Here is a 56,947-nt window from a genome sequence, read left to right on the forward strand (position 1 = left end):
TGTAGAACCTTGCTGAAGGGCACCGATGCGATATTGATCAACTATGGTGCCTTAAGCGGACTCACTCAGCGAACAGCCGTCGGCTCTTCGCGCCGACAAGGCCCTAATGCGTTTTTACACACTCTGGGCCGGTTTCTGCCGATCACCACCGGCAGCTATGGGATGAAAGCCACTTCTTACGACTCGACTGCGTCGGCCAAAACCAATTGCTTGCGGCACGGAACCTCTCATCTTTGGCATGACGCACACGTCCACATTTTCAAATGTTTAGCTTCGACGCTGGAAAGGCGTCACCCTCGCGTCTCGACACGGCGAGACGTGTGAACTGCGGCAAGCGGCGTTCCAACAGGCCATTCGTCTCACCAGGGTCTGTTGACGTTTTGCTGCGAACCGCCGCGATCAGGGAAATGCGACCGCCGCCGCGAGATACAGCAGCAACGCCAGCAGCAACAACACGGTGAAGCCCAGGTGGATCGCCAACAGGGTCGCCAGCACGGCCGCCACCACCGATACGCTGGCGTTGACGCCCCAGGCGATCGGCACCAGTGCTTCGGCGCGCGCGGAGACGCGCCCGAGTCCGAGCGGAAACGGCATGCCCATGGCGAACGCCAGCGGCGCTACCAGCGCGGCGCAGATGCCGAACCTGGCGAGGGTCCCCACCGGCGCCAGCAGCTGGAACAATGGGGGCAGGGCGATCAGGTAGAGCAGGGCGATCGCGCAGATCGCCAGGACTGGCCGCGCGAGCGGATGACGGGGCCCCACACCCGTTCCAATGTCCCCCCGCCGCCGACCGGAGTAACGGCTGCCGAGGCCAGCGAAGATCAGGAACGCGCTGAGCGTTACCGCCACCGAATACAACGGGTGGCTGAGGAAAAGGGTGAACTTCTGGATGAAGGCGATTTCCACGAACATGAAGGCGAAGCCGATGGCGGCGAAGTAGGACACGACCCGAAGTTCGAACCTGGCCAAAGCCGCATTCCGAGAGCGTCGCTGGCGCCGCCGCGCCACCCATAGCGGCGCCAGGATCAGCAGCACGGCGGCCACGCTGGACTGCAGCAGCGTGGCGATCAGCACCGGATAGCCCCACTCCAGCATTGACAGGCCGCCCTGCGCCTTCAGCGCCAACAGTTCCGGCAGCGAGCGCCACTTGAAGAAGTGGAAGAAATACGGCCGATCATCCGTAGTCGGACGCACGTCGAACTTGTAGCGCGCCAGGAACTCCGCGCGCTCGCCGGACAGCAGGGCCTGCGCCGCGTCGAAGAACCAGGGCCGGTCGAGCAGGTTGTAGCGGTTCGCCTCGGCCACGGTCATCCCGGGGTAGTAGGCCAGGTCGAAGGAGCGCGCTCGGCAGAACTCCCGCAGCACAGCGATGCCGGCGTCGTCGAAATCCCTGTTGCTGACCAGCAGCGTCGCGGTCTTCCAGCCGCGGATCATGACGATGCGGCGCGCCGCGCTGGCCTGCCCGTCGCGCTCGATGGCCGCGGCCGCGGTGGCCAGCAACCTGGGAACATCGCGGGGCGGCAGGGTGACCCAGCGGGTGATGGCCAGCAGGCCGCCGGGCGCGAGATGGCGCAGGTACTCGGCGAAGGCATCCACCGTGTACAGGTAGTTCTCGGACAGCGCATGCAGGCCGCCCGAGGCAGTACCGAAGGAGTCCAGCAGGGCGATCTGGATCAGGTCGTAAGGCTCGCCGCGCGAAGCCACCAGGCCGCGCGCCTCGCCGATCAGCACACGGACGTTGGGCGCGCTGTATGGCTTGCCGGAGAAGCCGGCGAAGCGGCGCTGGACCAGATCGATCACCTGTGGGTTCAGTTCGATGGCATCCACCGCACTGGCGCCGTGGTAGATCGCCTGCAGCACATCGGCGCCGGCGCCGCTGCCCAGCACCAGCACGCGGGGTTGCCGCAGCAGGTGATAGGGCAGAGCCGAGGTCAGGTAGTCCAGGTAGGCGAGCGGCTCGCGGCGCCCGTCATAGCGGTTCAGCACGGAAAGGCCGTCGCCGTCGGTGAAGACGGCCAGTTGTGCGGGCGGTTCCTGCGTCGCGTTGAGGCTCAGGCCCGGCGCGTGGCGCAGGGGAATGCTCGGGCTGTCGACGACCGTGAGCAGGCCCAGCGGACTCCAGGTCTGGGTGATTGCGCGCGCATCCTTGATACGCAGCGTCTGGCTCAGTTCCTTGTACTCGGAGGGCGACAGGGCGATCCAGCGCCCGGGCACGCTGGCCGGTACCGCGACTGCCGCCGCCAACAGCAACGGCGCGAGCCAGTGCCTATGCCCCGTGCAAGCCATGCTAGCCAGCGCCCCGGCGGCGATGCCGGTGCCGCCCAGCAGCCGCAGCGCATCGACGGGCGTCAAGGCGAACAGCGCGGCGACGATCGCAAGGCTGCCCACGCCGGCGCCGAGAATGTCGAAGGCGTAGATCCGGTGAATCTGTTCCTGAAAGCAGGTGAAGGTCAGGCAGATGCACACCGCCGCGCAGAAGAACGGCACGAACAGCAGCAGGTAGATCATCAGCAGGCGCGCCGACTGCCGCGCGTCCCAGAGAATCTCGAGGGGATTGAACGGAACCTGCTGGGCCAGGCTGAAGCAGGCGATGGCGCTCAGCCCGAACAGCACCGCGCCGCCGATGAACACGCCATGGAAGCGCGGCGCCAGCACAGGCCGCGCCAGCGCCACGGCGGTGCCGGCAGCTCCGTAGCCGAGCAGCGCGACGCTGATCATCATGTAGGCGAAATGGTGCCACTGGACGATCGAAAGCAGTCGCAGCAGCAGCACCTCATAGCCGAGCGCGGAGGCAGACAGCAGCGTCAGGGCGAGCAATGGCGGCGAATGCATGCTCAACCGCCTCCGACCAGCGGCACGAAGCGCACAGGCAGTATCTGCCGGGTGGACACACTGCCATCGCCGGCCTTCTCGATCAGCAGCAGGTACTGGATCATGAACGGCGCGCCGACCGGGATTACCATCCGTCCGCCGGCCTTGAGCTGGGCGATCAGTGGCGGCGGCACATGGCTGGCGGCGGCGGTGACGAGGATGGCGTCGTAAGGCCCGTGCTCCGGCCAGCCGTGGTAGCCATCGCCCAGCCGGGCCTGCACGTTCGCATATCCCAGACGGCCCAAGCGCTCCCCGGCCTGCACTGCCAGCGGCTCGATGATCTCCATCGTGTAGACCGCCTGCGCCAGCTCGGCGAGGATCGCCGCCTGGTAGCCCGAGCCAGTGCCGATCTCGAGTACCACGTCGCCGGGCCCGACCTGCGTCAGGTCGGTCATCAGGGCGACGATGTAGGGTTGGGAGATGGTCTGGCCGTAGCCGATCGGCAGCGGACGATTCTCGTAGGCGTAGGGCACCTCGTCGGGCGGGACGAACTTATGGCGTGGCACCTTGGCCATCGCGGCCATCACCGGCGCGGCAAACTCGACCCTGCCGGTTTCGTCGCGGGTGACGGATGACATGTTGGCGATCTCCCGCACCATGGCGTCGCGCAACGGCGCGAACGGGTCGTCGGCATGCAGGCCGGCAGATGCCAGCGCCAGAGCGATGGCAGGCGCCAGGATGCGCGTCAGGAGCATCACCGGCTTCACAATGACTCCTCCGCCTGAGGAATAGTCGAATCGTATGGCCGGCGGGCTGACTCGGCAAGCCGGGGGTGCCGGCGACCAAACCAGGCTGCGGCGACTGCCCGGGAAAATATCGCAACCCGTAACTGCACTGATAGCACCCAGCCAGTTCAAGCGGTGATTCAAAAGTGAATGCGATTGTCAGCTGGTGGCCGAGTGCTGCCTATAAGGAGCCCTTCGCGCTGACCTCATAACACTCCCTCCGACACTAACCTCCAACCCCTGGAATGACCAGAAGCGCCGCCAAGCCGATCAGTGCCGTGCCAATGAGTCTGTCGATAACCTGCTGCTTTTCCAGCATTCGCCGGCGCAACGCTTCAGCGGAGAAAAACAGTGCCACGAAACTGAACCACGCCCAATGGGTGAACGACATAAACAGGCCGTACGCAAAGTTTGCGGTTAGCGATCTGTCTGTGTGCACCACTTGGCTATATGTCGCCACCACGAACAACATGGTTTTAGGGTTGAGCGCGTTAGTGAAAAAGCCAGTACGAAATGCTTCCCAGGATGAAGGGGCTGAGGCGTTGGCGCCACCAAACGTCAACGAAGAAGTATTGGTCAGGGACTTGATACCCAGATATATGAGGTATCCGGCACCCAATAACTTCATTGCCATGAACAGCAAGGGTGATTGAGTGAAAATCACTGCAGCGCCGAACACTGTGTAGAAAACGTGAATCTGGACGCCACAGGCGATACCCAGTGCGGCCATCAAACCGCTGCGTCGTCCATATGCATAACTGTTGCGGGTGACCATGGCGAAGTCAGAGCCGGGGCTGATAACTGCCAGGATGGAAATGGCAGCAACTAGAAGCAATTCGTTCATGAAGACTCTCCGGCGCAATGGATGCCCATGCCGCGAACGGCAGTAATTGCATTTGCGCTACGTTTTTGCACAGATTGAGGGTGGGTGGCAGCTTCACTTGCTCGCGGTACTTACATCACCCAGTGGTATTTGGCTTCGCATGGCATTCATGCAATGCCTCTAATCATTGATGGTTGTGCGTGCAGATGGGGCGAATGGAGGTCATGATGGAGAATTGCCAGCGATAAAAAAAACGATTTATAGTCGTCGAAACCTGTGAGTAATCATCGTCAATATGAATTTGCCTCCTTTGGCTGCGTTTCGTTTTTTCAACGTTGCGGCCCAGACTCAAAGCTTCGTGAGAGCCGCTCAGCAGCTGCACGTCACCCATGGCGCAGTCAGCCGCCAGGTTCGATTGTTGGAGGAGGCAATAGGGGTCGAACTTTTTGATCGGCGCAACCGTGCGATCTTTCTCAACCGTGCCGGCCGCCTTCTGTACGACGTTACCGGGCCCATGTTCGAACAATTGGAAAGTGCTGTTTACCGGTTGCAGGGAGAAGTCCGCGAGGACGTACTCGTACTATCGTGTGAACCCACCATCGCAATGAAATGGCTGATCCCGCGACTGCCCGACTTCCATGCCGCTCACCCGCACTTTCAAGTCCAACTGCTGGCGGCCGGTGGTCCTATAGACTTCGCGCGCTCAGGTGCGGATCTGGCCATCCGGCGTGATGATTTTCACTTGGATCAATCAATCCACAGCGTGACGATTTGTGAGGAATGGATTGGACCTGTGTGCACCCCGTCCAATAGTCCCGATAAAAGGAAATCGGAAGGAGTGCGCTTGCTACGCAGCCAGACACGCCCGTTGGCCTGGGACAACTGGCTGCGCCTTTCGGAAATGGCTATGCCTAATGCTGGCTCGGTCGACTATGAGCATTTCTATCTGTGTATTCAGGCAGCAGCTGCGGGGTTGGGGATCAGTGTGGTGTCCTTTCTCATGGTTCAGGATGAACTCAGGTCCGGACAACTGATCGCACCGTTTGGCTTTATCCAGGACGGGTCGGCCTATTGCCTGCTGTCACCCAGGCCTTTTGAGGAGAGTGCCAAGTGCACCGCTTTCAGGGATTGGGTCACAAAGCAGATGGGCATATGCGCAAAGCAGATCAAAAGTGATTTGGGCCGAGCGTGAGTAGTGCGAGCGTCTTTTTTGCACGCGGCTATGTCACTGAGCCCTGAATTTTTTGCGCAAAACACGGATTGCGCACACAGGCGTGAACTTTTCTGCGGTGGAAACCGAAGCTGACTTTCTCAACAGAATCGACCCAAATCCGACACTCATAAAATTCTCCTTCTGCTCCGTGAAGCAGCCAATCACGTCAGGCAACGAACCAATAGCTGCCTGCAGGAAGTGTCTATAGAGTTTGGGTCAATTCAGCGAGCCAGCGACAACGCGCAGAAAATCTGTCGTAGTTCAGCGCGTGATCATGCTTTTGCAAACAGGGTGGTTGCTAACAAGCTCCGTTCAACTTCACTTGCAAGTCTAAGGATGGTTTCCTCGTCACCAAATTTGCCAACTATCTGCATCCCGATTGGAAGGCCGTTCTCCATGATCCCGACGGGGATACTGATGGCTGGCTGGCCGGTCAAGTTGAAAACCTCGGTGAAGGGAGAAAATGCGTAAGCGTTTTTATACCACTCGTCCAGGTGCCGTTCTCCTGTGGCGACAAAACCACCAATCAACGGTGGAGCAAGCGCCACTGTTGGTGTGATGAGGACATCGATATCGGTGAAGCTATCGGCCATATCGTGGCTTACTTTGTTCTGGGTGGCCCGTGCATGGTGTACATCCAGTGCCGTTCTCTGAGTCGAGCATTTGTAAAACTCATAGGTAATCCATTCAACATCTTGTGCCGAGATCGGATATCCGCGAGTTTGGGCTTTGTGTTCCATCAAGGCCTCAATTTCCATCTGCCAGAATAATGCAGCAGCTGCACCGGCTTTGGTCATGTCTGGCCAATTGAACGGGCGTAATTCATGGCCGTCTTTACTTAAAAAATCCACAGCATTCAATATGGCTTTGTGGATGGCCTCATCGATACTCGAGCCATCTGGACGGGCACAGGCAAAGGCGATTTTGAGTCGTGGCGACCTCGTCTTCAGGCATTCGAGCCAAGAGGGAGGGGCGGGGGGAGCAGCATAAGGCGCGCCTGGTTCATAGCCAGACAGGACATCCAGCAGCAATGCGCTATCGCGGACGGTCCTGGTCAGTACATGCTCGGAATCGAGGCCACCAACAAACTCGCCGACATGAGGACCTACAGGGTTGCGTCCCCTGCTTGGCTTCAGCCCAACCACACCACAAACGGAAGCCGGAACCCTGATCGACCCGCCACAGTCGGTGCCGTGTGCAACTGGCACCATGCCTGCGCCCACGGCACAGGCGGATCCTCCACTTGATCCACCAGAAGCGTACTGCGGATTCCTGGGGTTTCGACAAGGGCCTTGCCATTCAGGCTCTGTCACAAAGTCTCCTGCAAACTCAGGTGTTTTGGTTTTCCCGAGAATGATTGCCCCGGCCTTGCGCAATCGACTCACAAACTCACTGTCGACCTGAGCGGGGGCGGCATCTTCGTACAATCGCGAACCGTGCCTGGTTGCAAAGCCTTTTACATCGATATTGGTGTCCTTTATCAGGATCGGTATACCTGCGAGTGGTCCTGCCTTGGGATCTAGCGCCGCTCGTTGCGCGCCTTCGATATCGATTGCAACGACCGCGCCCAAGGCAGGGTCCTGGATTTCAATTTCTCTGGCTGCCAGGTTGACCAGCTCCAGCGGAGTGACTTCACCGGACTTCAACCGTTGAACGAGGCCCACGGCATCAAGACTTTTAAACTCTTCAGGTGTCATTTCTACGCCTCCAGATCATAACCAAGTACGTTGTTGAGGAACTCGTAAGCCAAACGACGCGAATCATCGATCGTGTCCGGGTTGCAATCGACCGCAGCCCTCAACCATAAACCGTCGATGAAGATCGCGATCATCTGCGCCTTGGAATGGGCTGTTGCCTTGTTCATGCTTTTTGACAAGGCATGGAAAAGTAAGGAGTGGCTCCTGCGCGCAACGATGTTCTGTACCCGCTGCAATTTGGGGGACTGCGGTACTTGAGCCCAGAAAGCGAGCCAGGCCGCGACATTGTCTCGCGTCAGGTTCAAGGCACTGACGTTCCCGTCCACAAACGCGAGAACACGCTCAGCGGGTGTTGCGGACATGCGCAGGCGCGCAAAGATCTCAGCATTTATGCGTTTGTTCAGCTCTCTCAAGGTGGCTTCAAGCAAAGCATTCTTGTCCGAGAAATAGTGGTGGACGATGCCGTTGGCCAACCCCGCACGGGCGCTGACCTGAGCCATGCTGGTACCCGCCATGCCTTGCTCACCAATGAGGGTGAGCGTCGCCTCAACGAGCTGCTTCCTTCTGATTTCCTGCATTCCGACCTTTGGCATGGGGGGTTCTCTTTTTTCATTGGACACTCAATGAAAAAAAAGTTATCACTAGATTCTCCAAAAAACAAGAGAACGCAAGGGGATCCGGTATGAAAAGCAGTGCTATCGGTTGTGCCGTGCTGTTGATGACATTCCAGGGGATTGCCGGCGCCGCGGACCCTGTGGGGTGTCGCGCGCCTCAGTTCGCAGAGGTGGGATGGACCGACATCACGTTGACGACGTCTTTGACCACAGCAGTATTGGAGGGACTGGGCTACGCCCCAAAAGTCATAACGTTATCGACGGGAATTGCCTACAAGGCGATGGAAGGCAAGAGTATCGACGTGTTCCTCGGAACATGGGATCCCGCATTGATCGAGGCGGCTCAGCCTTACTACAACAACAAGTCGATTCAGACTGTGCGAGTGAACCTCACGGGTGCAAAATTTACCTTGGCGGTTCCGCGATACGTCTATGAGCAAGGCGTAAAAAGCTATGCTGACCTGGACACTTACAAGTCAAAGTTTGGCGGGAAAATCTATGGAGTAGAGCCAGGCGGAAACAAACCGATCCAGAACCTCATCGCGGATAACGCGTATAACCTGGGTAGCTGGAGCCTGGTTGAGTCCAGTGAGAAGGGCATGCTGACACAAGTCGGCAGGCAAATCAGAAAGAACGACTGGATTGTGTTTCTGGGCTGGGCACCTCACCCAATGAACAAGAATATTGAACTGGAATATTTGTCAGGTGGTGACAAGTACTACGGAGCAAATTTCGGCGCATCGTCGGTGCGGACCGACGTGCGTACGGGATATCTGGACGAATGCCCTAACGTGGGCCAGCTCCTGAAAAATCTGGAGTTTTCCATTGATGCCGAAAACACCATGATGGACTACGTGATCAATGGTGGCCTTGACCCACGCTCTGCGGTAAAAAAATGGCTGAGTGCCCATCCCGAATGGCTTGATAGAACGTTGCTTGATGTTCAAACAGTGGAAGGTCAACCTGGGCTCGCGGCGGTAAAGTCTTATATGGATACTGCGTCCAAATAGACGACACTTCTCAACAAATTGAATCTCTCCGGGCTCTATAGACCGGGAGCATCCTTATCAGCGCAGCGCCTAGGCCCCATGTGCTAGGCGCGAGCGGCGTATCGATCCGGCTACCGCCCAACCGCAATGTCCAATAATGAATTCCCCTTGGGGTTTCAAACACTTTTGACAGTCTGCTCTTGGCTGTGGATTCAACCGATCGATGCAACAGATTGGCTAAATCGTTCAGCGGGTGTTTCGTAGTTCAGAGTTTTCCGAGGGCGGTGATTTATGCCACGGATAGCCCTTCGCGCTGAGTTGAAAGGCGTAATCGAATAAACGCTTCATGTACTCGCCATCGAATTTCCGATTGTGCGGAAAGTAAAAGTCGGAACCAATGTACGCAAGATTGAAATCCGCTCCATCCTGCTGCGCCATACGGTAAATTCGCTCCAGGTCGCTGATCCCCTGAGTTTGAATCAATGCACTGATGGCTCGACCGCCGATGCTCAATGTACGGCGTTTTGTCCCGGACCATTGCGGCTCCAGTGTCCCGTTACGAATGACATAGAAATGCCGTTCGAGTCGCAAAGGTGCTCCGGTGGCTCTGTTCAGCGCCATCTTTGTGCCAGGTGGGTAAAGGAACACCTGAGTGATTACCCCACCGTCCACGTGCATTTCCTGAAACTGTTTGCCGTCAACGTCTACATCGATCATGACGGGTGAGACGGCGCCGGGAATACTCATCGACGCGATCATGATGTTGCGGAAGAGGTCGAGCGCTCCCGGTGCTTCGCTTGCGGCAATAGTGCCCATGTTCCAAGTGACTGGCCGCCCTGAATCAAGGTCGGTTGTGCCGATCAGCAGGATTCGCCCTTTGGCGTATTCCGACGCAATCGCCGCAAGAATTTCCGCGGTGATGTACTTTGTGATGAGCCGCGACAGTGGCTTGCTGTCCGCTATACCGTCGCTGGCAAGACGGGTCAGCACGTTTCGCGAATGAAAAACGTCTTTTGGACCGATGGCGTTGGCGATATACCGAATGACTTCGTCGTACTCGGATCCCAGGTAAGCGAACGGGGCGACCAGGGCGCCCGCGCTAATGCCCGTGACGACCTTGAACATGGGGCGAGTCCCATGCGTGGTCCACCCCGTAATGAGTCCTGCTGCGAATGTGCCTGCGTCACCGCCTCCCGAAACTGCCAGCATATTTGCCAGCGGCAGGATGTTGTTCGGTTTCCCTGCCTTGGCGAGAGCCTCGCTCTCGCGTTTGTTGCCCTCAGTTGCATCCTGAATGAACAGAGTCAGGTCGTGGTCCAACCAATAGCGAGCATTGGGAATGCCAGGGATGACCGCTTTTTCCGTTAACGTTTGCGGCACAGCATCACGGCGTGGCAAGCCCCCTTGCAGGAACATGTTCAGAGTCGAGGCGCCAGGACTGAGCGCGAATGGTTTCAAAACGCCTCCTCCGGCCCCTGCAGTCGACAGCAAGCGCGCTCATCGTACTCGAGAAAGTCCTTACCCATGGTGCCCGAGATGTCTACACGCCAGCCGACTGCGACACATCATTCGAACGCCAGCCAGCTCATTTTGCGCTCCTTGACATGATAAAAAAACTCATTGGCCCCGTGCTTCAGGTTCACTTGGCCTGCGAGGCTTGCTTCCAGGCTTTGATAGCCTCCAGTCCCTTGTAGATATGGCTCGAACTTTCATCACTTCACGCCATGCACTCACCATAGATGACCTCATGTCATCCATCCCTTGAAAATCCATCCTTTGTCAGGTCCCTGTGTTGCGCTCTCTAATGCCGAAAAGCTGAGTGACCAAGATCACTTGTTTCAACAATAAAAGCTCTTTCAGGAGATTGTATGCACAGTGGTCCCACTCTATTGGTGGTGTTGTTTTCCGCCATCATTCTGATCGTTTTTCTAATCGTCAAAGTGCGTGTCCACGCATTCCTGGCCTTGACCGCAGCGAGCTTTGTGGTGGGCATCGGTTCAGGCATGCCACTGGCGCAAATGGCCTCTTCCTATGAAAAAGGTGTCGGTGGAACACTCGGATTCCTGGCAACGATCATTGGCCTTGGCGGCATACTCGGCAAGATGCTGGAAGAATCCGGTGGCGCGGAGCGCATTGCCCAGACGCTATTGAGCACCCTGGGTAAAGAGCGTGCCTCATGGGCCATGATGCTAGTAGGGTTTATCGCGGGCATCCCGGTGTTCTTCGAGGTTGGATTCGTTCTGCTGATTCCCCTGATCTATGTGGTCGCCAAAGAGACCCGGATCAACCTTTTGTACCTGGGTGTGCCCTTGGCCGTGTCGCTGATGGCGGTTCATTGCATGTTGCCCCCGCACCCTGCCGCGATGGCCATCACCGGGCTGCTGGGCGCCGATGTCGGCAAGGTTATTGTGTATGGCCTCATTATCGCGCTGCCTACCGCCATCATCGCCGGGCCGCTGTGGATCAAGCTGGTCTGCAAGAGTGAAGCGCCTGACACTCAAGAAGCTTTTCTGGACGAACATTGCGTTGACAGCGCGACCCGGGACTTGCCAGGCCTTGGCTTGACACTGCTGACCATCCTGCTGCCACTGCTGCTGATGGTCGGCAAAAGTTTTGCGGCCGGACTGCCCCATGACTCCGGGCTCTTCAGTATCGTTTCGTTCCTGGGCACGCCGCTGATAGCACTGTCCATTGCTGTGGTGTTCGCTTACTGGGCGCTGGGTTTGCGCCGCGGCTTATCAATGCCTGACTTGCTCGCGCACACTCAGAAGAGCTTTCCTCCGCTGGCCAGCATTCTGCTGATCATCGGTGCCGGTGGGGCATTCAACGGCATCCTGGTCGACAGCGGCGTGGGTAACGCGCTGTCCGGTTCGTTGACGCAATTGAATATGAATCCCATCGTCCTGGCGTGGTTGGTGGCAGGGCTGATGCACTTCGCCGTCGGTTCAGCAACGGTGGCAATGATCAGCGCCGCCGGCATGGTGATGCCGATGCTGAGCGCTCATCCCACCGTGAGTAAGGAAATTATCTGCATTGCCATCGGTGCCGGCGCCATTGGCTGGACCCATGTGACGGACTCGGCCTTCTGGGTGGTCAAGGAGTACCTGGGTGTCTCGCTAGCCGAAGCGTTGAAGAAATTCACCTCGGCCACCGTACTGGCTTCATTGATCGCGCTGGGCCTGACCCTGCTGCTGTCGCAATACGTTTGATTCAACCCGTATTTTCCGCCTGATTGTTTAAAGGGACCACGCCATGATTTTGGGCAAGACACTTGAAAGCTGGTACGCCAGTTATCCTTTGATTCGCGAACTGGTCGCGCTGCAAGAAACCACTTGGTTCAACCCTGCCGTGGCCCCGGTCGCGGAATCGATTGGCGATGTGGGGTTGACGGCCGCAGACGTCGCCGATGCCAGCGCGCGACTGACGCGTTTTGCTTCTTACCTGCGGCGCGCGTTTCCGGAGACGGAGTGCAGTGGCGGCATTATCGAATCGGACATTCTGCCCGTACCACACCTGCAGCAATTGCTTGGCGAGCGCTACGGTCAGGCGTTGCAAGGGGCGCTGTGGCTCAAGCGGGACAGCCATCTGCCGATTTCGGGCTCCATCAAGGCGCGCGGTGGCATCTATGAAGTGCTCAAGCATGCCGAAGACCTGGCGTTGGCCGCGAATCTGCTAACGCTTGATGACGACTACGCGGTGCTGGACAGCGATAAGGCGCGTGCCTTTTTCGGCCAATACAAAATAGCCGTTGGCTCGACCGGCAACCTTGGCATGTCCATCGGCATCATGGGGGCGGCATTGGGTTTCCAGGTGACCGTGCATATGTCGGCGGATGCGCGGCAATGGAAGAAAGACAAGTTACGTTCACACGGCGTTACCGTTATTGAGTACTCCTCCGATTACAGCGTGGCCGTCTCGCAAGGCCGTCAACAAGCGGAGTCCGATCCAGCCTGCCATTTTGTGGACGATGAAAACTCGGTCAACCTGTTCCTGGGCTACTCGGTGGCTGCCGAGCGCCTGAAAAAGCAATTGGCAGCGGCTGACATCACCGTGGATGCGCAACATCCATTGTTTGTTTATCTGCCCTGTGGGGTGGGTGGCGCGCCTGGCGGCGTGGCCTTCGGCCTGAAGCTAGCCTTCGGCGACGCTGTCCATTGCATCTTCGCCGAGCCCACACACTCGCCATGCATGATGCTGGGCGTCTATACCGGCCTGCACGACGAAGTGAGCGTGCAAGACTTCGGCATCGACAACGTGACGGCTGCGGACGGCCTCGCCGTCGGGCGCGCTTCAGGTTTTGTCGGCAAGGCCATGCAGCGCTTGCTTGATGGTTTCTACACGGTCAGCGACGAGGAAATGTACAGTTTGCTGGCACTGATGGAGCGCAGCGAAGGTGTGCGCCTCGAGCCATCCGCGCTCGCCGGCGTGCCCGGCATTGCCAGAGTCCAGGCCGACCAGCAGGGCTACCTGGCGCGCGCGCGCCTGGACCGTCAGGCCATGGTGCAAGCCACCCATCTGGTTTGGGCAACGGGCGGCAATATGGTGCCTTGCGACGAGATGGAAGCTTATCTGGCCAAGGGCCGTGAATTGCTCGCCAAAGGTTAATCTGGCCTGAATGGACCCCAATTGCCTGGACTCGACAGAGTTCTCGCTGATTTAAGCCTGAACCGGATGTGGCAAGATCAACGTCTTGCCACATCCGTTACGTTTGCCCGCTGGAAATGCGTACAACGCAAGGCGGCTTTTGGGTTTGAGGGAAAACAGTCGTGCTCAACCTTCCTCCACGTATCAGCTCCAGGCTCAACAGCAGCCAGTTCGCGAACCTTCACACCTTTTTGGTTGCCGCTCGTCATCTGAGCTTCGCCCGTGCGGCAGAGGAGCTGTGTTTGACCGCAAGCGCCGTGAGCCACCGTATAAGTCGTCTGGAAACCGCCTTATCCATGAAGCTGTTCCAGCGCCTGACCCGGCAGGTCAGCCTGACCGACGAAGGCGAGCGTATCTTCGAAATACTCCAGAATGCGATGGGAGAATTGTCCGAGGCACTCGAGCAATCGTCACAGGCGGAAATTGCCGGCTCGATCGCGCTCTATGTCAGGCCTTCCATTGCCCAATGCTGGCTGGTTCCCAGGCTGGCGGATTTTATCGAGCGATATCCCTTGGTGTCATTGGACCTGCGGGTAGGCAATGACAATGTCGACTTTCGAACCCGTAAAATCGACTTGGCCCTGTACTACGCCAATGGCGAGTTTCCCGGGTTGACGAGCCATCGGTTGATGCGCGAGCGGCTGGCCCCGGTGTGTAGTCCCGAGTATGCGCGACGCCACCGCCTGGAGGAGAACCCGGACAACTTAAGGAACTGCACAATCTTGCATGACTCCCTGGCGTGGGATCATGCGGCCTATGATGCCGAGTGGACGCTTTGGGCAGAGCAACACAACATGCTCGCGGCACTTCCCAAACGTAGCTTGACCTTCGATCGCTCTGATTTATGTGTGACCGCAGCCATGAACCACGCCGGCATTGCGATTGGCCGTCAGCAGCTTGTGCAGAAGCGGGTTGATCGCGGCGAGCTCGTCCTGCCGCTCGCTGAATTCAGCCGCTCAGGCCGCTACGATTACTATCTGGTTCACCCGTCGCTCGGCACTATCCCTAAGCGATTGCTGGTTTTCATGAACTGGCTACGAGAATGCGCACATCAATCATCACCTCTGGATGAGAACGACGACCTGTCCTGATGAGGCAATCAAGCCGGCATCTGTTCGGTAAACAGCGTCACGGCGATGATGATCATGATCGCTCCGGAGAAACGACTGACCCACTGAGCGGCGGCTGGGCGTGCCTTTAGAACAACCTGTGAGCCAAAACCGACCAGCAGATAAATAACGCCACAACTGACGGTGTGGACGAGCCCGAGCGCAATCATCTGCGTCGGTACAGGCCAGGGGGCAGTGGCATCGGCAAACTGGGGCAAGAGCGCCAGGAACAGCAGGAACACTTTCGGATTCAAGCCGCTGACGCAAAGCCCCTTGAGCGCCCAGCGCAACCATGAGCCTGACGCCTGAACTTCATCGGTGTGGGGTGTGGAGGGACGGATGAGCATGTTGATGCCCAACCAAAGCAGGTAACCCGCCCCGGCCACCGTCAGCACTGACATGACCCCAGGATGGTTGGCGACCAGGGTGCCGACACCAGCGGCTACCACCAATGTGGCAATCAGGTGGCCGGACAGCAGTCCGCCCACAGCCGGTATGACGACGCGATGCTTCAGGCCAGCGGATATCGCGTAGGCCCAATCCGCTCCGGGCGTAACGACGAACAGAAACGACACCGCCCAGAAGGCAACAAAGACACTGAAGGTCATGGCGTCACCCACGCCCGTTTATCAATCATCGCGTTATTCATCATCCCGCCTCTCATAGGCCGCCCCTCTTGTTTCCTGAAGAGGAGTACGGCTGTTAATGGATGGGGGAAGATTAATGAAATGTTGTTAGAATTAACTTTCAAATGTGGTCGTATTTTCGTCGCAGTGAGGGAGATTATTCTACGTGGACAGAACTGACCGGAAGATTCTTGCCGAGCTGCAAAAGGATGGCCGTCTTTCGGTCACTGAACTTGCCGAACGCGTCGGCTTGAGCCTTTCACCCTGTCATCGGCGAGTGCGGGCACTGGAGGACTCCGGTGTATTGCTGGGCTACCGTGCGCAGCTTGATCCCGGTGCACTGGGCCTGAATTTTTCCGCAATGGTATTTGCCACGCTCCGCGAGGGTGACCGGCAAGCCGTCGAGGCGTTCGAGGCGGCGCTCATTGAAATACCTCAGGTGGTCGATGCCCAAAGGTTGTTTGGGGAGCCGGACTACCTGCTGCACGTCATTGCCCAGGACTTGCCCGCCTTTCAAAGGCTTTACGATGAGAGCCTCTCGACATTGCCTAATGTGCAACGGCTCACCTCGACCCTGGTCATGAAGCGGGTCATTCAAGACAGACCGCTACCTTTGTGATCGGCGCGGCACATCTTCTGTTTATTTCAGGATTTTGTGGGGGGAGGCTGCTTCTGACCGGTTCTGTTGAAAAAGTGGTTCCCCTGTCTGTCAGTACAGGTGCTTCTCGGGCATGCGAAAAATGGGTATGACCGTTGAATCCACAGCAAGCAGACGTTTATCGCCGCATCACTCAGGCAAAGGCAGCTTCTACAAATGCCTCTAGCGCCTCTTCTTCCAGGATTTCGATAGAGAAGTGCCCGAAGCGCTTGGGCAACCAGATAATGCGTGTCCCGGACGGGGATTGCAGGTTCGCGCGGGCCAATGGCTTTCCGTTTTCGTCTTCTGGCTGAACACCGGCGACCATCAGTTCGTCATAGGCCTTCTCGATGTCCGGCGTCGAATAGCAGTGGCGATAAATCATCCCTTCACCCGAGGAGTCCAATAGCTCCCTCAGGTTACCGGCCAACGGCTGTACTAACATGAAACGCTCTTGACCGATCAGCGCAATCGCGTAGCGCACGTGCAGACCACCTCGCTCCCAGACGAGCGTTTTGGAGATCTTGGCGTTCAGTATCTGTACGTAGTAAGCACAGGCTTCGTCGAGATTCTTGACCAGTACATCGATGTGACTGAACTTCAGTTCCATTGCATGCCTCCTGCCGACCCTGCGTCCTATTGACCATGGATGAGAAATGGGTACCGATCTTGAGAGTGCTCAATCACAGACCGAGGTCAGCATGCCATTAACCGCTCTCTTGCGTTGCAGTGATCTTGTCGACACCGGTAATTACTACCGTGAAACTCAGTGAGTCAGCAGCAAGGGTGGGCGGCAATGCAGGCAAGAAAAGTAGGGCCGAGTGATCTGGATCATCTGTGTAAGTCATTAAGCCAGGCAGGGCTGCCCTTCAGTGATGTCAGCGAACCAGATCGACAGTTTTACCGGTTCGAAGTGGATGGGGAGTGGGTGGCTTATGGAGGGCTCGAAGGTGCGGGTTCCGATCTGTTGCTTCGCTCAATAGTCGTTTGTGAGACGCATCGTGGAGAGGGGCTGGGTAAAGCGGTGTTGTCTGAACTGGAACGCTATGCAGTCTCTCAAGGCGCAGTCCGATTGCACCTGTTGACTCAAGGCGCTGCTGGTTTTTTCTCTGCCAATGGATACGAACTGCTTGGCAGGGACGAGGCGCCTGCGGCTATCACCCAGACAGTTCAATTCAAGCATTTGTGCCCTGCATCGGCGAACTATCTGCGCAAGTTGCTTAACGGTCCCCCTTGTACTGATTAGTCATTGATGTGCATCAGCACTCCGAGTGATTGAAGCTGGCCTGATGGACTGGCTGTCGTAAAACTGTAATGTTGCGGTCATAGAATTGAAATGACTACTTAGATTTTCTTCAGTTGGCCTTAGGCCACTTTCATGGATGAGCAAGCCCGATGCGTCGTGTCGTATTCAATCAGAAAGGTGGTGTTGGAAAATCCAGCATCGCCTGCAATCTTGCCGCTGTAAGTGCTGCCGAAGGTTACCGAACGCTGCTGGTTGACCTCGATCCCCAGGCAAACTCGACTCACTACCTCACGGGACTACTCAACGAGCGCATTCCCGCAGGCATAGCCGATTTCTTCAAACAGACACTGTCCAGCGGCTTCGAAGGCAGAAGGAATCGAGTGGCCATAACCGAGACCCATTACGACAACCTTCACCTGGTGGCTGCCAGCCCTGAACTCTCAGACATTCAGGCAAAACTTGAGAGCAAGTTCAAGATCAACAAGCTACGCAAGTTATTGGTTGAGCTGTCCGGGGACTATGAACGCATCTATATCGACACACCTGCGTCGCTGAATTTCTACACATTCAGTGCACTGGTGGCTGCCGATCGAATACTGATTCCATTCGATTGCGACAGCTTTTCTCGTCAGGCGCTGTATCGCGTTCTCGCGCAGGTAGAAGATCTACGTTGTGATCACAACGAATCACTGGAAGTGGAAGGGGTGGTGGTTAACCAGTTCACTGGGCGCACTGGCATGCACCAAAGTCTCATTGATGAGCTGTTGGCAGAGGGTTTACCTCTGCTACCGGTTTACCTGAGCAGCTCCGTCAAGATGCGTGAATCTCACGAAGTTTCAGTCCCTCTCGTCCATTTGGCTCCTCGCCACAGGCTTTCGCTGGAGTTTGTTGGCTTGCTGGATGCCCTGGAGCGGGCCGCTTAGCTTCATCACTGATGGATTCGGCTAGCGTCGACTCAGCCGGAGTCGGTGATTCAGAACCCGTTCGTGCAGCTGAAACACTGGCGAAACATTCCAGCCTTATGATTCGCGTCACTGAAACCTGGGGGGTTGGAGATGAATCGGCCATCAAGAAGCATGCGTAAACTGCTCGACTCCGTCGCAACCAATAATGAGGTAGCGGCGCTTGATGTGATGCGCGCAGCAGAACAGCTCCAGGACGAGGTGCTTCGTCAGCGGTTGCTCAACATGATTCACCAGCTCAACCGCGATGCCAATGACTTGCGGATGGCGCGCGACGATATCCAGGGCGGCACCATAAAGCTCGCATGACCAGTCATCTCTTCTGGATTCAGCCGGTGGATCCCGCCACCACCGCAGCGAAGTTGTTCATTGTGGATTAGCGGATTGAGGTGTTGAACCGCATAGCGCGCCAACCCGATTTGTTTGTAGCCAGCACGGTCGCGTACTGGGGGTCGAAATATATTACCACTTCATTGAGCGTGGCTCAGGCCGTCCCTAGCCACTTATCACTCAGGCGGGGAATTGGGCAATCCAGTGCCTGGCAATCTCTTCGCGCCGGCAGATCCACACCGCGTCGTGGCCTTGCACGTAATCCAGAAAACGCGCCAGCGCCATCGCACGACCAGGATGGCCACTGATCCGCCCATGCAGACCGACGCTCATCATCTTCGGGTGGTGCGCGCCCTCCTGCCACAGCAGGTCGAAAGCATCCTTGAGCAGCCGGAAGAAGTCTTCACCGCAGGCGAAACCATTCGCCAGCAGATAGCGGGCGTCGTTGTTGACCAGCGTGTAAGGGATCACCAGGTGGGCTGGCGAGCCCGGGAGCCAATAGGGCAGGTCATCGTTGTAAGCGTCCGAGCTATAGAGAAACCCACCTTCCTCACGCAACAGGCGGCGGGTGTTCTGGCTGACCCTTCCTGTGTACCAACCTGTGGGGCGTTTACCGCAGATCTGCTCGATCACGTCGAGGGTGAGGCGGATATGGCGCCGCTCCTGGTCTTCAGGCATGTCGCGATAGTCCAGCCAACGGTAACCATGCCCGGCAATCTCATGTCCGGCAGCGCAGAGCGCATGGCCAATCGCCGGGGTGAGTTCCAGTGCCCGGCCGACAGCGAAAGCGGTCAGCGGCAGGCCTCGGGCGTTGAACAGCTCCAGAATGCGCCACACACCTGCGCGCGATCCGTATTCGTACATGCCCTCTACGCTCAAGTCCGGTTCCCCCACACGCGGCGGACGGCCCGGTAGCTCGTGAAGCCAGGCCTCCGACTGTGCATCGCCATTGAGGATGCATGACTCCGCGCCCTCTTCGATGTTGAGTACGAACTGGACCGCGACGCGCGCCCCACCGGGCCAGCGCGGGTGGGGTGGGCAGCCGCCATAACCGATGAGGTCGCGAGCGGACATCAGCCCAGCTCGAAAGTCGTGACGCCGAACACACGTTCGTGCGTGATCGCCGGAGGAGGGCCGAGGTACATGCGTGCGCAGCCGAAAACTTCGATCATGCCCTGTTGGTGCACGAGCGCCATCGCGGCGGGGTTGTTCTGCGGGGCATCGAGAAACAGCGGGCCACCCTGTGCAAATTCCGCCAGGCGCGCGTAGAGAGCATTGGCTGCCAGGGCGTCATCGGCGAACAAGGGGCCGATCTTGCAGCCTTCCCGGCATCGCCTTACTACGCCATAGCCGCTTAGCCTGCCGTCGCGCCGGCAACCCACGGCGAGTGCATCGGCTTGGGCTATCCACCCGCTCAGGAAGGTTGCGCGCGCGGCGGGGAAGCAGGTGCGGTCGTAATCGACAACCTGATCGAGCGGGAAAGTGGCCAGTGGGACGATGTCCTGGTCGTCTGATTGCGAGGTCGCCGGGCGTTCGGTGATCTCGGCACGAAAACGCATGTTGCGATGGGAGAAGACGAAACCGCCCTTGGCGTAGTAGTCCTGCATCGCGAAGACGCCGTCCATGCCGATGCTCGAGCCTGGGCGCAGACGGGCGAGGAGTCGCTCGCGGCGTGCGTGCCAGAGGGTATTGCCCAGACCTTGACCGCGATATTCAGGCCGGACGATGAAAAAGCCCATGAAACCGAATTCGCCATCGTAGGAGGTGATGGCACCGCCGCCGATCAATTCGCCGCCCCGGGACGCCGCGATGAAGGCGGCAGGGTCCGTCGCCCAGAATAGCTCGGCATCGTGAAGACCGGGATTCCAACCCTCATGGGCAGCCCAATCGACGAGCTCGTCCAGCTCGGGACGGGTCATGTTGCGTATGACCAGCTGATTCGACACCGCGAAGTTCTCCTCAGTCGTTAATCGAGCGTGTGGTCCATCCCCACTCTGAACCCTTTCGGTATAGCTTCAACCCGAGTTTTGATCCAGGTCGACATGTCACCTGCGGAACATGTTCGTCGCCTTGTACTGTCCTGAGCGCGAGGCCCGGTTGCTGTCAGCGAGGGTGGAACATGCACTTGCAGGAGATTGAAAATCGCCACTCACCTGGTAGTGCCGGTTGCGGACCACTCGCAAGACACGCTCGATTAAGTGACCAGGCAGCTAAACGGCCGCCCTCGGAAAACACGAAACTACGAAACGCCCGGGGAACGATTTAGCCAATCTGTTGCGTCGACCGGTTGAATCCACAGCCGTTTTGCGCCCTGCGTGAATAACAGCAACAGATCGTGCCTGGATGTTGGGGGTGGTAAAAAATGGTACTGGTCGCGACGGTCGTTGCAGCAGGAACTTCAGGGTATTGGCCAGGTCAATAGCGGCCCTGTATCGCAAATGCCGAGCAGCGTTGTGGTCTGTTTTACGGCAGTGCCGTTTGAATTCAGTCGAGTCCGCCCCTGATGCCAACCAAGAGTTTTCTGCCGGGCCTCATCCTGGTGTTCTGCACTGTCCCGTCGCTTTATTCGGTTGCTGGCGAACGAAGCGCGCCGACGCAGAGTAACAGCGCATCAACCACCCTGATCGAAACCGCCTCGCGGCAGTATGAAAATGGCCAACTGGACCAGGCTGCCGCCACGCTGGAGCGTGCCCTGCATATCCAGCCGAACAATCCCGCGACGCTGCATTATCTGGGGGTGTTGCGCCTTCAGCAGGGGCAGTACCAGCAGGCTGAAACCCTGGCGGCGCGCTCGAACATACGGGTTGGTCGCAACGTCGAGTTACGCAACCGCAACTTCCAATTGATCCAGGCGGCGCAGCAGGCCCAGTCTTCGGGTACCCCACCCAATGCAAAAGAGGACGTGGTCGCAGTACAGAAGGGGCTGGAGGAGGAGGCCCAAAGGCGTCGCGAAGCGGAAGTGGCCGTTGCTGAGCAATCCACTCCGGACACTGGGAACGACGCTGGCAACTTGGCTCGCGCAGAGGCATATCGGGGGCTGGATGCGCCGTCGGCTGGCAGAGCCGGGCCCGAAGGAAAATTACAAATGACTAATGTCGAGCCAGAGCGGGCGTACGCTGAGGTCGAGATTCCCCGCGGCCATATGCCGCGTCCGGGTAAATGCCGAATCTGGTTTCCTGATCGCCCGGCGGGGCATCAGCCCGCACCCGGCAAATGCAAGAAGCTGCGACATCGGGTTCCCCCGGGGGCCTACCTGGTGCGCGGTTGAGTTTATGAAAGTAGCTACCCCAACGACGCCACGCTATTGAGCAAGGTCTTGACCAGTTGCGCCTGGCGCGTGGCGCCAGTCTTGGCGAATACACCGCGCAAGTGAGCGCGCACGGTGTTGCGCGAAACCCCGAGTGCCTCGGCTGTCTCATCGAGGGTCTGGCCGTCCATGACCAGCATGGCCACTTCGGTTTCCGTGCGGGTCAGTTGGAACAGGCTACGCAGCAGGTCACGCGAGGCTTGTGGCGAGTCGGCGGGATCGCGGATGAACACCACCACTGCCGGGCGTCGGGCGCTGTTGTGGGTCTGGTAGTTCATGGCAATCGGGCGCAGCAGCAGGTTCAGCGGCATCTCACCGCTGGGCCGCGACAGGGTCAGGACTTGCAGGTCGTCGAGGCCGCGGGGGCGTTGTTTCAACACGGCCTGGATGGCCTGCTGCAGTGTGCGGTTCTCATGGTTGGCGAAGGCACAGAGCTTGTCGTGCTTGCACTCCAGACCGTCATGGCTGTCGAACAGGCGCTGGGCGGCACGGTTGCAGCGCATCATCCGGCCGTTCTCGTCGAGGATGGCCGTGCCCACCATCAGGCGGTCGATGGTTGCCGCGTAGAGCTGGCGTTCGGCATCCAGTTGATCCACCGCCGAGTGCAGGTCCACCGCCTGTTGCAGGTGCGGCAGCAACAGGCGGATCAGGTTGATCTGCGCCGGGGTGAACGCTTCGCTGGCGTGGTCGCGGCAGGCGAACAGCGCGCAGTGCATGCCGGCGGCGGTGCGCATGTTGGCCACCAGCACATCGCGCAGGTCCAGGGGGTGCAGGTAGTTGCGGTAGAAATCATGGGCCAGCCAGGCCTCCGTGCCCAGCACCTGGTCGGCACTGGCCACCTGGTCCGCGGGCCAGTCGAGGAACGGGCAGATCGAATAGAAGTGTTCGCTGTAAGAGGGCTCGCCGGGCAACAGCGCGCCATGCACCGAGGCATTGACGATCAGCCCGGGGCGTTCATGGTCGGGGTTGCGCAGCACCAGGGTGAAGAAGCTGGCGGCGAATCGCTGGCGCAGGGCTTCCAGCAAACTGGCCCAGGGCGTGGGCTCCAGCGTGCCGTGGTAGACCAGCCCGAGCAGGTTGCTGAGCTCGGCAGAGGGGATGTCGATGCTGGCGTGCAGGTCCGGGCAGGTGGAAAAGGGCAGGGTCATGCGCACCTCTTTGGCTGCGTGTTGTCATGGGCGAGTATCGACCGGGGTCACGGCGGCAAAATCGTCCGTTTGGCCTAGGCACTGACGGGCGCAGCGCATGCCCAAGGGGCAGGCTGCGCCCGGTAGCTCTTACAGCGCCAGCAGGGCTTCGACTATGCGTTCGGCGGCGGCCTCGGCAGACTCGTGCCGGGTGTCGATATGGATATCCGGCGCCACTGGCGGCTGGTAGGGCGAGTCGATGCCGGTGAAGTTCTTCAGCTCACCGCGCCGGGCTTTGAGGTACAGGCCCTTGGGGTCGCGCTGCTCGGCCAGGGCCAGCGGCGCATCGATGAAGATCTCGAGGAAGTTGCCGTCACCGGCCAGGCTGCGGGCCATGTCACGCTCGGCCCGGAACGGCGAGATGAACGAGACCAGGGTGATCAGTCCGGCATCGAGCATCAGCCTGGCCACCTCCGCGACCCGGCGGATGTTTTCCACCCGGTCGGCTTCGGTAAAGCCCAGGTCGCGGTTCAGGCCGTGGCGCACGTTGTCGCCGTCGAGCAGATAGGTGTGGCGGCCCAGGGCATGCAGCTTGCGCTCGACCAGGTTGGCGATGGTCGATTTACCCGCGCCGGACAAACCGGTAAACCACAGCACCCGTGGCGACTGGCCCTTGAGCGCGGCGTGGGCCTCGCGGTTGACGTCGATGGCCTGCCAGTGCACGTTCTGCGCACGACGCAAGGCGAAGTGCAGCATGCCGGCACCGACCGTGCGATTGCTCAGGCGGTCGATAACGATAAAGCCCCCGGTATCGCGGTTGTCGGCATAAGCATCGAAGGCGATCGGCCGGTCCAGGTGCAGGTTGCATACGCCAATGCCGTTCAGCTCCAGGGTCTTGGCCGCCAGGTGCTCGAGGCTATTCACATCGACCCGGTGCTTGAGGTTGGCGCAGCTCATGCCGACGGTGCGGCAACCGATCTTCATCAGGTACGGGCGCCCCGGCAGCAGGGGTTGTTCGTCCATCCATACCAGGGTCGCTTCGAACTGGTCGGCCACCGCCGGCGGGGTGTCGGCTAGGGCGATCAGGTCGCCGCGGCTGATATCGATCTCGTCCTTTAGGGTCAGGGTCACAGCCTGGCCGCACAGGGCTTGCTGCTGCTCCCCGGCGCTGCCAAGGATGCCGGTGATCTCGCTCTGCTGGCCCGAGGGCAGCACGCGGATGCGCTCGCCGACGCGCACGCTGCCGGCCACGACGTTGCCGCAATAGCCACGAAAATCCAGGTTCGGCCGGTTCACCCACTGCACCGGCAGACGGAACGCTGCCTGGCTCTGCCGGTCCTGCTCCAGCGGTACGTCTTCAAGGTAGGCAAGCAGGCTCGGGCCCTGGTACCAGGGCGTGTTGGGGCTGGCCTGGAGCATGTTGTCGCCGCGCAGCGCCGACAGCGGGATGCACTGGATATCCTGCAGGCCGATCTGTGCGGCGAAGGCGCGATACTCGGCTTCGATGCGCTCGAACACCGCCTGGGAGTAGTCCACCAGGTCGAGCTTGTTGATCGCCACCACCACCTTGCGGATGCCCAGCAGCGACACCAGGTAACTGTGCCGGCGGGTCTGGGTCAACAAGCCCTGGCGGGCGTCGATGAGGATCACCGCCAGGTCGGCGGTGGACGCGCCGGTGACCATGTTGCGGGTGTACTGTTCGTGGCCGGGGGTGTCGGCGACGATGAACTTGCGCTTGTCGGTGGCAAAGAAGCGATAAGCCACATCGATGGTGATGCCTTGCTCGCGCTCGGCGCTCAGGCCGTCGACCAGCAGGGCGAAATCCAGTTCGTCACCCTGGGTGCCGAGCTTTTTCGAGTCGGCTTCGAGCTGGCCAAGCTGGTCCTCGAATAACACCTTGGATTCATACAGCAGTCGGCCGATCAGGGTGCTCTTGCCGTCGTCGACACTGCCACAGGTGATGAAGCGCAGCAGCTGCTTGTTCTGCTGTTGTTGCAGGTAGGGCGTCAGGTCGCCATTGCGTGCGTCGGTGATTGCGTTCATCAGAAATACCCCTCTTGTTTTTTCTTCTCCATGGAGCCCGCCGAGTCGCTGTCGATCAGGCGGCCCTGGCGTTCCGAGGTGCGGCTGACCAGCATTTCGCCGATGATCGCCGGCAGGTTGTCGGCGTCACTGTCGATGGCGCCGGTCAACGGGTAGCAGCCCAGGGTGCGGAAGCGCACCTTGCGCAGTTCCGGGGTTTCTCCCGGCAGCAGCGGCATGCGTTCGTCGTCGACCATGATCAGCGTGCCGTCACGGCGCACCACCGGGCGCTCCTTGGCGAAGTACAAGGGCACGATGGGGATCTGTTCCAGGTAGATGTATTGCCAGATATCCAGCTCGGTCCAGTTCGACAGCGGGAACACCCGCAGGCTTTCACCCTTGCGCTTGCGGGTGTTGTACAGGTGCCAGAGCTCCGGGCGCTGCTGCTTGGGGTCCCAGCGGTGCTGCTCGGAGCGCAGCGAAAACACCCGCTCCTTGGCCCGCGACTTTTCCTCGTCGCGCCGGGCGCCGCCGAACGCGGCATCGAAACCGTAGTGGTCCAGGGCCTGTTTCAGGCCCTGGGTCTTCCACACATCGGTGTGCAAGGCCGAGCCGTGGATGAAAGGGTCGATGGCCTTTTCCACGCCTTCGGGGTTGATGTGCACCAGCAGTTCCAGGCCCAGGCGTTCGGCGGTCTGGTCGCGAAAGGCGATCATTTCGCGAAACTTCCAGGTGGTGTCCACGTGCAGCAGGGGGAAGGGCGGCTTGCCCGGGGCGAAGGCTTTCATCGCCAGGTGCAGCATGACCGCGCTGTCCTTGCCGATGGAGTAGAGCATCACCGGGTTTTCACACTCGGCCACCACTTCACGGATGATCTGGATGCTTTCCGCTTCCAGCCATTGCAGATGAGTCAACATCGAATACCTCCTCGAGTTCTGCCGGGATTGGCGCCGGCTGAACACCACGGTAGGTAAAGCACCGCCGGCACTTCTTCGTCTGCTTGGACGAAGAGGCGCCGGCAGCTGCAGGTCACGCGACGGACGCGTACAGCGTCTCGACACGGATCTTGAGGGCGTGGGCAACGGCATCGAACCCGTGTTTGACCCAAGCGCCATGATCGGTCATGACCTGGTCGGCGGTGGCGCCGAGGAACTGGTCGGTGGTGTGGTAGCGGCAACTGGCCGCGCCGGTGGGCTCGATGTGCTGCTCGCGACGGGCAGCGTCGGGATTGTCGGCGTTGGCATACATCTCCCAGGCGAGTAACCGGTGGGGTTCGAAGTCAGCCAGGTACTCGATCACGTGCAGCAGTTCACCAGGTCGTCCCGGATCGGGCAGAAACAGATTGACCGGTTCGCCCAATCGCAAGCTGGACTCGACCTTGACGGTGTAGGGGTTCCACTGCGGATAACGCACCAGGTCGATCAGTACCGACCAGACAAATTCGGCCGGTGCGGCGATGTCCACGGTCACTGAACGGACCAGATTTTTCTCTGCGGTCATGGGTAACTCCTCTGAGGATGACTGCGCGCCACGAACTGCGGCGGGAAGTAAGCCATGGGCTCAGGCGCGATCCTCGCCGCTCACGGCGCACGGCTCCTCGTCCGTGCGGACTAGCAGGCGATTTAGTCCGCTTGGACGAAGAATCGGCAAGGGGGTGCTCCCTAAGGTCACTGGCAGCGGCGGGCTTTCCGCCAACAGAGGAGACCGAAATGGTTACAGACAGAATCGATCAGGAGGTGCTCAGCGGCGAAAGCTGGAACCTCTTCTGCGAGCAACTGCGGCGTAGCGGCGAGCAAATATTGCGCGCCGAGGCTCCGGCCGATGTGCAGACCCGCGCCGAAGGATTTCGCTATCTCACGCGTTTGCTGCGCATTGCACTGGAAATGCACCTGGAATTTGCCGATCCGGACTTCCCTGGCTTCATCACCCCCTCCCATGAAACCGCGAAAATTGGCGCCGACAACCCCGATAATCTGTATAGCTATGCGCGCCTCAACGGCGCGCACGAGTATCGGGTCAGCGGCCAGCGCGGCAGTGTTGCCTACCTCAGTTTCGGTTCCCAGAAGGGGGGCTACGAGACGGATGGCAAGATGATCCAGACCGGCTTTCTCGATGCCGGCATGTTGCAGTCGGATGCCGAGGGCAACTTCGAAATCATCCTCAGCCAGCATCCCCCCGGCATCGGTAACTGGCTGCGACTCGAACCGCAGAGCAATGCCTTGATTGTCCGCCAAACCTTTCTGGACCGTAGCAGCGAGCAGCCGGCGCAACTGCGCATTGAACGCCTCAATGCCCGCCAGACACCCGAACCGCTGAATGCGCCGCGCTTGCAACAAAGCCTGCAGCGGGTGGGAAGTTTCGTCGAGAACACCGCGCGGTTATTCGCCGACTGGGCTCAGGGTTATCAGAAGCACACCAATCAACTGCCCGCCGCCGACCAGGCACTGTGCCAGTCGGTGGGGGGCGACCCGAACATTTTCTATTACCACTCTTACTGGGCTCTGGCTGATGACGAGGCATTGCTGATCGAGGTCGATCAGGTGCCCGACTGCGATTTCTGGAATGTGCAGATCAACAACTATTGGATGGAGTCGCTCGACTACCGCTACCACCGCATCTGTCTGAACAAACAGTCGGCGCAACTGGAGGCGGATGGCCGCTTGCGCATGATCCTCTGCGGCGTTGACCCCGGTCTGGCGAACTGGCTGGAAACTGCCGGCCATCCCCATGGCACCCTCTGCCTGCGATGGGTGGGAGCAAAGCAGCCGGTGCAGCCAACGACACGCGTGATCAAACTCAATGATCTGAAGGAGCTTGTGCGATGAGTGCCAATGACTTCGCCCTGGATAGCTTGCTGGCTGAAGCTTGCGCACGTGCGGGCGGCCTCGACGATTTCGGCCCCGGCGATTTTCGCCAGGGCCTGGTGGTGCTGGCTGACGCCCTGGAAAAAGAAGCGCGGCTATCCGTGTCGGGGCGCGGACTGTTGCGTGAGAAACTGTTGGCGCAACTGGTCAACCGTCTGATCATCGAGGATCACTGTCGGCGTTACCCACAAATCCTCGAGCTGGAAATCAACGACCCACTGGTGATCGTCGGCCTGCCACGCACCGGCACCACGCTGCTGCAACGCACCCTGGCGGTGGACCCGCAGTTCAGCAAGGCGCAGTGGTGGGAAACCCGCTACCCGGCGCCTCTCGACGGGGAGACCCTGGAGCAGCCGTTGCAGCGCCTAGGTCGGGCGCGCGCCGAAGTCGCGGCGATGGTCGAGTTCCTTCCGCAACTGCTGGCCATTCACCCACTGGACGCCGAGCAGCCCGACGAAGAGTTCATGCTGATGGAGCACTCGTTCCTCTGCGCCATGGACTCCTACGTCAACGTCCCCAGCTACACCGCCTGGCTCGACCGTCAGGACCAGACCCAGGTCTACCGTTACCTCAAGCGCTCCCTGCAGTTCCTGCAATGGCAGCAGGCACGCCGTGGCATCGCCCCCGGCCGGCGCTGGTTGCTCAAGAGCCCGCAGCACCTGCATACCCTGGAGCTGTTGTTCGAAGTGTTCCCCGGTGCGCAGGTGGTGCTCACCCATCGCGAACCGGCCAGGACCATTCCCTCGCTGGCCAGCTTCATCCATACCCTGTGGCAGTTGTACAGCGACCAGGCCGATGCCCAAGCCGTCGGCGAGCAGTGGAACCGACGCATGGCGCGGGCCTTGCGCCATGCCATGGCGGTGCGCGAAGGCATGCCGGCCGGGCGCTTTCTCGATGTGCAGTTCGAAGACACCCTGGCCGCGCCCCAGGCCGTGGTCGAGCGCATCTATCGCTTCGCCGGCCTTGAATGCACGGCAAAGGTTCAGGCAGAGATGGGCCAATGGTTGTCCGTCAATGGCCGGGAAAAACGCGCTGCCCATCACTACAGCCCTGACCAGTTCGGCCTCAGCGACGCGCTGCTGCAGCGTGACTACGCCGAGTACCGCGCCCGGCATCTGAGCGCCTGAGCCTGCCCCATAACAATAAGAGGATTCATCCCATGCTGCTTAAAGACAAAGTCGTGATGGTCTCGGGCGTCGGCCCCGGGCTGGGTATCAAACTGGCCCTGGAGGCCGCGCGCGAAGGGGCGCGGGCCGTGGCCATCGGCGCCCGCGACATGGGCCGCCTGCTTGAGGCACAACAGCGCATCAAGGCGGTCGCCGGGCATTGCGAAGTGCTGTGCGTGGCCACCGATATCACCGATGTGCAGGCCTGCAATCGTTTCGCCGAAGCCACCCTCGAGCAATTCGGCCGTATCGATGCGCTGATCAACAGCGCCTTTTCCCATGGCGGTTTCCAGGCGGTGGACGAGGCGGACAACGACCCGCTGCGCGAGGCCCTGGAGGTCAACCTGCTGGGCTCGCTGAACATGAGCCGCGCGGTGCTGGCGCCAATGCGCGCGCAGGGCGCGGGGGCGATCGTCATGATCAACACCCTGGGTGTGCGCAAACCGTATCAGGGTGGCGCGGCCTATGCCGCGTCGAAAAGCGCCCTGGCGGCCAGTGTGCGCTACCTGGCCAGCGAGCAGGCGGCCCATGGATTGCGGGTCAACGCTCTGGCCTGTGGCTGGATGTGGGGCGAGCCGGTGCAGGCCCTGGTACGCCAGAGCGCTGCCGCCCGGGGTGTCAGCGAAGAACAGGTGCGCGCCGAGTTCAGTGCCGGCATCCCTGGCGGGCGCATGCGCAGCGACGAGGAGTGCGCCCGCGCTGCGTTGTTTCTGGCATCGGACTACGCCAGTGCGATCAATGGCGCGCAACTCGATGCCAACGGCGGCGAAGTCATGTACTGAGGAGCAGGGCAGATGAACACAATCGATCACTGCGCTTTCAACGGCGATGCCGACGGTCTGTGCGCCCTGCAGCAGTTGCGCCTGGCGGGTGAACTGGATCCGCAGGTGCGCCTGGTCAGCGGGGTCAAGCGCGACATCGAGTTATTGCGCCGGGTCCAGGCCGGGCCCGGCGAGCGGGTCACTGTGCTGGACGTGGCCCACGAGCAGAACCGCGAGGCCACCCGGCGCCTGCTCGACGCCGGCGCCCGGGTACGCTACTTCGACCACCACTTTGCCGGCGAACTGCCGCGGCATCCGGCATTCGAGTCCTTCATCGACACGGCCGCCCAGGTGTGCACCAGCCTGCTGGTCAACACCTGCCTGGACGGGCGTCATCACCGCTGGGCGGTGGCCGCCGCCTTTGGTGACGGCCTGGCCGGCCCGGCCCGGGTGCTGGCGGCGCAGCATGGCCTGGCCGACGATGAGGTGCATGCCCTGGAGGAACTGGGCCTGCTGCTCAACTACAACGCCTATGGCGACAGCCTGTCGGACCTGCACTTCGAGCCGCTGGCGCTGGCCGCCGAGCTGCTGCCTTACCACGACCCGCTGGACTTCATCCGCCACAGCACAAGCTTCACCACCCTGCGCACCGGCCACGCCGCCGACATGGCTGCAGCCGCAGGCCTTGAACCCTGGCACGAGGGCCGGGGCGCGCAGCTGTACCGCCTGCCCGCGCAACCCTGGGCGCGGCGGGTCAGCGGTGTGCTGGCCAACCAGTTGGCGGCCGGTGCGCCACGCAAGGCGATCGGCTTGCTCAGCGCCAGGGCGGACGGTGACTGGACGTTCAGCTTGCGGGTACCGGAAGAGGCCGGGCTGACGGCGGATGCCTTCTGCCGGCAGTTTCCAACGGGGGGCGGGCGCAAACGTGCTGCCGGGATCAACCATCTGGCCGACGCGCAATTGAAGGAAGTTGCCGCACGCCTGCTCGATTGCTATCGCTGAACAAAAAGCAACACCCGGACCGGATCTGTCGGGGTGTTGCTTGGCACCAAAAGTCAGCGGTTCAAGCACCTGAACCGCTTGATCAAATATAGCTTGAATGCAGCCTTATATTCCATAAAGCTAGTACAAACTATTTTTATAGTGCGTTTTAATCTATTCAGTATTTTGAATCGATTGGAGCACTTGTCTGTGAACACTAAGGCGCTTTTACCATTTGGCTTGGCATTACTGGCTACCTGCTCGACGGCTTTCGCGGGCGCCACCCTGGATCGCGTAACCAGTAGCGGGGAGCTGACCGGCGTTCTGATGGAAAGCTATCCGCCATTCTCCTTTCTCAATGAACAGAACCAACTGGACGGGTTTGACGTCGATGTCGCCAAGGCCGTTGCGCAACGGCTAGGGGTGAAGCTGAAGCTGCAGACTCCGTCTTGGGATGTCATCGCTGCCGGCCACTGGAACGGACGATATGACATCTGCGTCTGCTCGATGACCCCGAGCAAGGCACGGGCCGAAGTGTTCGACTTTCCGGTGGAGTATTACCAGTCACCGGCGGTGATCGTGGTCAATGCCAAAGACAAGAACATTGTCACGGGCAAGGATCTGTCAGGTAAAAAAGTCGGTGTGATCAGTGCGTCGACCTATGAAGCCTATCTGAACAAGGATCTGGTGATCGAGGGCGCCGAGGACAAGCCGTTGAGCTATCCATTCGAAAGCGTCCAGGTCGCGCCATACGACAACGAAACGGTCGCCTTCCAGGATCTGGCCCTGGGCACCGGCGTGCGCCTGGATGCCATGGTCACTAACCTCATCACCGCTCGCGAACGCATCGCCCAGGATCCTCGCTTCAAAATTGCCGGCGACACGCTGTATGCGGAGCCCAACGTGGTCGCGATCGAAAAGGGCGATCCGCAATGGAATGCCAAAGTCACTGAGGTTGTCACCCAGCTCAAGGCCGACGGCACATTAAGCAAGATTTCACAGAAGTGGATCGGTGCCGATATCAGCCAATGACAGCCCTCAATCCACACCCGGCCAAGACGGCTGTCGCCCCCGAAACCGAGACGCGTCGTTTCAGCCCGATACCTGGTTTTCGCACTCGCCTGTATTTGACCTGGGCAGTGCTGTTTGGCCTGTGCGTCATGTTTTTCATGAGCTTCGATCTGAAGTTCTCGATCATTGTGCAGAAGCTGCCCAACCTGGTCGGCTTGCATTTGGGGCCTGACGGTTTCTTGCAAGGCGCCGCGCTGACACTGTTCCTGTGCTTCTGTTCGATCTGGCTTTCGTTGCTCCTTGGCTTCGTGACGGCACTGGCGCGCCTGTCTCGCAGTGCAGTGGCTTTCGGCGTTGCCAGTTTCTATGCGTCTTTCTTTCGCGGTACTCCACTGTTGATCCAGATCCTGCTGATCTACCTGGGGCTGCCGCAGTTGGGTGTCGTGCCGGGCGCCATCAGCGCGGGAATCATTGCGCTGTCGCTCAATTACGGTGCCTACCTCAGCGAGATTTTTCGTGCCGGCATCATGGCTGTAGCACCCGGACAGCGCGAAGCGGCGATGGCTCTGGGGCTGGGGCCGGCGGCAACGTTCCTGCACATCGTCCTGCCGCAAGCCATGCGCACGATCATTCCCCCGACAACCAGTCAGTTCATTTCAATGCTCAAGGACTCGTCGTTGATATCGGTGATGGGGGTCTGGGAAGTGATGTTCCTGGCGCAGTCGTATGGTCGCTCGTCTTACCGCTACATCGAAATGCTCACCACCGCAGCCGTTATCTATTGGCTCCTGTCCATTGGACTGGAGTTGATACAGAACCGTCTTGAACGCCACTACGGCAAAGGTTTCAAGCATCAGCGCTGACCCGTCCGTTTAATGACTTTTTACAGGTACTACGATGTCCGATCCAAAACCTCTGTTGTTTGCGTTATACGAGCAAGCCAGCGTTGGCTGTGGCGGCGCGCCGAGCCTCTGGACGCACCCGGCTGACGAGCGACTGACCATCAACTCGCTGGGCTACTGGTCGAACCTGGCACGCATCGCCGACCAGGCTCATCTCGACATGCTGTTTTTTGGTGATGTGCTGGGTTTCTACGATGTGTTTGGCGGTAATGCCGACGCGGCCATGAAGTGGGCGGTGGAAGCACCGGCCAACGACCCGTTGATGATCATCCCGGCATTGGCCGCCGTGACGGAAAACCTCGCCTTCGGCGTCACGGTCACCACCAGTTACGAGCATCCTTTCACCCACGCCCGGCGCTTCAGCACGCTGGACCACCTGACCAATGGCCGGGTCGGCTGGAACATCGTCACCTCCTACCTGACCAGCGCCGCTCGCAACTTCGGCCTGGAGCAGATGATCAAGCACGATGATCGCTATGAACGCGCAGACGAATTTCTCGATGTGGTCTACAAACTCTGGGAAGGCAGCTGGGCAAACGATGCCGTGATTGCCGACAAGTCTCGCCAGGTCTATGCCAAGGGCGATCGCGTGCGACCGATCAATCATGTTGGCGAGCATTACCGGGTGGCCGGGCCGCATTTGACATCCCCGTCACCGCAACGCACACCCTTGCTGATCCAGGCCGGTTGGTCAGGCCGCGGCCGCGAGTTTGCAGCCAAGCACGCCGAACTGATTTTCATCGCCAAGTCCAACCCGCTGGAGATTCGCCAGGGATTGGAAGATATATGGACGCAGGCCAGGGCACGGGGGCGTCACGCCGGGGATGTCAAATCACTGACAGTACTTCGCATCGTCACGGCCAGGACCGAGATCGAAGCCCAACGCAAATATGACGAACTGCAAAGCAACTATCACTTGCAGGCGCAACTGGTGAGTTATGCCGGTGATACCGGTATCGACATCAGCCGCTACGCGGACAGCGACGCGTTGTCCACTCACACCGAAGGCATGACTTCCTATGTGATGCGTCCTGATGGCAGTGGCAAGCCCTTGACCGCCGGCGATGTCAAACAGCGCTTTGCCAAAGTCACCCGGGGCAGTGATCTGATTCTGGTGGGAACGCCGCAACAAGTGGCCGATCGGATCGAAGAACACGCCCGTATTTCCGGCACCAGCGGCTACATGCTCAACCCGCTGATCAGCCCGGGCAGCCTTGAGGACTTCGTTGAACTGATCATTCCTGAACTGCAAAAACGCGGCTTGTATCGTACCCAGCCACAGAACGGTACTTTCCGTTCGCGGTTACGGGACGATGGCGCCAGCCATTTACCGGACTCTGCTTACGGCGCCTCATTCCGCTTTGATAAAGGTTTTTAGGGCGGGACAGTCCTGAAAAAAAGCGGCTCTCCAGAGGCCAATGCCAGTCAGTTAATCCCGGGGACACTGTGGGAGCGGGCTTGCTCGCGAAGAGGCCGGCACATCCAACAAAGATATTGGCTGACCCACCGCTATCGCGAGCAAGCTCGCTCCCACAGTTTTGACTTTCAGTGAACGCCAATCCTGCGGTTGGCCACAATCCCTGTGGGAGCGGGCTTGCTCGCGAAGAGGCCGGCACATTTAACAGAGATATTGACTGACCCACCGCTATCGCGAGCAAGCTGGTTCCCACAGTTTGACCTGCTTACTTCAAGTACCACCCCCAAGGCTGGTCGCTGACGTACTCGGTCACCTGTTTGACCTCCAGGTAATTGTGTAACCCCCATTGGCCCAGTTCGCGGCCGATGCCGCTGTGTTTCATGCCGCCCCAGGGGGCTTCGACGAAGGTCGGTTGCGAGCAGTTGACCCAGACGATCCCGGCGCGCAACTGGTTGGCGACCCGGGCGGTGCGCTGCAAGTCCGCGCTCATCACGGCAGCGGCCAGGCCGAAGCGACTGGCGTTGGCCATCTGCAGCGCTTGCTCTTCGGTCTTGAAGCGCTTGATGCACAGCACCGGGCCGAACACTTCTTCGCGCCACAGAATGCTGCTGTGACCAGGCTCGTCGAAAATCGCTGGCTCGACAAAGTAACCTTCGCGCAAGTGCGCCGGTCGCCGTCCGCCCGTGAGCAAACGGGCGCCACTGGCCAGGCCCTGGTCGATGAAGCCGAGCACCTTGTCGTACTGGCCCTGGCTGACCAGCGGACCGAGCAGCACGCCGTGCTGCATGCCTGGGCCAATGCTGATCTTGCGGGTTTCCTCCACCAGCCGTTCGATCAGGCGCGCAGCGATGGTTTCCTGCACCAGCAGACGAGACGTGGCGCTGCACACCTGGCCCTGGTTCCAGAAAATCCCGAACAAAATCCACTCCACGGCGGCTTCGACATCGGCGTCGTCGAAAACGATAAAGGCAGACTTGCCCCCCAGTTCCAGGCTGATGTTCTTGATGTCGCGGGCCGCCGCCGACATGATTTTCGCGCCGGTGGGCACGCTGCCGGTGAAGGCCAGTTTGTCCACCCCCGGATGCTCGGTGAGCGGGCTACCGGCATCGGCGCCGAGGCCGGTGACCAGGTTCAACACCCCGGCGGGCAAGCCGATACGATCGGCGGCAGCGGCCAGTTCCAGGGCGGTCAGCGGCGTCAGTTCCGACGGTTTCAACACCACAGTGGCCCCGGCTGCCAAAGCCGGCGCAACCTTCCACGCGGCCATCAGCAGCGGGTAGTTCCAGGGAATGATCTGCCCGGCCACGCCAATCGGCTCGTGGCGGATGCGGCAGCGGAAACGCGCGTCCGGCAAGTCCCGCGGCTGATCCTGTTGCTGATCCAGTTCGCGGGCCAACCCGGCGTAGTAGCGAAAACAGGCGATGGCGTCACCAATGTCCCACTGCGCTTCGGGCAAGGGTTTGCCGTTGTCGCGCACTTCCAGTTCCGCCAGCGCCTGCTGGCCACTTTCCAGTTCATCGGCCAGCGCCTCCAGCCATTGCCCGCGCTCGGCGCCGCTGGTCTGGTCCCAGCCATTGTCAAAGGCGCGACGGGCCGCACGCACGGCATGGTCGACGTCTTCTTCAGTGCCTGCCGCCACGCGGTGGAAGACTTGCTCGGTGGCCGGATCAATCACGTCCAGATAGCCGCCCAGGTCCGGGCTGACCCATTCGCCGTTGATATAGAGCTGATCACGCATGGTGCGACTCCTGGACGCCGGTGCGGCGGTTTTGCAGATGGCGGGAAGTGAACAGCAGGGCCAGCGATACGCAGATGATTACCGTGGAAATTGCGTTGATCTCCGGCGTCACACCACGGCGGATGGAGGAAAAGATGTAGATCGGCAACGTCGTTTCGGAACCGGCAACGAAGAACGCGATGATGAAATCGTCGAAGCTGAAGGTGAACGCCAACAGGAACCCGGCCATGATCGCAGGACTGATCTGCGGCAGGGTCACCCGCCAGAAGGTGTCCATCGGTGGCGCGTACAGGTCCGCGGAGGCTTCCAGCAAGGCCTTGTCCAGGGAATCGACGCGGCTGCGCACGATCACCATCACCAGTGCCATGGTGAAAAGCGAATGCGCGGCGATCACGGTGAAGAACCCCATGTTCAACTTCGGTACCGTTGGCAACCAGCTCGCCAGCAACGGGTTGATCAGGTCGAACAGGCTGATGAAGGCAATCAGCGTCGAGATGCCGATGACGATGCCCGGCACGATGATCGCGCAATAGGTCAGCGCATCGAACAGCATCCGTACCTTGGCGCCGCAGCGCTGCAAGCCGAACACCGCCAGGGTGCCGAACAGCGTGGCGATCACCGCCGAACTGAAGGCGATCAGTGCGCTGTTGCCCAGGGCTTCCATGATGAACGGGTTGCCGAACGCGGTGCCGAACCATTGCACCGAGCAGCACTGGAACGCCAGGCCACTGCGCCCGGCGTTGAAGCTGAACAGCACAATCAAGGCAATCGGCGCGTAGAGAAACAGGTACAGCGAGGTTGAATAGCTGCGCAGCCACATGTCACAGGCCTCCGTCGGCAGGGCGGCCGCCGTAGCGCGCCACCAGTTTCAGATACACGCCGATGATCAGCAGCATCATCGCCACCAACGTCATGGCCAGCGCACTGCCGAACGGCCAGTTGCGCGATTGCAGGAACAGGTCGACCAGCGCGTTGCCGACAAAGAACACCTTGCCGCCACCGAGAATGGCCGGGATCAGGAATTCGCCCATCAGCAGGATGAACACCAGCATCACCCCGGTGATGATCCCCGGCGCGGACAGCGGCAGGGTGATCCGGCGGAAGCTTTCGAAGGCGCTGGCACCGAGGTCCGCCGAGGCTTCGAGCAGGCGTTTGTCGAGTTTTTCCAGGCTGACGTAGATCGGGAACACCATCAGCGGCAGGTAGCCGTAGACGATGCCGATCAGCACCGCCCACGGCGTGTTGATCAGCCGTACATCCTCAAGACCCAGGCTGGCCAGCAGCGCCGGGATGCCCTTGCCGCTGAGGATGAAAATCCACGCGTAGGTGCGGATCAGGAAACTGGTCCAGAACGGCACGATCACCAGGGTCAGCAACAGCGAGCGGTTCCTTGTGACCTTGACCGCAAGGAAGTACGCCAATGGATAAGCCGCCACCAGGCACACCAGGGTGCCCAGCGGCGCCAACATCAGCGTGTTGCTGAAGGCCGCACCGCGAGAACCGAGGTTCAGGTAGTTGGCCAGTGTGAAGCCACCGGCGTAACCGCCCACGGCGCTGCGCTCGCCGAAACTGAAGACCAGTATGATCACCAGCGGCATCAACAACAGCAGCAGGAACCACAGGGTCGAAGGCAAGAGCATCAGCAGGGTAATGCGCCGGCCGAGGCTGCGCCGTTGGCGAACCTCGACCGACAGGGTATGGCCCGGCTGCACCGTTTGCGGGTGGGCGGCGGCATTCATGGGTGACTCCTCATTGGCCATGGTCAAGCGATCAGGCGGACTTGAATCGCGCCATCAGTTCGGCGCGCGCCGGGCTGGTCAGCGTTGCGGCGGCACCGAACTCCAGCGGGCTCAGGGCCTCGGCGGCCGGGTACATGATCGGATCGTCGAGCATCGCCACAGGCAGCAGCGCGTCGACACGCTTGTCGCCGCTCGGGTAGCCGTGGCTCAGCACTTCCAGCTTGTTGTGCTGCGGATCGAGCAAGTAGTTGATGAACGCGTAGGCGGCATCCTTGTGCTCAGAGCTTTTGGGAATCGCGAAGAAGTCGCTCCACAGTTCGCCACCTTCCTTGCCCAGTTCGAACTGCATTTGCGCGTTGTCGCGGTGCAGTTGCGAAGCATCGCCGGTCCAGGACATCGCCAGCCAGGCATCGCCGCTGCGCATCGACGGCTGGATGTCGGAGTTGATCGCGAACAGGTGTGGCTTGACCTCGATCAGCAGCTTTTCGGCATCGGCCAGTTCTTTCGGGTCCAGGGAGTTGAAGCTGTAGCCAAAGCTTTTCAGCGCGTTGCCGATGGCGGTCAACTGGTAGTCGTGGACCATCGTCCGGCCACTGGCCGGGCCTTGGGCGGCGGCCCAGAATTCCTTCCAGCTGGCTGGGCCGTTTTTCAGTTTGCCGGCGTCGTAGAGCATGCCGGTGGTGCCCCAGTTTTTCGGTACCGCGTAGACCTTGCCGTCCACCGTGCCCTGGGCCATGAACTTTTGCTGGAACGCCGAGGCGTCGAAGTTGGGGATTCGCGACAGGTCCAGCGGCTCGATCAGGCCCAGGCCGACGTAGGTGCTGATGGTGTAGTTGGTCGGCACCAGCACGTCCCAGCCACTGCCGCCGGCCTGTAATTTGGCGAGCATTTCCTCGTTGGAACCGAACACGCTCATCGACACCCGGGCGCCGGTGGTCTTGCCGAAGGCGTCGAGGTTTTCCTGGCTGTGGTAGTTCGGCCAGGTCGCCAGCGACAGGCGATCACCGAGCCTGGTTTGCTCGGCGGCTTCTGCGGTGGAGGTCAGCAGGCCGGGCATGTTGGTCGCGACCACGGCGGCGGCGATCCCAAGGCCCGTGCGGCCAAGGAACTCACGGCGGCTGATCGAGCCGTTCTGCCAGCTGCGCAGGGTTTTTATAAAAGTCTTCTGGTCCATAGCACGCTCCACATCCGGTTGATGAAACGAATCGATGATTTACAACGCCATGGCCAGGCCATTGGCGTGATCCCAGCCGACGCGCACTGCCGCGCCGTGTTCGAATGCATTGGCGCCGTGATCCTGCTGGCGCGGAACCCGCACGCAAACCACGCCAAAGGCCTGGGTGCGCACGCGGTACTCGGTGGAATTGCCCAGATAAATGCGATCTTCGACGCAACCCGGCAGCTTCACCTCCCGGGTCATCTCGACGTTGGCCCCGGCGATGCTGATCAGCTCCGGCCGTACCGCAATGCAACCGGCGGTGTTGGCGCTCAGGGCTTTGCCGGTGGGGGTGAGCGGGCTGGTCAGTTCCAGCCCTTGCTCGGTGCGCAGCACCACGGTGTTGCCGTTGAGCTGGCGCACGGTGCCGTCGAACAGATTGGACTCACCGATAAAATCCGCCACGTAGCGGCTGGCCGGGGCTTCATAGAGTTGTTCCGGAGTGGCAGTCTGGATGATCGAACCGTTGTGCATCACGCTGATGCTGTCACTCATCGACAGGGCTTCTTCCTGGTCGTGGGTGACCAGCACGAAGGTGATGCCGACCTCGCGTTGCAAGCGCAGCAGTTCCGATTGCATCTCCTTGCGCAGCTTGCGGTCCAGTGCGGCCAGCGGCTCGTCGAGCAGCAACACCGTCGGCTTGTTCACCAGCGCACGGGCGAGGGCGACACGCTGTTGCTGGCCGCCGGACAGTTCGCTCGGCTTGCGCTGGCCGAAGCCGCTCAGGCGCACCATTTCCAGCGCTTCATCGGCCATGCGCAGTTGCTGTTTTTTGTCAGGGCGCGGGGTGCGATAGCGCAGGCCATAGGCAATGTTCTGTGCCACGGTCAGGTGCGGGAACAGCGCGTAATGCTGGAACACCATGTTCACCGGCCGCTCGAAGGCCGGCACGCCGGCAACGCTCTTGCCGGCCAAGCGGACCTCGCCGCTGGTGGGCTGTTCGAAGCCGGCGATCATGCGCAGGGTGGTGGTCTTGCCACAACCCGAGCCGCCGAGAAAGGAATGAAACGAGCCACGCCGCACCGCGAAATTCAGACCGCCGACGGCCTGCACCTCGCCATAGCGTTTGACCACATTGCAGAATTCGATATCGCTTGGCGGGGTGTTGTTCACGAGACGGGCTCCCTTGCAGTGATGAATCAGTGCGTCGGGGGCCAAACTAGCAATCGGGGTTTTGCAGTGTATATATCCCTTGGGGGATAGAAGCGGATTGTTGTAGGAGCGAGCTCGCTCGCGATGAACTCAAGAGCACTGCGTTGAGCCAGTCATCACGCGTAATCGTTAACGACCATCGCGAGCGGGCTCGCTCCTACAAGGGATTATTGCCAACCGACAGGTATTAACCTGCAAACCGAGCCCAGGGGTGGTGGATCAGCTTGATCCGCCCTGACCACAATCTCCGGATCACCGATAGACCTGTGGGAGCGGGCTTGCTCGCGAAGGCGGTGTGTCAGGCAACATAGGTGTCGGCTAAAAAACCGCTTTCGCGAGCAAGCCCGCTCCCACAAGGGTTTTCTGTTGACTGACAGGTATCAGGCTTGCAGCTTGAGGCCGGGGGCCTGCAACGGATCCTCCGTCAGCTCCCGAATAAACAAACCCAGCAACTCCGACTGGCTGCCAATGCCCAGCTTGGCATAGATGTTCTTGCGGTGAATCTTCACCGTGCCGGGGCTGATGTTCAGTTGTTCGGCCACTGAGGCGCTGGAGTGGCCGCGCAGCAACAGTTGAACGATTTCCTGCTCGCGTCCGGTGAGGATGTGCGCGCCGAAGTGGTCGAAGGCTTCGCGGATCTTGAAGTCCAGGTCCTGCGCCGGTCGCGGTTCCTGAGCCTGACGCAAGCGCCAGGCCTCATTGATGACCTGCTCGACCACCGCTTGCGCGCACTCGACCAGTTGCATTTCGTCCCGGCTGAATGCACAGCTGGCGCTGGATCGCATCAGCGACAACACCGCCATGGCGCCACCGCCGAGGTCGACGAAGAACGCCACTTCCTCGGCCAGTCCGGTTTGCTGGTAATAGGTCAGGAAGTACTCGCCGAGGTAGAAGTGGTCGGGGGCGAACTGGCGCAGACGCCACAGCCCCGGCGCCTGCCCACGGGTACAAGCCAGGTAGAAGGGATCCAGCAGGTAAGGCCCGCACTGATAGTCGTCGACATACACCGCCCGCTTGTCCGCCGAGAACGTATCGAACAACGCCAGTGGCCGGTGATTGCCTTCGTAGACAAACAACACGAAATGATCGACCGGGCAGATTTGCCGAAGCCAATGGCTCAACCCCGACAACCGCCCATGCCCGGCAGGCAGGTCGAGCAGGTGGGCGACACCGGTGGTCCAGAGTTTCAGTTCCTTGGGGCGCATGGCGGCTACAGGCAGAAGAGGATGGCCTTTGGATGCACAAAGTACGCCATGGCGGTATTGCCCGTGTGAAGCGCGGCGGTTGGCGGTGCGTCGTGGCATAGACGCACCGCAACAGGGCTTGGTGTTACCGAGTGCTACAGGGCAGGTATCAAAAATGATCGGCTGAATCCTTTAGCGAGCACTCCGGGTCGAAGGCAACAGGATCGTCAGAATCCCCAGCAGCGGCAGGTACGAACACAGCGTGTACACGTACTCGATGCCCCGGATATCCGCCAGATGCCCCAGCAGCGCGGCGCCAATGCCGCCGAAACCGAACATCAGGCCGAAGAACACCCCGGCGATCATGCCGACGTTGCCGGGCACCAGTTCCTGGGCGAAGACCACGATGGCCGAGAACGCCGAGGCGAGGATGAAGCCGATGATCATGCTCAGCACACCCGTCCAGAACAGGTCGACGTAGGGCAGGGCGAGGGTGAAGGGCGCAGCGCCGAGGATGGAAAACCAGATCACCTGCTTGCGGCCGATCCGGTCGCCGATCGGGCCACCAAAGAATGTGCCCGCCGCGACGGCGCCAAGAAACAGGAACAGGTACAGCTGCGAACTGGCCACCGACAGGTCGAACTTCTCGATCAGGTAGAAGGTGAAGTAACTGGTGAAGCTGGCCATGTAGAAGTATTTGGAGAACACCAGCAGCGCCAGCACCACCAGGGCGAACGTCACCCGCCGTTTCGACAGGCCGTGGGTGGCCTTGCTGCCTTGCTTGAGCTTGAACAGGTTCAGGTGATTGCGGTACCAGCGGCTCAGGCCGTATTGCACGAGGATGGCAAACACCGCGAACAGGCCGAACCAGGCGACGTTGCCCTGGCCGTACGGAATGATGATCGCGGCGGCCAGCAATGGGCCGAAGGCGCTACCGGCGTTGCCACCGACCTGGAAGGTCGACTGCGCCAGGCCGTAGCGACCGCCCGAAGCCAGGCGCGCCACCCGCGAGGTCTCCGGGTGAAAGGTCGACGAACCAACCCCCACCAGTGCCGAGGCCACGAGAATGGCCGGGAAGCTGCCGACCATCGACAGCATGAGAATACCGATCAGGGTGCAGACCATGCCGGCCGGCAACAGCCACGGTTTGGGATGACGGTCGGTGTAGAAACCGATCCACGGTTGCAGCAGCGAGGCGGTGAGCTGGAAGGTGAGGGTGATCAGGCCGACCTGGGTAAAACTCAGGCCATAACTGGCCTTGAGCATCGGGTAGATCGACGGCAGCACGGCCTGGATCAGGTCGTTGATCAGGTGCGCCAGCGCACAGGCGCCGATGACGCGCATGACCAGGGGGCTGGCCTGGCTAGCCACCGAAGCGGTGGGTGAGGGAGAGCTCAGGGTAGTGGTCGACATAGGCGAGTTTCCGGATAAAAACGCGAACTGCGAACGCAAGGCGCAGCCAATTTCAGGGTTCGGCGTTATCCTAGGGGCCTCAACGACGCCCGTCTCGCGCAACTCGGGCGTGGACCATCGCAAAAAGGGCGTCATGATCAAACCATTGCAGACATTTCTCGCGGAGATCGACCAGGGCGGCTGGAGCGTACGCAGCAGTGCGACCGACTATCCGGAAAACTGGTTCATCCCGCCGCACTCCCATGAGAAACATCAACTGATCTATGCCATCGAAGGCGTGATGGTGGTGCACGCCGCCACCAGCCAATGGACGGTGCCGCCGAGCCGTGGCATCTGGATGCCGAGTGGAGAAGTGCACTCGATTCGCTGTGTGGGGGCGATCAAGATGCGCAGCGTTTTCGTGCGCCCTGACCCGAGCCTGGATCTGCCCGCCGAAACCCGGGCGGTGAGTGTTTCCGCGTTGCTGAGCGAGCTGATCAAGGTCTCGGTCGATTTCGACTTCGCCTGCAATCCGGACTCGCGGGAGGCCCGGGTGCTGCGGCTGATCCTGGATGAACTGACGATCCTGCCGACCTTGCCGTTGAACCTGCCGCAGCCCGCCGATCAACGTATCAACCTGATCTGTAGCGCGTTGCAGCGTGACCCTGGGGATGGCTCGACGTTGTCGGACTGGAGCGCCCGGTTGAGCCTCGACGCCAAAACCATCCAGCGCAGGTTTCGCAAGGAAACCGGCATGACTTTCGGCCAATGGCGCCAGCAAGCGCGACTGCTGTTGGCGCTGGAACGGATAGCCGTCGGGGAGAAGATCATCGACATCGCCGGGGAGCTGGGATACGACAGTCCAAGCGCGTTCACGACCATGTTCAAGAAGCAGTTCGGCAAGACGCCGAGCGATTTTTTCAAGTGATGGAAAGGGTGTTCTCTTGCACAAGAGAACACCCTTGGGTCACCGGCACCGCGTCAAACAAAAAGCCGCAACAGTATCGTCGCCAGAATCACCGTCGAGGCACCGCCAATGCGCGTGGAGATCTGCGCGAACGGCATCAGCGACATGCGGTTGGAAGCCGACAGGATCGCCACGTCTCCGGTGCCGCCCAGGCCGCTGTGACAGCAGGTCACGATGGCCGATTCGATGGGGTACATCTTCATCAGGTTGCCGATGAAGAAGCCGGCTACGGTCATCGACACCACCACCGAGACGCATACCAGCACGTAGCCGACCGAGAACACTTTCACCACACTGTCCAGCGGCACGTAGAGCATGCCCAGGCCGATCATCACCGGCCAGATGAACGCCGATGACACCAGTTTGTAAAAGCTGTTGGCGCCTTTCTCGAGTTTTTCCGGCAGCACCCGAAGGTACTTAAACAGCACCGCCGTGAGGATCATCATCACCGGGCCGGGAATGCCCACGACTTTTTCCAGCAGGCCGCCGAGGACGAAGAACGCGCAGATTACCAGCACCCCTGCACCCATGACGCGGAAGTCGACAATAGTGCCTGTGTCTTCCTTGACCAGGAATTGGTCATTCTCGTCCTTGGCGCGAATCAGCGAGCCTTCGCCATTGATGGTCGGGCGCTTGAGGGCCAGGCGCGCCAGGTAACCGGCACAGATGATCGCCACGATGTTGCCGACCACGGCGGCGGGCGCCAGTTGAGCCACGTAAATATCCGGCGTGCCGCCGAGGATTGCCGAGTAGGCCAGCGACAGGGGCAGTATCCCTTCGCCGATCCCGCCGCCAATGATCGGCACGATGATGAAAAAGAACGTGTGGTGAAAGCTGTAGCCGACCAACTTGCCAACGATCAACCCGCTGGCAACGGCGGCCAGGGTGCCGACGAGCAAGGGAATGAACATCCGCAGCATGCCCTGGACCAGAATGAAACGGCTCATGCCCAGAATGCTGCCGACCACCAGGCTGGCGATCACGAAGTAAAGGAAGTTGGCTTCTTTCATCAGCATTTTGGTGGCGTCGATCGTCGCCGGTCCGAAGAAGCCGTAGAACACCAGGATCGATGGCAGCATCAGGCACAGGATGGCACCGCCGCCGATTTCCTTGAGGATCGGCAGGCGCGAGCCCATTTGGCCGAAAAACACGCCCATGGTCATGATGACGGCGAGCCCGCCGATCATGTTCTTGGGCAGGAAGCCCAGATGGGCCGAGAGATAAACGATGACCGCGATGCCGAGAAAGATCGGCAGCGGGATGACGCCGATTTCGTAGGCGCACAGGCTGCGCAGGCGTTGCACAAATCCGCCGTCGGAGGCGGTTTCGATTTTCAGGGATTGTTCATAGGGCTTGTTCATGTCGCGCTTTCCTCATGTTGTTTTTATCGAGGATTCAGAAACCACGGTTGGCCGGGGATGGATTGCCACTCGGTAGATCGATGGTATCCTTCGCTAATGACGCAATAAACAGCGAAAGTATGAGGCGTATGAACACGAATCGTGATCAATTTCCCTTGCCTGAAGACCTCAAGGTGTTCCTCACCGTCGTTCGAAAAAACGGCTTCGCCAGCGCTGCCGAGGAGCTGGGGTATTCCCCGGCGTACATCAGCAAACGCATCTCCGTGCTGGAAACCACGCTCTCGACTCGGCTGCTGCACCGCACCACACGGCGCATCGCGCTGACTGACGACGGCGAGCGGGTGCGGGTATGGGCGGAGAAGTTGCTCGGTGACTTCGATGACTTCGTCGGCGAAATATCACAGGCGCGGCAACAGCCGATGGGTTCGCTGCACATCTGCAGCAGCTTCGGTTTCGGGCGCAACCATGTGGCACCGGCGATCTGCGAGCTGTCGCAAACCTATCCCAGGCTTGAATTGCGCCTGGACGTGTTTGATCGCGTGGTCGACATCGTCGGCGAGGGCTTCGATCTGGAAATCCGCGTGGGTGATGACCTGCCGGGCCAGCACCTGGGACGCAAACTGGTGAGCAACCGGCGGGTGCTGTGTGCGACGCCCGAATACCTGGAGCGCAGGGGTGTGCCGCAATCGCTGGCGGACTTGAAAGACCACGATTGCCTGGTGCTCAAGGAACGCAACAACGCGTTCGGCGTGTGGAGCCTGACGAAGGACGGGCAGGAAGAATCGGTACGCGTCAGCGGGCCGTTATCGTCCAACAACGGTGAGATCGTGTTGCAGTGGGCCCTGAGTGGCGGCGGGATCCTGTTGCGCTCGATGTGGGATGTGAAGCCGATGCTGGAGCAGGGGCGACTGGTGCAGGTGCTGCACGATTACACCCAGAGCGCCAACGTCTGGGCGGTGTACCCGACGCGGTTGAGCCAGTCGGCCAAGCTGCGGGTTTGCGTCGAGTTTCTCGAGGAATACTTTCGTCATCTTTCGGTTGAATGAACCACCGGCATCTCTGTAGGAGCGAGCCTGCTCGCGATGGATTCAAGAGCGCCGCGTATAGCCAGTAAACACGCGTTATCGATGACGACCATCGCGAGCAAGCTTGCTCCTACAAAGTTCTCATCAGCCCAACCAGGGATTTTCCGCCAGATGCCGCGCCTCGAAGCTGCGAATCTGTTCGGCGCGTTGCAACGTGGTGCCAATGGCATCCAGCCCCAGCAGCAATGATTGCTTGCGCAGTTCATCGATCTCGAACGGGATCACGTTGCCGTCTGCCAGTTCGATGGTTTGTTCCGGCAGATTGACGCTGATTCGAGCCGTTGCCGGGTTGCTGGTCAACGCGGCAATCTGATTGAGTTGAACCTCGGTCAGCTGGATTGCCAACACGCCATTGCGTTGGCAATTGTCGTAGAAAATACCGGCGAAGCTGGTGCCGATCAGGGCGCGTATGCCGACCTGTTTCAGCCCCCAGACCGCATGTTCGCGGCTCGAACCACAGCCGAAATTGGGACCCACCACCAGGAACGCAGCGTCGCTCCAGGCCGGTTGGTTGAGGATGAACCCGGGATTGGGTTCGCCGGACTCAAGGAACCTCAAGTCAAAGAACAGACCCTTGTCCAGCCCCTTGCGATCAATCCCTTTGAGGAACTGCTTGGGCATGATCACGTCGGTGTCGATGTTGGAGGCCAGGAGCGGGGCGGCGCTGCCGCTGACGAAATCGAAAGGTTGCATGGTTCAAGCCTCCAGCGCGAAGGTGCGCACGTCGGTCAGGTGCCCGGTAATCGCTGCGGCGGCGACCATGGCCGGGCTCATCAAATGGGTGCGCGCACCGGCGCCTTGGCGGCCTTCGAAGTTTCGGTTGGTGCTTGAGGCGCAGCGATCACCGGGGGCGAGCACGTCGTCATTCATCGCCAGGCACATCGAACAGCCCGACTGGCGCCATTCAAACCCGGCGTCGAGGAAGATCTGCGCCAGCCCTTCGTCTTCGGCCTGATCACGCACCAGGGTCGAACCGGGAACAATCATGGCGCGCACGTGGGCTGCCACCCGTTTGCCGCGCACGACGCGGGCGACATCGCGCAAGTCTTCGATGCGCGCGTTGGTGCATGAGCCGATGAAGGCGTGGCTGATCACCACGTCGCTGAGCGGCATGCCCGGTGTCAGGCCCATGTAGTTCAGGGCGCGTTGCATGCCCTGACGCAGGATCAAGTCAGGTTGCGCGGCCGGGTCCGGCACATGCCCGCCCACCGATGCGGCCTGATCGGGGCTGGTGCCCCAGGTGACCATGGGTTCGAGAGCCGCGACATCCAGCGTGACTTCGCGATCGAACACCGCACCTTCGTCGCTGTGCAGGCCGCGCCATTTTGCGACGGCCTGTTCCCACAGTTGGCCTTGGGGGGCACGGGGTTTGTGTTGCAGATAAGCAAAGACCTTGTCATCCGGGGCCATGAACGCGCCTCGGGCGCCCGCTTCGACAGCCATGTTGCAGATGGTCATGCGCGCTTCGACGCTGAGGTCGCTGATCGCCGGGCCGGCGAACTCGATGGCATAGCCGGTGGCACCGGAAGCGCCGATTTTTTCGATCAGGGCCATGATGATGTCCTTGGACGTCACGCCCGTACCGAGTACACCGTTAACCGTCACGCGCATTGTCTTCAGGCGCTTGTAGACCAGGGTTTGCGAGGCCAGCAGGTGTTCGATTTCCGAAGTGCCAATGCCGAAACCGAAGGCACCGAGGGCACCGTAGGTGGTGGTGTGGCTGTCGCCGGCGGCAACGACCATGCCGGGCAGGATAAAGCCTTGTTCGGGGGCCACGACGTGCTCGATGCCCTGGCGCTTGTCCAGCACGTCGAACAGTTCGATACCGAAGTCGCGGCAGTTTTCTTCGAAGTAAGACACCTGACGAGCGCCGCCAGCGTCCGGCATGGCGGCAGTGCGTGTCGGCGCCGTGGGATTGACGTGGTCGACGACCGCCAGGGTTGCGCCCGGGCGCCAGGCTTTGCGACCGGCTTCGCGCATGCCACTGAAGGCTTGCGGGCTGGTGTACTCGTTGGCGACTTGGCGGTCGATGTACAGCAGCACGTGGCCCTGATCGTCGAGGGCGCATACGGTGTGGCTGTCGATGTGTTTTTGGTAGAGCGTTCTAGGGCTGTGCATGGAGTGGGCTCTTGTTGTCATGCGAGATCACGGAAACGTACCCACAGCATATTCGTCGCCATTCCTGCATCAAGCGCCATTAAGTGAAGGCATTGAACACGATATGTGAATTACAGCGCGCTGCTCAAGGTAAAGAAACTACCTAGAACACTGCGGCAAATGCCGTTACCAATGGGGTTCGTCTCAATATCCCGCTGGTGGGGGCTGCCCTAGGCTGTGTGCTTTTGGCAAACCGGTGGGCGGAGTTGTTATGCGTTTATTTGAACTGATCACTTTTACCGTGCGGGTGCGCACGGTTGCGCAAGCGTTGGCGCAGATCGAGGCGGCGCTGGACGACCCGAAAGTCGGCGGCACGTTGATAGGCTGCTGGGCCTCGGAGATCGGCCAGTTGAACCAGATCGCCGTGCTGCGTGGCTACGCCGACGAACACCTGAGGCAAGCCGAGCGCGAGCGTTTCCTGCTGGGGGGCGGGGCGTTTGGCATCAACGAGTTCATCACCGATCTGCGCATCGAAAACTACACGCTGTTTCCCTTCCTCGAACCCTTGAGCGCAGGCCAGCACGGTCCGTTCTATGAACTGCGCGTCTACGACCTGGTCAGCAGCGGCTTGCAACCCACCCTCGACGGCTGGAGCAAAGCCATCGAAGCGCGAACCGCCGAACAGTATTCACCGGTGTACGCGGCGTTTTATGCCACTGACGGTTCGCTGCCGCGCTATCTGCACATCTGGCCATGGACCACTTTGGAACAGCGCCTGCAAGTACGCACCCAAGCGGTCGCCGACGGCGTCTGGCCGCCGGAAAACTCTGGCCCGCAACTGCGCGACATGTTCTCGACGATCTACCTGCCCGCGAAGTTCTCGCCCTTGCAATGACCTGGGCTCGGCGCGACCGGGGTCCTCAGAAACGATCCAGCCTGTACGGCGCAGTCGCCGGCAGGCTGTGGGGCTGGGTGCCAGTCAAGGGCGAGGCCATTTGCGCGATCATTTCCGCCGTGACCGCCGCCTGGGTCAACCCCAGATGCTGATGACCGAAGGCGAGCAGGACCTTGCCGTCGCACACCCGGTCGATGATCGGCAGGGAGTCGGGCAAGGACGGCCGGAAACCCATCCACGGCGTGGCGGCTTCAGCACTCAGGTCGCGTTTGAACAGGCCTTTGCTCAGGCGGTGCAACTGCCAGGCGCGTTCCATGGTCGGTGGGCGGTCGAGGCCGGCGAACTCGACGGTGCCGGCCAGGCGCAGCCCGTCAGCCATCGGCGTCATGATGAACTTGCGCTCCAGCGAGGTGACGGCGAACGGCAAGCGCCCGTGTTCGTGGGGCAGCATCAGGTGATAGCCACGCTCGGTGTCCAGCGGCACCTTCTTGCCGGTCAATGCAGCGGTGAGCTTGGCGGAATGGGCGCCACAGGCCACCAGCACGTGTCGACTGCTGACGCGTCCTTGATCGGTGATCAACGACACGCCGCTTTCATTCAATTGCCCGCCCTCGACCCGCTGCTTGAGGAACTGCACGCCGCTGCTTTTGGCCGCGTGCACCAGTTCGCCAACCACCTGGAAGGGATCGAGAAAATGCCCGGTGCGCGGGAAGAACAATCCGCCCCGGAGCTGCTCGCTGAGTTGTGGCGCCGCATCGCGTACCGCCTTGGCCCGCCAGAAATCCACCGGCACTTGTTGCTGGCGCATGCGCGCCTGTAGCGCTTCGATGGCCTGTTGCGAGTCGGCGCGCTCGAACACCAGCAACGAGCCGTCTTCCTTGAGCAACCCGGGGCGGTCGATGGTCTCCAGCAACCGGTGCCAGGCCCCCAGGCTGCTTTCATTGAGCGCGCGGATGCCGGCCACGGTGCGCTGGAACGGCGCCGGTCGCAGGTTGAGCAACAGGCGTGCGAACCAGGGCAGGGCCCGGGGCATGTATTTCCAGTCCAGGCGCAGCGGGCCCATCGGGTCCATGAGCATGGCGGGCAGGCGTTTGAGGATCGACAGGTCGGCGATGGGGAACACCTGCTCGGTGGCCAGGTGCCCGGCATTGCCGAACGAGGCGCCACGACCGGGCTCCTGCTGATCGATGACCACCACCCGCCGGCCCTGGCGCGCCAGGCGCAGGGCGCAGGCGACGCCGATGATCCCGGCGCCGATCACGGCAACGTCCGACACTGCATTGGGGCTGTTGAAAAGGGAGTCGTTGGACATGGCCTAGGCTTCTCTCTGGCCGTCGAGCAGGCGACGCAACTGCAATGGGTTGCCGTGCTTGAGCGCGGCCGGCAACAAGGCGTCCGGGAAGTCCTGATAGCAGACCGGACGCAGGAAACGCAGAATGGCGGCGGTGCCGACCGAGGTGGTGCGCGCATCGGACGTCGCCGGGAACGGGCCGCCATGGACCATGGCATCGCACACCTCGACCCCGGTCGGCCAGCCATTGACCAACAGACGCCCGGCCTTGCGCTCCAGAGTCGGCAGCAAGGCCCTGGCGCTCTCCACGTCGGCATCGTCCAGGTGCAGGGTGGCGGTCAACTGGCCTTCCAGGTGCTCGATGACCTGACGGATTTGCTCGTCGTTGGCGCATTGCACGATCAGCGACGCGGCGCCGAACATTTCTGCCTGCAACGCCGGGTCGGCGAGAAATTCACTGGCCTGGGTGACGAACAGGCGGGTCTGGCACTGGTTCGGGGTTTCGCCCTTCAAGCCGACGGCCACTGTATCAGCGTGGGCATGCTCGGCCAGCGCGCCGACGCCGGCCTCGTAGGCCTTGAAAATACCGGGGGTGAGCATGGTCTGCGCCGGGCTGCGCTGTAGCAGTTGCGCAGCCGACTGGATGAAGCGCTCTAGGTCCGGGCCTTGGCGGGCAATCACCAGACCTGGGTTGGTGCAGAACTGACCGGCGCCTTGGGTGAGGGACGCGACGAAGCCTTGCGCCAGGGCTTCGGCTCGCGATTGCAGGGCTGTCGGGAACAGCAAGACCGGGTTGATCGAGCTCATTTCCGCATACACCGGGATCGGCTCGGGACGCGCCTGGGCCGCGTTGCACAAGGCGATGCCACCGCTGCGCGAGCCGGTGAAACCCACGGCCTTGATGCGCGGATCGGTGACCAGGGCGATGCCCACTTCGCGGCCGGAGCCGAACAACAGCGAAAACACGCCTTCGTGCAGCCCGCACAGTTTGACCGCACGGGCCAGGGCTCTGCTCACCAACTCGCTGGTGCCGGGGTGCGCGCCATGGGCCTTGACGATCACCGGGCAACCGGCGGCCAACGCCGACGCGGTGTCACCGCCTGCGACGGAGAAGGCCAGGGGGAAGTTGCTGGCGCCGAACACCGCCACCGGGCCGAGCGGCACCTGACGCTGACGCAGGTCCGGGCGGGGCAGGGGCTGACGCTCCGGCAGCGCGGAGTCGACCCGTACATCCAGCCACTCACCGGCACGCACGGTGCGGGCAAAGGTTCGCAACTGCTGGCAAGTGCGGCCCCGTTCACCCTGGATACGCGGGCGTGGCAGGCCGGTCTCGGCCACGGCGCGGTCGATCAATTCATCGCCGAGGGCTTCGATTTCGCTGGCGATGGTTTCGAGGAATTCGGCGCGGGCCTCCAGGGACGTCGCGCGGTAGCTGTCCAGGGCACTCCACGCCAGGGCGCAGGCCTGTTCGACGTGTTCGCCGCTGCCACCGTGATAGGGCGGTTCAAGGGGTAGATCCGTGGCGGGATCGATGCCGCGGATCGCTTCGCGGTTGCCGGCGATGGCCTGCTGGCCGATCAACATGTTGCCTGTCAGAGTCATGGTCTTTCCTGAAACAAAGAGGGGGGGCGTTGCGAAAAAAAACGCCGTACCGCCGTGGGCGAAAATAAAGGCGGCGCACCTTGGCACGCCGCTGTACAGGCTGAATGTCAGGCGAAGTCCTGTTCGGCCGACCACTGCTCGTACCACTGGCGGAACAGCGCGTACTGGTTCTCGGCATAACGACGCTGGGCATCGCTGAGCGCATCGGTCTCGTTGAAGTGCAGGGTGTATTCCTTGTCGCCATTGAGCACCATCAGGTGCTTGTAGTAGAGCACCAGGTCGCAACCCTCATCGAAGGACGACAGCACCGCCAGTGCCGATTCCAGTTCCCGCGCCTGACGACGCGCCTTGGCATCGCCCTTGGCCGCTTGTTTGCTCAAGGCCACCAGGCGCAACACTTCGCGCGGCAGCGCGTTGCCGATGCCGGTGATGGCGCCGGTGGCGTTGCAGTTGACGAAGCCATGGACCACCTGGGTGTCGACACCGACCATCAGGGTCACGTCATCGTCCTTGGAGGTGATGTGTTCGGCGGCGTAGCGCAGGTCGGCGGCACCGCCGAATTCCTTGAAGCCGATCAGGTTCGGGTACTCGCGGCGCAGTTCGAAGAACAGGTCGGCGCGGGTGGCGAAGCCGTAGTAAGGGCTGTTGTAGATCACCGCCGGCAAGCCGGGAGCAGCTTTGAGGATCGCGGCGAAGTGGGCTTTTTGCGCGGTGGCCGAAGCGCCGCGAGACAGCACTCGAGGGATGACCATCAAGCCATGGGCACCGACTTTGGCCGCGTGTGCCGCATGGGACACCGCTTCGCGGCTGTTGACGGCACCGGTGCCGACGATGGTCGGAACACCGGCGGCCACCAGGCGCGCCACGCCTTCCTGACGCTCGGCTTCGGTCAGCAGCGGCCAGTCGCCCATGGAACCGCAATACACCACGGCGCTCATGCCAATGTCGATCAGCTCGCGACCCTTGGCCACCAGCGCGTCGAAGTCCGGCTTGCGATCGGCGGTGCATGGGGTCATCAGTGCAGGGATGCAGCCAGTGAAAATGTTGTCGCTCATTGTGTTGTCACTCCTTGAGGCGTTCATTCAGATTTGGTCAGGGAAAAGGCGTGGGGCTCAAATGCCCCACGCAAAGGGGTCCTGTTCGTCGATCAGCAAGGTGCTGTCGGCGGTCATGTAGGCGCGGCCGGTGATGAAAGGGATGATGTGTTCGCCTTCCCATTCGTAGCTGCCGACAAATTGGCTCGCGGTGATGCTGGCCTGGACCCAGCGTTCACCGGCGGCCAGTTTCCCGTCGGCCGCCAGGCACGCCAGTTTTGCGCTGGTACCGGTCCCGCAGGGCGAGCGGTCGTAGGCCTTGCCCGGGCACATGACGAAGTTGCGGCTGTCGGCGTGATCGTCGTCGGCAAACAGTTCGATGTGGTCGATCAGCGCGCCGTCTTCACCGTGGATGCCCTGGGCCTCGAGGGCCTTGAGCATGGCCCAGGTGTACTCGGTGAGGAACTCGACGTTGTCCATCTGCAAGGCCTGACCGTGATCGGACACCAGGAAAAACCAGTTGCCGCCCCAGGCGATGTCGCCGTACACGCGGCCATGTCCTGGCACTTCGACCGGCACCTGTTGGCGGTAGCGGTAGGCGGGCACGTTGCGCAGGGTGACGTTGCCGTCCTCATGCAGCGTGGCGCTGACCGGGCCGACCGGCGTATCGATCTTGTGCTCGCCGGGCTGGATATGCCCCAGGTAATGCAGCGAGTTGACCAGGCCGATGGTGCCGTGACCGCACATGCCGAGGTAGCCGGCGTTGTTGAAGAAGATCACGCCGCAAGTGGCATCCGGCGACACCGGTTCGCAATACAGCGCCCCCACCAGCACATCGTTGCCACGGGGCTCCAGCAGGCAGGCGCGACGCCATTGGTCATGCTGCTCGCGCAGGGCATCGCGCTTCTCGGCCATGGTCCGGCCGGGCAACTGGGGCAGGCCCGACATCACCAGGCGAGTCGGCTCGCCGCCGGTGTGGGAATCAATGACATGTACTTTTTTCATAAACCATTCCATTAGAGGAACACGCAGGCTTTGCCGGCCTGAATTTCAGTGAGAGGTCTGGGCGGATACACCGATCGGACGCTGGCCTGTGGTCGTGCCGGTGTGAGCAGGATCGGCTTGGCTTTCTCCGTCCTCGTCTTCCAGGCGAACCAGATGCGCCGGCACCCCGGTGGCCGCGCCCCAGTAGTAGATGCCCATCGCGCAGGCCGCCACGACCAGTGTGTCGAAGGGATGGGTGAGTACGCCCATGCCGCCGAAGCTGCCGAGCCAGGACAGCACGATAGTCACGGCGTAGAAGCCGATCAGCCATGCCGAAGAGCGCACTTGTTGGGCCAGGCTCAGGTGTTGGGTCGGCACGAAAAGTCCGCACAGCAGGTACACCACGAACATCAGGATCTGCAGGCCGAGCAGCCAGGACACGGTGCTCCAGCCAGACCAGTAGACGATCAGCGCGGCGATGATGAATGACACCGGACCGAGGACGCCCATGCGCTTGACCTTGAACGGCCGCGGCATGTCCGGCGCATTGCGGCGCAGGGCAGCCACCGACACCGGGGCCACTGCGTAGCTCAACACCAGCGCGGCGGAGACCACATTGATCAGCGCTTCCCAGGAGGGGAAGGGCAGGGTCCAGAACACCGACAGGGCGAAGGTCAGCCACAGCGCCGGACGCGGGATGCCGGACTTTTCGTCAATGCGCGTGAAGACCTTGAAGAAGGTGCCGGTCTGCGCCCAGCCGTAGATCACTCGCGGTGTCGCGTTCATGTAGATGTTGCCGCAACCGCTGGGAGAGATCACCGCGTCGGCCACCACCAGATAAGCCAGCCAGCCCACACCCAATGCCAGGGCGATGTCGCGGTAGGGCAGGGCCAGTTCCTTGGCCACGCCGGCCCAACCGTTGGCGAGCATTTCGGTAGGCACGCCGCCGAGGAACGCCACTTGCAACAACACATAGATGGCGGTGGACAGCAGTACGGAGAGGATCAGTGCAATCGGGATGGTGCGTTGGGGATTCTTCACTTCGCTGGCCACCGAGATGATCGGTGTCAGCCCCAGGTAGGCGAAGATAATGCCGCCGGCGGACACCGCCATCTCGACACCTGACAGCCCGAACGGCATGAAGCCCTGGGACTGGAAGTTCTCTGGTTTGAAGAAGGTGAACAGCACGCCGATCACCAGCAGCGGCACGATGAACTTGAACATGCTGATCAAGTTGTTGGCCTTGGCGAACGTTTTCACGCTGTAGTAGTTGAGCATGAAGAACAGGCACAGCAGGCCGAATTGAACCAGCCAGCCAATCGCCGTTGGATTGCTGGAACCGGCCTGGGTCAATGCGGGAAACCACGCAGCGGCATACTGGCGCGCGGCGACCACCTCGATGGCCACCAGGCTGGAAAACGCGATCAGCGTGATGAAGCCCATCAGGTAACCCAGCAACGGGCCGTGGGAGTAAACCGGGTAGCGAACCACACCGCCGGCCCGGGGCAGCGCTGCGCCGAGTTCACAGTAGACGATGCCCAGCAGCAGCACCGCAAAACCGCCCAGCAGCCAGGAAAAGATCCCCGCCGGCCCCGCGATGGCGGACACGTGACTGGCTGCGAACAACCAGCCGGAGCCGAAGATGGCCCCCAGTCCGATAAACGTAAGGTCTATCAACGAAAGTTGTTTTTTGAACTTGCCTTGGCCTGACATGGCATCGCCTTCTTGTGAGTTATTGGATAGGCAGGTGTGCACTTCAAGACGCCCCGGTCGGTTTTGCCGAGGAGGGCGGTGGCCATAGAGTGAACTTGGCGGCGTGCCCGCGATTGATGTTTTCCTTGGGTGTCGATGACGAAATCAGCACAATGGGAAATGTCTGATTTTTGCGAGGGACCGGTTGATGACTCAGGATGCGTTTACGCTGTTGTGCCAGGGCGACGACTCGAACCGCCCCGAATCCATCGAGCAACTGCTGGCAGGTGTCGCACTTTTGCTGCCCATGCTGGATGTCATTCCGAATGCGGCGATCTTTATCAAGGATGTCCAGGCGCGCTATGTCATGGCCAACCGCACGCTGGTGCAACGCTGTGGCTTGAAGCAGCTCCAGCCGCTATTGGGTAAAACCAGCGCCGAGGTGTTCCCGGAGCAACTGGGGCCTGGTTACACCGAGCAGGACCGGCGGGTGCTGGAGCAGGGGCTGGTGCTGGAAGACCAGCTGGAGTTGCATCTGTATGGCAGCCGCGAGCCGGGCTGGTGCCTGACCCATAAGCGCCCCTTGTATAACCGCCGCAATGAAATCATCGGTCTGGCGGGCATCTCGGTCGACCTGCAATCGGCCAGTGACACGCACCCGGCGTACCAGCGCCTGGCGGCAGTGGACGAGCACATTCGCGCGCATTTCAACCGTCGCGTCACCCTGGGCGAGTTGACGCGCATCGCCGGTATTTCCGTGGCGCAACTGGAACGCTACTGCAAGCGCGTGTTTCACCTGACGCCACGGCAGATGATCCAGAAGGTTCGTCTGGAACACGCGCATCGACTGCTCCACACCGATATGCCGATCACCGAGGTCGCCCTGCAATGCGGCTATACCGACCACAGTGCGTTCACCCGGCAGTTCAAGGCGTTGACCGGTTTCACCCCGCGCCAGTACCGGCAGGCCACCGGTCACCAGCAGCCGTCCGGTCTGGATTAGCGACGCGCCGCCAATGGCCCTGTAAACTGGCCGCGCAAAAGGCGCCTGCCTCACCACCTCAAGCAAGAGAGTCCTCATGGCAAACCACGACCTGACCTTCACCCCTGATCCTGATGCGGATTCGATTTCCTCCGACGTTGTCGGTTTCGGCGGTGTGCTGGTCTCCACCCAGATCCCCACCCGCGCCGACGGCAGCCTGGAACTGGGCGACATCACCCTGCAAAGCGAATGCACCCTGCAAGCACTGAAGGTCGCGCTGGAGCGAGCCGGCAGTTCCATGGACCGCGTGATGCACCTGACCATCTACCTCACCGACATGGCCGACCGCGCCGCGTTCAACGAAGTCTACAAGCGCTACTTCGCCAAACCATGGCCAGTGCGCGCTGCTGTCGGGGTTGCCTCGTTGGCGGTTGAAGGCATGCGTGTGGAAGTGACCGCGATGGCGGCCAAGGCCTGATCTCAGTCAGACAT

Annotated in this window: 50 protein-coding genes and 2 pseudogenes; 22 read left to right on the forward strand and 30 right to left on the reverse strand. The window is 60.8% G+C overall.

Annotated elements, in window-relative coordinates; translation table 11 throughout:
* Positions 1-399 precede the first annotated feature (399 nt).
* The 3 genes from KGB20_RS00860 to KGB20_RS00870 all read right to left on the reverse strand — a co-directional run bounded on the left by KGB20_RS00860 (position 400) and on the right by KGB20_RS00870 (position 4,440).
* Positions 400-2,832, reverse strand: coding sequence for an SAM-dependent methyltransferase (locus KGB20_RS00860; RefSeq protein WP_154910508.1), 2,433 nt, complete (start codon positions 2,830-2,832; stop codon positions 400-402).
* 2 nt (positions 2,833-2,834) lie between these two features.
* Complete coding sequence (locus tag KGB20_RS00865) at positions 2,835-3,578, reverse strand: protein-L-isoaspartate(D-aspartate) O-methyltransferase (protein WP_223531824.1); 744 nt, start codon at positions 3,576-3,578, stop codon at positions 2,835-2,837.
* A 244-nt stretch (positions 3,579-3,822) separates the two neighbouring features.
* Positions 3,823-4,440 carry a LysE family translocator gene (locus tag KGB20_RS00870; protein ID WP_154910507.1) on the reverse strand — a complete coding sequence of 206 codons (618 nt, stop codon included), beginning with the start codon at positions 4,438-4,440 and terminating at the stop codon, positions 3,823-3,825.
* Positions 4,441-4,714: 274 nt separating this feature from the next.
* Between KGB20_RS00870 and KGB20_RS00875 the strand changes: the two genes are divergently transcribed.
* Positions 4,715-5,611, forward strand: a complete 897-nt coding sequence (locus KGB20_RS00875) for a LysR substrate-binding domain-containing protein (RefSeq protein WP_154910506.1) — start codon at positions 4,715-4,717, stop codon at positions 5,609-5,611.
* A gap of 293 nt (positions 5,612-5,904) precedes the next feature.
* On the opposite strand, the gene KGB20_RS00880 is transcribed toward KGB20_RS00875, so the two are convergent.
* Both KGB20_RS00880 and betI read right to left on the reverse strand, forming a co-directional pair.
* Positions 5,905-7,329, reverse strand: coding sequence for an amidase (locus KGB20_RS00880; protein ID WP_154910505.1), 1,425 nt, complete (start codon positions 7,327-7,329; stop codon positions 5,905-5,907).
* 2 nt (positions 7,330-7,331) lie between these two features.
* Positions 7,332-7,922, reverse strand: a complete 591-nt coding sequence (gene betI / locus KGB20_RS00885; protein WP_223531826.1) for a transcriptional regulator BetI — start codon at positions 7,920-7,922, stop codon at positions 7,332-7,334.
* A gap of 89 nt (positions 7,923-8,011) precedes the next feature.
* On the opposite strand from betI, the gene choX reads away from it, so the two are divergent.
* On the forward strand, positions 8,012-8,953 hold the full coding sequence (choX, locus tag KGB20_RS00890) for a choline ABC transporter substrate-binding protein (protein WP_150814527.1): 942 nt from the start codon (positions 8,012-8,014) through the stop codon (positions 8,951-8,953).
* A gap of 191 nt (positions 8,954-9,144) precedes the next feature.
* Here choX and KGB20_RS29190 read toward each other — a convergent pair.
* A pseudogene (locus tag KGB20_RS29190) lies at positions 9,145-9,276 on the reverse strand (IS30 family transposase); the annotation flags it as partial.
* 322 nt (positions 9,277-9,598) lie between these two features.
* Positions 9,599-10,348: pseudogene (locus KGB20_RS29195) on the reverse strand (patatin-like phospholipase family protein); the annotation flags it as partial.
* A gap of 452 nt (positions 10,349-10,800) precedes the next feature.
* On the opposite strand from KGB20_RS29195, the gene KGB20_RS00900 reads away from it, so the two are divergent.
* The 3 genes from KGB20_RS00900 (at position 10,801) to dsdC (ending at position 14,667) form a co-directional block, all read left to right on the forward strand.
* On the forward strand, positions 10,801-12,141 hold the full coding sequence (locus KGB20_RS00900; RefSeq protein WP_154910503.1) for a gluconate:H+ symporter: 1,341 nt from the start codon (positions 10,801-10,803) through the stop codon (positions 12,139-12,141).
* Between the two features lie 43 nt (positions 12,142-12,184).
* Positions 12,185-13,537 carry a D-serine ammonia-lyase gene (gene dsdA, locus KGB20_RS00905; RefSeq protein WP_154910502.1) on the forward strand — a complete coding sequence of 451 codons (1,353 nt, stop codon included), beginning with the start codon at positions 12,185-12,187 and terminating at the stop codon, positions 13,535-13,537.
* 161 nt (positions 13,538-13,698) lie between these two features.
* Complete coding sequence (gene dsdC, locus KGB20_RS00910) at positions 13,699-14,667, forward strand: DNA-binding transcriptional regulator DsdC (protein WP_154862265.1); 969 nt, start codon at positions 13,699-13,701, stop codon at positions 14,665-14,667.
* A gap of 8 nt (positions 14,668-14,675) precedes the next feature.
* Here dsdC and KGB20_RS00915 read toward each other — a convergent pair whose 3' ends face one another.
* Complete coding sequence (locus KGB20_RS00915; RefSeq protein ID WP_150814522.1) at positions 14,676-15,293, reverse strand: LysE family translocator; 618 nt, start codon at positions 15,291-15,293, stop codon at positions 14,676-14,678.
* Between the two features lie 184 nt (positions 15,294-15,477).
* On the opposite strand from KGB20_RS00915, the gene KGB20_RS00920 reads away from it, so the two are divergent.
* Positions 15,478-15,930 (forward strand): Lrp/AsnC family transcriptional regulator, encoded by a 453-nt coding sequence (locus KGB20_RS00920; RefSeq protein ID WP_090457843.1) that lies wholly within the window; start codon positions 15,478-15,480, stop codon positions 15,928-15,930.
* A gap of 172 nt (positions 15,931-16,102) precedes the next feature.
* Here KGB20_RS00920 and KGB20_RS00925 read toward each other — a convergent pair whose 3' ends face one another.
* The gene (locus KGB20_RS00925; RefSeq protein ID WP_154910501.1) at positions 16,103-16,558 is read right to left on the reverse strand and encodes a VOC family protein; all 456 of its coding nucleotides are present in this window, start codon (positions 16,556-16,558) and stop codon (positions 16,103-16,105) included.
* Between the two features lie 186 nt (positions 16,559-16,744).
* On the opposite strand from KGB20_RS00925, the gene arsN2 reads away from it, so the two are divergent.
* From arsN2 to KGB20_RS00940, 3 genes are all read left to right on the forward strand, one after another.
* Positions 16,745-17,194 (forward strand): arsenic resistance N-acetyltransferase ArsN2, encoded by a 450-nt coding sequence (gene arsN2 / locus KGB20_RS00930; RefSeq protein ID WP_150814520.1) that lies wholly within the window; start codon positions 16,745-16,747, stop codon positions 17,192-17,194.
* Between the two features lie 149 nt (positions 17,195-17,343).
* On the forward strand, positions 17,344-18,117 hold the full coding sequence (locus KGB20_RS00935; protein WP_150814519.1) for a ParA family protein: 774 nt from the start codon (positions 17,344-17,346) through the stop codon (positions 18,115-18,117).
* Positions 18,118-18,249: 132 nt separating this feature from the next.
* On the forward strand, positions 18,250-18,465 hold the full coding sequence (locus tag KGB20_RS00940; protein ID WP_057715303.1) for a hypothetical protein: 216 nt from the start codon (positions 18,250-18,252) through the stop codon (positions 18,463-18,465).
* 201 nt (positions 18,466-18,666) lie between these two features.
* On the opposite strand, the gene puuE is transcribed toward KGB20_RS00940, so the two are convergent.
* On the reverse strand, positions 18,667-19,560 hold the full coding sequence (gene puuE, locus KGB20_RS00945) for an allantoinase PuuE (RefSeq protein ID WP_154910500.1): 894 nt from the start codon (positions 19,558-19,560) through the stop codon (positions 18,667-18,669).
* Positions 19,560-20,432, reverse strand: a complete 873-nt coding sequence (locus KGB20_RS00950) for a GNAT family N-acetyltransferase (protein ID WP_154910499.1) — start codon at positions 20,430-20,432, stop codon at positions 19,560-19,562. The genes puuE and KGB20_RS00950 overlap by 1 nt, the downstream gene beginning before the upstream one ends.
* Before the next feature lie 557 nt (positions 20,433-20,989).
* Between KGB20_RS00950 and KGB20_RS00955 the strand changes: the two genes are divergently transcribed.
* Complete coding sequence (locus KGB20_RS00955) at positions 20,990-21,754, forward strand: tetratricopeptide repeat protein (RefSeq protein WP_154910498.1); 765 nt, start codon at positions 20,990-20,992, stop codon at positions 21,752-21,754.
* 14 nt (positions 21,755-21,768) lie between these two features.
* Here the strand turns inward: KGB20_RS00955 and KGB20_RS00960 are convergent, their stop codons facing one another.
* The 4 genes from KGB20_RS00960 to KGB20_RS00975 form a co-directional block, all read right to left on the reverse strand.
* Complete coding sequence (locus KGB20_RS00960; RefSeq protein ID WP_154862271.1) at positions 21,769-22,941, reverse strand: helix-turn-helix transcriptional regulator; 1,173 nt, start codon at positions 22,939-22,941, stop codon at positions 21,769-21,771.
* 129 nt (positions 22,942-23,070) lie between these two features.
* Positions 23,071-24,963 carry a sulfate adenylyltransferase subunit CysN gene (gene cysN / locus KGB20_RS00965; protein ID WP_057715276.1) on the reverse strand — a complete coding sequence of 631 codons (1,893 nt, stop codon included), beginning with the start codon at positions 24,961-24,963 and terminating at the stop codon, positions 23,071-23,073.
* Positions 24,963-26,057 (reverse strand): sulfate adenylyltransferase subunit CysD, encoded by a 1,095-nt coding sequence (gene cysD, locus KGB20_RS00970; protein ID WP_317850878.1) that lies wholly within the window; start codon positions 26,055-26,057, stop codon positions 24,963-24,965. The genes cysN and cysD overlap by 1 nt, the downstream gene beginning before the upstream one ends.
* Positions 25,972-26,442 (reverse strand): SRPBCC domain-containing protein, encoded by a 471-nt coding sequence (locus KGB20_RS00975; RefSeq protein WP_154862273.1) that lies wholly within the window; start codon positions 26,440-26,442, stop codon positions 25,972-25,974. The genes cysD and KGB20_RS00975 overlap by 86 nt, the downstream gene beginning before the upstream one ends.
* Positions 26,443-26,651: 209 nt before the next feature.
* Between KGB20_RS00975 and KGB20_RS00980 the strand changes: the two genes are divergently transcribed.
* The 7 genes from KGB20_RS00980 to KGB20_RS01010 all read left to right on the forward strand — a co-directional run bounded on the left by KGB20_RS00980 (position 26,652) and on the right by KGB20_RS01010 (position 34,005).
* Complete coding sequence (locus tag KGB20_RS00980; protein ID WP_154910497.1) at positions 26,652-27,767, forward strand: DUF1214 domain-containing protein; 1,116 nt, start codon at positions 26,652-26,654, stop codon at positions 27,765-27,767.
* Positions 27,764-28,933, forward strand: coding sequence for a sulfotransferase family protein (locus KGB20_RS00985; RefSeq protein ID WP_154862275.1), 1,170 nt, complete (start codon positions 27,764-27,766; stop codon positions 28,931-28,933). The genes KGB20_RS00980 and KGB20_RS00985 overlap by 4 nt, the downstream gene beginning before the upstream one ends.
* Before the next feature lie 32 nt (positions 28,934-28,965).
* Positions 28,966-29,754, forward strand: coding sequence for an SDR family oxidoreductase (locus tag KGB20_RS00990; RefSeq protein WP_154910496.1), 789 nt, complete (start codon positions 28,966-28,968; stop codon positions 29,752-29,754).
* 12 nt (positions 29,755-29,766) lie between these two features.
* Positions 29,767-30,735: a DHH family phosphoesterase gene (locus KGB20_RS00995; protein WP_154910495.1), complete on the forward strand. Its 969-nt coding sequence runs from the start codon at positions 29,767-29,769 to the stop codon at positions 30,733-30,735.
* Positions 30,736-30,924: 189 nt separating this feature from the next.
* Positions 30,925-31,746, forward strand: coding sequence for an ABC transporter substrate-binding protein (locus KGB20_RS01000; RefSeq protein WP_102670069.1), 822 nt, complete (start codon positions 30,925-30,927; stop codon positions 31,744-31,746).
* Positions 31,743-32,588: an amino acid ABC transporter permease gene (locus tag KGB20_RS01005; protein WP_154910494.1), complete on the forward strand. Its 846-nt coding sequence runs from the start codon at positions 31,743-31,745 to the stop codon at positions 32,586-32,588. Before KGB20_RS01000 ends, KGB20_RS01005 begins: the two co-directional genes overlap by 4 nt.
* A 34-nt stretch (positions 32,589-32,622) precedes the next feature.
* Positions 32,623-34,005, forward strand: coding sequence for an LLM class flavin-dependent oxidoreductase (locus tag KGB20_RS01010; RefSeq protein ID WP_154910493.1), 1,383 nt, complete (start codon positions 32,623-32,625; stop codon positions 34,003-34,005).
* A 304-nt stretch (positions 34,006-34,309) separates the two neighbouring features.
* On the opposite strand, the gene KGB20_RS01015 is transcribed toward KGB20_RS01010, so the two are convergent.
* The 7 genes from KGB20_RS01015 to KGB20_RS01045 all read right to left on the reverse strand — a co-directional run bounded on the left by KGB20_RS01015 (position 34,310) and on the right by KGB20_RS01045 (position 42,486).
* Positions 34,310-35,782 carry an aldehyde dehydrogenase family protein gene (locus tag KGB20_RS01015; protein ID WP_154910492.1) on the reverse strand — a complete coding sequence of 491 codons (1,473 nt, stop codon included), beginning with the start codon at positions 35,780-35,782 and terminating at the stop codon, positions 34,310-34,312.
* Positions 35,775-36,602, reverse strand: coding sequence for an ABC transporter permease (locus KGB20_RS01020; protein ID WP_057715265.1), 828 nt, complete (start codon positions 36,600-36,602; stop codon positions 35,775-35,777). Before KGB20_RS01020 ends, KGB20_RS01015 begins: the two co-directional genes overlap by 8 nt.
* Before the next feature lies 1 nt (position 36,603).
* Positions 36,604-37,521 (reverse strand): ABC transporter permease, encoded by a 918-nt coding sequence (locus tag KGB20_RS01025; RefSeq protein ID WP_154910491.1) that lies wholly within the window; start codon positions 37,519-37,521, stop codon positions 36,604-36,606.
* 31 nt (positions 37,522-37,552) lie between these two features.
* Complete coding sequence (locus KGB20_RS01030) at positions 37,553-38,695, reverse strand: PotD/PotF family extracellular solute-binding protein (protein ID WP_057715263.1); 1,143 nt, start codon at positions 38,693-38,695, stop codon at positions 37,553-37,555.
* Positions 38,696-38,734: 39 nt separating this feature from the next.
* Positions 38,735-39,850 carry an ABC transporter ATP-binding protein gene (locus KGB20_RS01035; RefSeq protein ID WP_154910490.1) on the reverse strand — a complete coding sequence of 372 codons (1,116 nt, stop codon included), beginning with the start codon at positions 39,848-39,850 and terminating at the stop codon, positions 38,735-38,737.
* A gap of 419 nt (positions 39,851-40,269) precedes the next feature.
* The gene (locus tag KGB20_RS01040) at positions 40,270-41,094 is read right to left on the reverse strand and encodes a response regulator transcription factor (protein WP_150814504.1); all 825 of its coding nucleotides are present in this window, start codon (positions 41,092-41,094) and stop codon (positions 40,270-40,272) included.
* 171 nt (positions 41,095-41,265) lie between these two features.
* Positions 41,266-42,486 carry an MFS transporter gene (locus tag KGB20_RS01045; RefSeq protein WP_154910488.1) on the reverse strand — a complete coding sequence of 407 codons (1,221 nt, stop codon included), beginning with the start codon at positions 42,484-42,486 and terminating at the stop codon, positions 41,266-41,268.
* Positions 42,487-42,619: 133 nt separating this feature from the next.
* On the opposite strand from KGB20_RS01045, the gene KGB20_RS01050 reads away from it, so the two are divergent.
* Complete coding sequence (locus KGB20_RS01050; RefSeq protein ID WP_150814501.1) at positions 42,620-43,393, forward strand: AraC family transcriptional regulator; 774 nt, start codon at positions 42,620-42,622, stop codon at positions 43,391-43,393.
* Between the two features lie 53 nt (positions 43,394-43,446).
* Here the strand turns inward: KGB20_RS01050 and KGB20_RS01055 are convergent, their stop codons facing one another.
* Positions 43,447-44,793: a 2-hydroxycarboxylate transporter family protein gene (locus tag KGB20_RS01055; protein ID WP_154910487.1), complete on the reverse strand. Its 1,347-nt coding sequence runs from the start codon at positions 44,791-44,793 to the stop codon at positions 43,447-43,449.
* A gap of 128 nt (positions 44,794-44,921) precedes the next feature.
* On the opposite strand from KGB20_RS01055, the gene KGB20_RS01060 reads away from it, so the two are divergent.
* Complete coding sequence (locus tag KGB20_RS01060) at positions 44,922-45,839, forward strand: LysR substrate-binding domain-containing protein (protein WP_057715257.1); 918 nt, start codon at positions 44,922-44,924, stop codon at positions 45,837-45,839.
* A gap of 123 nt (positions 45,840-45,962) precedes the next feature.
* On the opposite strand, the gene leuD is transcribed toward KGB20_RS01060, so the two are convergent.
* The gene (gene leuD / locus KGB20_RS01065) at positions 45,963-46,571 is read right to left on the reverse strand and encodes a 3-isopropylmalate dehydratase small subunit (protein WP_154862284.1); all 609 of its coding nucleotides are present in this window, start codon (positions 46,569-46,571) and stop codon (positions 45,963-45,965) included.
* Positions 46,572-46,574: 3 nt separating this feature from the next.
* A complete protein-coding gene (gene leuC, locus KGB20_RS01070) occupies positions 46,575-47,996 on the reverse strand; it encodes a 3-isopropylmalate dehydratase large subunit (protein WP_090454929.1) in 1,422 nt (473 codons plus the stop codon).
* A 250-nt stretch (positions 47,997-48,246) separates the two neighbouring features.
* Between leuC and KGB20_RS01075 the strand changes: the two genes are divergently transcribed.
* Entirely contained in the window at positions 48,247-48,870 is a 624-nt protein-coding gene (locus KGB20_RS01075) for an NIPSNAP family protein (RefSeq protein WP_154910486.1), read from the forward strand.
* Positions 48,871-48,895: 25 nt separating this feature from the next.
* Here the strand turns inward: KGB20_RS01075 and KGB20_RS01080 are convergent, their stop codons facing one another.
* The 5 genes from KGB20_RS01080 to KGB20_RS01100 all read right to left on the reverse strand — a co-directional run bounded on the left by KGB20_RS01080 (position 48,896) and on the right by KGB20_RS01100 (position 55,494).
* Positions 48,896-50,182: an NAD(P)/FAD-dependent oxidoreductase gene (locus tag KGB20_RS01080; RefSeq protein WP_154910485.1), complete on the reverse strand. Its 1,287-nt coding sequence runs from the start codon at positions 50,180-50,182 to the stop codon at positions 48,896-48,898.
* Between the two features lie 3 nt (positions 50,183-50,185).
* Complete coding sequence (locus KGB20_RS01085) at positions 50,186-51,763, reverse strand: aldehyde dehydrogenase (NADP(+)) (RefSeq protein WP_154910484.1); 1,578 nt, start codon at positions 51,761-51,763, stop codon at positions 50,186-50,188.
* A gap of 107 nt (positions 51,764-51,870) precedes the next feature.
* On the reverse strand, positions 51,871-52,818 hold the full coding sequence (locus tag KGB20_RS01090; protein WP_154862288.1) for a dihydrodipicolinate synthase family protein: 948 nt from the start codon (positions 52,816-52,818) through the stop codon (positions 51,871-51,873).
* A 57-nt stretch (positions 52,819-52,875) separates the two neighbouring features.
* Positions 52,876-53,802 (reverse strand): 4-hydroxyproline epimerase, encoded by a 927-nt coding sequence (locus KGB20_RS01095; protein ID WP_154910483.1) that lies wholly within the window; start codon positions 53,800-53,802, stop codon positions 52,876-52,878.
* A gap of 45 nt (positions 53,803-53,847) precedes the next feature.
* Positions 53,848-55,494 (reverse strand): APC family permease, encoded by a 1,647-nt coding sequence (locus KGB20_RS01100; protein ID WP_154910482.1) that lies wholly within the window; start codon positions 55,492-55,494, stop codon positions 53,848-53,850.
* A 187-nt stretch (positions 55,495-55,681) separates the two neighbouring features.
* Here KGB20_RS01100 and KGB20_RS01105 point away from each other — a divergent pair, with 187 nt between their 5' ends.
* On the forward strand, positions 55,682-56,476 hold the full coding sequence (locus KGB20_RS01105; RefSeq protein ID WP_154910481.1) for an AraC family transcriptional regulator: 795 nt from the start codon (positions 55,682-55,684) through the stop codon (positions 56,474-56,476).
* A 76-nt stretch (positions 56,477-56,552) separates the two neighbouring features.
* Positions 56,553-56,933, forward strand: a complete 381-nt coding sequence (locus KGB20_RS01110) for a RidA family protein (protein WP_008021538.1) — start codon at positions 56,553-56,555, stop codon at positions 56,931-56,933.
* The last annotated feature ends 14 nt before the right edge of the window (positions 56,934-56,947 follow it).

This window comes from Pseudomonas sp. BF-R-30 (genome assembly GCF_019956175.1).
Classification (GTDB): domain Bacteria; phylum Pseudomonadota; class Gammaproteobacteria; order Pseudomonadales; family Pseudomonadaceae; genus Aquipseudomonas; species Aquipseudomonas jessenii.

Bases quoted from the DNA above. Each gene is read 5' to 3' on its own strand.
- KGB20_RS00860 (WP_154910508.1), bottom strand. From the start codon at position 2,832: ATGCATTCGCCGCCATTGCTCGCCCTGACGCTGCTGTCTGCCTCCGCG.
- KGB20_RS00870 (WP_154910507.1), bottom strand. From the start codon at position 4,440: ATGAACGAATTGCTTCTAGTTGCTGCCATTTCCATCCTGGCAGTTATC.
- KGB20_RS00875 (WP_154910506.1), top strand. From the start codon at position 4,715: ATGAATTTGCCTCCTTTGGCTGCGTTTCGTTTTTTCAACGTTGCGGCC.
- KGB20_RS00880 (WP_154910505.1), bottom strand. From the start codon at position 7,329: ATGACACCTGAAGAGTTTAAAAGTCTTGATGCCGTGGGCCTCGTTCAA.
- betI (WP_223531826.1), bottom strand. From the start codon at position 7,922: ATGCCAAAGGTCGGAATGCAGGAAATCAGAAGGAAGCAGCTCGTTGAG.
- choX (WP_150814527.1), top strand. From the start codon at position 8,012: ATGAAAAGCAGTGCTATCGGTTGTGCCGTGCTGTTGATGACATTCCAG.
- KGB20_RS00900 (WP_154910503.1), top strand. From the start codon at position 10,801: ATGCACAGTGGTCCCACTCTATTGGTGGTGTTGTTTTCCGCCATCATT.
- dsdA (WP_154910502.1), top strand. From the start codon at position 12,185: ATGATTTTGGGCAAGACACTTGAAAGCTGGTACGCCAGTTATCCTTTG.
- KGB20_RS00915 (WP_150814522.1), bottom strand. From the start codon at position 15,293: ATGACCTTCAGTGTCTTTGTTGCCTTCTGGGCGGTGTCGTTTCTGTTC.
- KGB20_RS00925 (WP_154910501.1), bottom strand. From the start codon at position 16,558: ATGGAACTGAAGTTCAGTCACATCGATGTACTGGTCAAGAATCTCGAC.
- arsN2 (WP_150814520.1), top strand. From the start codon at position 16,745: ATGCAGGCAAGAAAAGTAGGGCCGAGTGATCTGGATCATCTGTGTAAG.
- KGB20_RS00935 (WP_150814519.1), top strand. From the start codon at position 17,344: ATGCGTCGTGTCGTATTCAATCAGAAAGGTGGTGTTGGAAAATCCAGC.
- KGB20_RS00940 (WP_057715303.1), top strand. From the start codon at position 18,250: ATGAATCGGCCATCAAGAAGCATGCGTAAACTGCTCGACTCCGTCGCA.
- puuE (WP_154910500.1), bottom strand. From the start codon at position 19,560: ATGTCCGCTCGCGACCTCATCGGTTATGGCGGCTGCCCACCCCACCCG.
- KGB20_RS00955 (WP_154910498.1), top strand. From the start codon at position 20,990: ATGCCAACCAAGAGTTTTCTGCCGGGCCTCATCCTGGTGTTCTGCACT.
- KGB20_RS00960 (WP_154862271.1), bottom strand. From the start codon at position 22,941: ATGACCCTGCCCTTTTCCACCTGCCCGGACCTGCACGCCAGCATCGAC.
- cysN (WP_057715276.1), bottom strand. From the start codon at position 24,963: ATGAACGCAATCACCGACGCACGCAATGGCGACCTGACGCCCTACCTG.
- cysD (WP_317850878.1), bottom strand. From the start codon at position 26,057: ATGGCGCTTGGGTCAAACACGGGTTCGATGCCGTTGCCCACGCCCTCA.
- KGB20_RS00975 (WP_154862273.1), bottom strand. From the start codon at position 26,442: ATGACCGCAGAGAAAAATCTGGTCCGTTCAGTGACCGTGGACATCGCC.
- KGB20_RS00980 (WP_154910497.1), top strand. From the start codon at position 26,652: ATGGTTACAGACAGAATCGATCAGGAGGTGCTCAGCGGCGAAAGCTGG.
- KGB20_RS00985 (WP_154862275.1), top strand. From the start codon at position 27,764: ATGAGTGCCAATGACTTCGCCCTGGATAGCTTGCTGGCTGAAGCTTGC.
- KGB20_RS00990 (WP_154910496.1), top strand. From the start codon at position 28,966: ATGCTGCTTAAAGACAAAGTCGTGATGGTCTCGGGCGTCGGCCCCGGG.
- KGB20_RS00995 (WP_154910495.1), top strand. From the start codon at position 29,767: ATGAACACAATCGATCACTGCGCTTTCAACGGCGATGCCGACGGTCTG.
- KGB20_RS01005 (WP_154910494.1), top strand. From the start codon at position 31,743: ATGACAGCCCTCAATCCACACCCGGCCAAGACGGCTGTCGCCCCCGAA.
- KGB20_RS01010 (WP_154910493.1), top strand. From the start codon at position 32,623: ATGTCCGATCCAAAACCTCTGTTGTTTGCGTTATACGAGCAAGCCAGC.
- KGB20_RS01015 (WP_154910492.1), bottom strand. From the start codon at position 35,782: ATGCGTGATCAGCTCTATATCAACGGCGAATGGGTCAGCCCGGACCTG.
- KGB20_RS01020 (WP_057715265.1), bottom strand. From the start codon at position 36,602: ATGTGGCTGCGCAGCTATTCAACCTCGCTGTACCTGTTTCTCTACGCG.
- KGB20_RS01025 (WP_154910491.1), bottom strand. From the start codon at position 37,521: ATGAATGCCGCCGCCCACCCGCAAACGGTGCAGCCGGGCCATACCCTG.
- KGB20_RS01030 (WP_057715263.1), bottom strand. From the start codon at position 38,695: ATGGACCAGAAGACTTTTATAAAAACCCTGCGCAGCTGGCAGAACGGC.
- KGB20_RS01040 (WP_150814504.1), bottom strand. From the start codon at position 41,094: ATGCGCCCCAAGGAACTGAAACTCTGGACCACCGGTGTCGCCCACCTG.
- KGB20_RS01045 (WP_154910488.1), bottom strand. From the start codon at position 42,486: ATGTCGACCACTACCCTGAGCTCTCCCTCACCCACCGCTTCGGTGGCT.
- KGB20_RS01050 (WP_150814501.1), top strand. From the start codon at position 42,620: ATGATCAAACCATTGCAGACATTTCTCGCGGAGATCGACCAGGGCGGC.
- KGB20_RS01055 (WP_154910487.1), bottom strand. From the start codon at position 44,793: ATGAACAAGCCCTATGAACAATCCCTGAAAATCGAAACCGCCTCCGAC.
- KGB20_RS01060 (WP_057715257.1), top strand. From the start codon at position 44,922: ATGAACACGAATCGTGATCAATTTCCCTTGCCTGAAGACCTCAAGGTG.
- leuD (WP_154862284.1), bottom strand. From the start codon at position 46,571: ATGCAACCTTTCGATTTCGTCAGCGGCAGCGCCGCCCCGCTCCTGGCC.
- leuC (WP_090454929.1), bottom strand. From the start codon at position 47,996: ATGCACAGCCCTAGAACGCTCTACCAAAAACACATCGACAGCCACACC.
- KGB20_RS01075 (WP_154910486.1), top strand. From the start codon at position 48,247: ATGCGTTTATTTGAACTGATCACTTTTACCGTGCGGGTGCGCACGGTT.
- KGB20_RS01080 (WP_154910485.1), bottom strand. From the start codon at position 50,182: ATGTCCAACGACTCCCTTTTCAACAGCCCCAATGCAGTGTCGGACGTT.
- KGB20_RS01085 (WP_154910484.1), bottom strand. From the start codon at position 51,763: ATGACTCTGACAGGCAACATGTTGATCGGCCAGCAGGCCATCGCCGGC.
- KGB20_RS01090 (WP_154862288.1), bottom strand. From the start codon at position 52,818: ATGAGCGACAACATTTTCACTGGCTGCATCCCTGCACTGATGACCCCA.
- KGB20_RS01095 (WP_154910483.1), bottom strand. From the start codon at position 53,802: ATGAAAAAAGTACATGTCATTGATTCCCACACCGGCGGCGAGCCGACT.
- KGB20_RS01100 (WP_154910482.1), bottom strand. From the start codon at position 55,494: ATGTCAGGCCAAGGCAAGTTCAAAAAACAACTTTCGTTGATAGACCTT.
- KGB20_RS01105 (WP_154910481.1), top strand. From the start codon at position 55,682: ATGACTCAGGATGCGTTTACGCTGTTGTGCCAGGGCGACGACTCGAAC.
- KGB20_RS01110 (WP_008021538.1), top strand. From the start codon at position 56,553: ATGGCAAACCACGACCTGACCTTCACCCCTGATCCTGATGCGGATTCG.